General features: G+C 70.0%; 51 protein-coding genes, 2 tRNA genes and 1 pseudogene (1 of these 54 running past the window's edge). 32 read left to right on the top strand and 22 right to left on the bottom strand.

Translation table 11 applies throughout. The features are described from left to right. Positions 1-602 carry the 3' portion of an HVO_2922 family protein gene (locus C470_RS09750; RefSeq protein WP_008366939.1) on the top strand. 1,105 nt of this gene lie to the left of the window's left edge, so only the last 602 of its 1,707 coding nucleotides appear in the window; its start codon lies beyond the left edge, outside the window; its stop codon occupies positions 600-602. A 42-nt stretch (positions 603-644) separates the two neighbouring features. Here C470_RS09750 and C470_RS09745 read toward each other — a convergent pair whose 3' ends face one another. From C470_RS09745 to C470_RS09710, 8 genes are all read right to left on the bottom strand, one after another. After that, positions 645-920 (bottom strand): glutaredoxin family protein, encoded by a 276-nt coding sequence (locus C470_RS09745; RefSeq protein WP_004597707.1) that lies wholly within the window; start codon positions 918-920, stop codon positions 645-647. Beyond that, positions 917-1,264, bottom strand: a complete 348-nt coding sequence (locus C470_RS09740; protein WP_004597709.1) for a DUF7126 family protein — start codon at positions 1,262-1,264, stop codon at positions 917-919. Before C470_RS09740 ends, C470_RS09745 begins: the two co-directional genes overlap by 4 nt. Further along, on the bottom strand, positions 1,264-2,181 hold the full coding sequence (guaA, locus tag C470_RS09735) for a glutamine-hydrolyzing GMP synthase (RefSeq protein ID WP_007345521.1): 918 nt from the start codon (positions 2,179-2,181) through the stop codon (positions 1,264-1,266). Before guaA ends, C470_RS09740 begins: the two co-directional genes overlap by 1 nt. Continuing rightward, on the bottom strand, positions 2,182-3,837 hold the full coding sequence (locus tag C470_RS09730) for a CTP synthase (RefSeq protein ID WP_008366936.1): 1,656 nt from the start codon (positions 3,835-3,837) through the stop codon (positions 2,182-2,184). It abuts the gene before it with no gap. Between the two features lie 112 nt (positions 3,838-3,949). After that, the gene (locus C470_RS09725; protein ID WP_008366934.1) at positions 3,950-5,275 is read right to left on the bottom strand and encodes an outer membrane protein assembly factor BamB family protein; all 1,326 of its coding nucleotides are present in this window, start codon (positions 5,273-5,275) and stop codon (positions 3,950-3,952) included. Positions 5,276-5,695: 420 nt separating this feature from the next. Then, positions 5,696-5,779 (bottom strand) — tRNA-Leu (locus C470_RS09720). A gap of 30 nt (positions 5,780-5,809) precedes the next feature. Then, complete coding sequence (locus tag C470_RS09715) at positions 5,810-6,862, bottom strand: PAS domain-containing sensor histidine kinase (protein WP_008366932.1); 1,053 nt, start codon at positions 6,860-6,862, stop codon at positions 5,810-5,812. A 140-nt stretch (positions 6,863-7,002) separates the two neighbouring features. Continuing rightward, a complete protein-coding gene (locus C470_RS09710; RefSeq protein ID WP_008366930.1) occupies positions 7,003-7,884 on the bottom strand; it encodes a DMT family transporter in 882 nt (293 codons plus the stop codon). Between the two features lie 111 nt (positions 7,885-7,995). On the opposite strand from C470_RS09710, the gene C470_RS09705 reads away from it, so the two are divergent. After that, complete coding sequence (locus C470_RS09705) at positions 7,996-8,559, top strand: DUF309 domain-containing protein (RefSeq protein ID WP_008366928.1); 564 nt, start codon at positions 7,996-7,998, stop codon at positions 8,557-8,559. Between the two features lie 106 nt (positions 8,560-8,665). Beyond that, the gene (locus C470_RS09700; RefSeq protein WP_008366927.1) at positions 8,666-9,469 is read left to right on the top strand and encodes a succinylglutamate desuccinylase/aspartoacylase domain-containing protein; all 804 of its coding nucleotides are present in this window, start codon (positions 8,666-8,668) and stop codon (positions 9,467-9,469) included. Positions 9,470-9,500: 31 nt separating this feature from the next. Here the strand turns inward: C470_RS09700 and C470_RS09695 are convergent, their stop codons facing one another. Then, positions 9,501-9,881: a cupin domain-containing protein gene (locus C470_RS09695; protein ID WP_004597751.1), complete on the bottom strand. Its 381-nt coding sequence runs from the start codon at positions 9,879-9,881 to the stop codon at positions 9,501-9,503. Positions 9,882-9,964: 83 nt separating this feature from the next. On the opposite strand from C470_RS09695, the gene C470_RS09690 reads away from it, so the two are divergent. From C470_RS09690 to C470_RS09680, 3 genes are all read left to right on the top strand, one after another. Beyond that, positions 9,965-11,149: a CBS domain-containing protein gene (locus C470_RS09690; RefSeq protein ID WP_007995920.1), complete on the top strand. Its 1,185-nt coding sequence runs from the start codon at positions 9,965-9,967 to the stop codon at positions 11,147-11,149. 196 nt (positions 11,150-11,345) lie between these two features. Beyond that, positions 11,346-13,400 (top strand): DUF460 domain-containing protein, encoded by a 2,055-nt coding sequence (locus C470_RS09685; protein WP_008366924.1) that lies wholly within the window; start codon positions 11,346-11,348, stop codon positions 13,398-13,400. Positions 13,401-13,485: 85 nt separating this feature from the next. Beyond that, positions 13,486-14,472 carry a tyrosine--tRNA ligase gene (locus C470_RS09680; protein WP_007345530.1) on the top strand — a complete coding sequence of 329 codons (987 nt, stop codon included), beginning with the start codon at positions 13,486-13,488 and terminating at the stop codon, positions 14,470-14,472. A 20-nt stretch (positions 14,473-14,492) separates the two neighbouring features. Here the strand turns inward: C470_RS09680 and C470_RS09675 are convergent, their stop codons facing one another. Together C470_RS09675 and C470_RS09670 are read right to left on the bottom strand one after the other, a co-directional pair. Next, positions 14,493-15,275, bottom strand: a complete 783-nt coding sequence (locus C470_RS09675; protein WP_193365837.1) for a topoisomerase DNA-binding C4 zinc finger domain-containing protein — start codon at positions 15,273-15,275, stop codon at positions 14,493-14,495. Positions 15,276-15,857: 582 nt separating this feature from the next. Further along, positions 15,858-18,200, bottom strand: a complete 2,343-nt coding sequence (locus C470_RS09670; protein WP_008366919.1) for a DEAD/DEAH box helicase — start codon at positions 18,198-18,200, stop codon at positions 15,858-15,860. A 202-nt stretch (positions 18,201-18,402) separates the two neighbouring features. Between C470_RS09670 and C470_RS09665 the strand changes: the two genes are divergently transcribed. The 8 genes from C470_RS09665 (at position 18,403) to C470_RS09630 (ending at position 28,390) form a co-directional block, all read left to right on the top strand. Beyond that, on the top strand, positions 18,403-18,765 hold the full coding sequence (locus tag C470_RS09665; protein ID WP_049902427.1) for a TRAM domain-containing protein: 363 nt from the start codon (positions 18,403-18,405) through the stop codon (positions 18,763-18,765). Positions 18,766-18,857: 92 nt separating this feature from the next. Further along, on the top strand, positions 18,858-24,506 hold the full coding sequence (locus tag C470_RS09660; RefSeq protein ID WP_008366917.1) for an LAGLIDADG family homing endonuclease: 5,649 nt from the start codon (positions 18,858-18,860) through the stop codon (positions 24,504-24,506). After that, positions 24,507-24,806, top strand: a complete 300-nt coding sequence (locus C470_RS09655) for a DUF7854 family protein (RefSeq protein WP_007995907.1) — start codon at positions 24,507-24,509, stop codon at positions 24,804-24,806. A gap of 152 nt (positions 24,807-24,958) precedes the next feature. Further along, positions 24,959-25,297 carry a DUF7855 family protein gene (locus C470_RS09650; RefSeq protein ID WP_007345535.1) on the top strand — a complete coding sequence of 113 codons (339 nt, stop codon included), beginning with the start codon at positions 24,959-24,961 and terminating at the stop codon, positions 25,295-25,297. Further along, positions 25,294-26,109 carry a DUF7856 family protein gene (locus C470_RS09645; RefSeq protein WP_004597769.1) on the top strand — a complete coding sequence of 272 codons (816 nt, stop codon included), beginning with the start codon at positions 25,294-25,296 and terminating at the stop codon, positions 26,107-26,109. The genes C470_RS09650 and C470_RS09645 overlap by 4 nt, the downstream gene beginning before the upstream one ends. 67 nt (positions 26,110-26,176) lie before the next feature. Then, positions 26,177-26,962: a DUF7857 domain-containing protein gene (locus tag C470_RS09640; protein WP_008366914.1), complete on the top strand. Its 786-nt coding sequence runs from the start codon at positions 26,177-26,179 to the stop codon at positions 26,960-26,962. After that, positions 26,959-27,609, top strand: a complete 651-nt coding sequence (locus C470_RS09635; protein ID WP_007345538.1) for a nucleotide-binding protein — start codon at positions 26,959-26,961, stop codon at positions 27,607-27,609. The genes C470_RS09640 and C470_RS09635 overlap by 4 nt, the downstream gene beginning before the upstream one ends. Before the next feature lie 94 nt (positions 27,610-27,703). Then, a complete protein-coding gene (locus tag C470_RS09630) occupies positions 27,704-28,390 on the top strand; it encodes a hypothetical protein (RefSeq protein WP_008366911.1) in 687 nt (228 codons plus the stop codon). A gap of 56 nt (positions 28,391-28,446) precedes the next feature. Here C470_RS09630 and C470_RS09625 read toward each other — a convergent pair whose 3' ends face one another. Continuing rightward, entirely contained in the window at positions 28,447-28,746 is a 300-nt protein-coding gene (locus tag C470_RS09625; protein WP_007995895.1) for a HalOD1 output domain-containing protein, read from the bottom strand. A 122-nt stretch (positions 28,747-28,868) separates the two neighbouring features. Between C470_RS09625 and pheS the strand changes: the two genes are divergently transcribed. Both pheS and pheT read left to right on the top strand, forming a co-directional pair. Beyond that, positions 28,869-30,404, top strand: coding sequence for a phenylalanine--tRNA ligase subunit alpha (gene pheS, locus C470_RS09620; RefSeq protein WP_004597780.1), 1,536 nt, complete (start codon positions 28,869-28,871; stop codon positions 30,402-30,404). After that, positions 30,404-32,140, top strand: a complete 1,737-nt coding sequence (gene pheT, locus C470_RS09615) for a phenylalanine--tRNA ligase subunit beta (protein ID WP_008366907.1) — start codon at positions 30,404-30,406, stop codon at positions 32,138-32,140. Before pheS ends, pheT begins: the two co-directional genes overlap by 1 nt. Before the next feature lie 126 nt (positions 32,141-32,266). Here pheT and C470_RS09610 read toward each other — a convergent pair whose 3' ends face one another. Continuing rightward, positions 32,267-32,872: a DUF7344 domain-containing protein gene (locus C470_RS09610; RefSeq protein ID WP_239638581.1), complete on the bottom strand. Its 606-nt coding sequence runs from the start codon at positions 32,870-32,872 to the stop codon at positions 32,267-32,269. 675 nt (positions 32,873-33,547) lie between these two features. On the opposite strand from C470_RS09610, the gene C470_RS09605 reads away from it, so the two are divergent. From C470_RS09605 to C470_RS15940, 3 genes are all read left to right on the top strand, one after another. Beyond that, positions 33,548-36,577, top strand: coding sequence for a S8 family serine peptidase (locus C470_RS09605; RefSeq protein WP_239638580.1), 3,030 nt, complete (start codon positions 33,548-33,550; stop codon positions 36,575-36,577). 96 nt (positions 36,578-36,673) lie between these two features. Beyond that, positions 36,674-37,423 carry a cohesin domain-containing protein gene (locus C470_RS09600; protein WP_008366901.1) on the top strand — a complete coding sequence of 250 codons (750 nt, stop codon included), beginning with the start codon at positions 36,674-36,676 and terminating at the stop codon, positions 37,421-37,423. 295 nt (positions 37,424-37,718) lie between these two features. Beyond that, complete coding sequence (locus C470_RS15940; RefSeq protein ID WP_159358437.1) at positions 37,719-37,874, top strand: hypothetical protein; 156 nt, start codon at positions 37,719-37,721, stop codon at positions 37,872-37,874. 42 nt (positions 37,875-37,916) lie between these two features. On the opposite strand, the gene C470_RS09595 is transcribed toward C470_RS15940, so the two are convergent. Then, positions 37,917-38,555, bottom strand: a complete 639-nt coding sequence (locus C470_RS09595; RefSeq protein WP_008366899.1) for a bifunctional 4-hydroxy-2-oxoglutarate aldolase/2-dehydro-3-deoxy-phosphogluconate aldolase — start codon at positions 38,553-38,555, stop codon at positions 37,917-37,919. A gap of 223 nt (positions 38,556-38,778) precedes the next feature. Between C470_RS09595 and dgoD the strand changes: the two genes are divergently transcribed. From dgoD to kdgK1, 3 genes are all read left to right on the top strand, one after another. Then, positions 38,779-39,930 (top strand): galactonate dehydratase, encoded by a 1,152-nt coding sequence (gene dgoD, locus C470_RS09590; protein WP_004597787.1) that lies wholly within the window; start codon positions 38,779-38,781, stop codon positions 39,928-39,930. Positions 39,931-39,970: 40 nt separating this feature from the next. Beyond that, positions 39,971-40,825 carry an SDR family NAD(P)-dependent oxidoreductase gene (locus C470_RS09585; RefSeq protein WP_008366896.1) on the top strand — a complete coding sequence of 285 codons (855 nt, stop codon included), beginning with the start codon at positions 39,971-39,973 and terminating at the stop codon, positions 40,823-40,825. Between the two features lie 151 nt (positions 40,826-40,976). Then, a complete protein-coding gene (kdgK1, locus tag C470_RS09580; protein WP_049908683.1) occupies positions 40,977-41,933 on the top strand; it encodes a bifunctional 2-dehydro-3-deoxygluconokinase/2-dehydro-3-deoxygalactonokinase in 957 nt (318 codons plus the stop codon). Positions 41,934-42,017: 84 nt separating this feature from the next. Here the strand turns inward: kdgK1 and C470_RS09575 are convergent, their stop codons facing one another. After that, on the bottom strand, positions 42,018-43,022 hold the full coding sequence (locus C470_RS09575; RefSeq protein WP_008366892.1) for a Gfo/Idh/MocA family protein: 1,005 nt from the start codon (positions 43,020-43,022) through the stop codon (positions 42,018-42,020). 167 nt (positions 43,023-43,189) lie between these two features. On the opposite strand from C470_RS09575, the gene C470_RS09570 reads away from it, so the two are divergent. Continuing rightward, positions 43,190-43,387 carry a hypothetical protein gene (locus tag C470_RS09570; protein ID WP_004597797.1) on the top strand — a complete coding sequence of 66 codons (198 nt, stop codon included), beginning with the start codon at positions 43,190-43,192 and terminating at the stop codon, positions 43,385-43,387. A 47-nt stretch (positions 43,388-43,434) separates the two neighbouring features. Here the strand turns inward: C470_RS09570 and C470_RS09565 are convergent, their stop codons facing one another. Continuing rightward, positions 43,435-44,112 carry an MBL fold metallo-hydrolase gene (locus C470_RS09565; RefSeq protein WP_007995870.1) on the bottom strand — a complete coding sequence of 226 codons (678 nt, stop codon included), beginning with the start codon at positions 44,110-44,112 and terminating at the stop codon, positions 43,435-43,437. A gap of 193 nt (positions 44,113-44,305) precedes the next feature. On the opposite strand from C470_RS09565, the gene C470_RS09560 reads away from it, so the two are divergent. Beyond that, on the top strand, positions 44,306-44,683 hold the full coding sequence (locus tag C470_RS09560) for a YccF domain-containing protein (protein ID WP_004597800.1): 378 nt from the start codon (positions 44,306-44,308) through the stop codon (positions 44,681-44,683). A gap of 33 nt (positions 44,684-44,716) precedes the next feature. Here the strand turns inward: C470_RS09560 and C470_RS09555 are convergent, their stop codons facing one another. The 3 genes from C470_RS09555 to C470_RS09545 form a co-directional block, all read right to left on the bottom strand. After that, positions 44,717-45,163: an FKBP-type peptidyl-prolyl cis-trans isomerase gene (locus tag C470_RS09555; protein ID WP_008366889.1), complete on the bottom strand. Its 447-nt coding sequence runs from the start codon at positions 45,161-45,163 to the stop codon at positions 44,717-44,719. 104 nt (positions 45,164-45,267) lie between these two features. Beyond that, positions 45,268-45,879, bottom strand: coding sequence for a peptide-methionine (S)-S-oxide reductase MsrA (gene msrA / locus C470_RS09550; protein WP_008366887.1), 612 nt, complete (start codon positions 45,877-45,879; stop codon positions 45,268-45,270). A 142-nt stretch (positions 45,880-46,021) separates the two neighbouring features. After that, positions 46,022-46,645: a hypothetical protein gene (locus C470_RS09545; protein ID WP_008366885.1), complete on the bottom strand. Its 624-nt coding sequence runs from the start codon at positions 46,643-46,645 to the stop codon at positions 46,022-46,024. A 240-nt stretch (positions 46,646-46,885) separates the two neighbouring features. Between C470_RS09545 and C470_RS09540 the strand changes: the two genes are divergently transcribed. After that, positions 46,886-47,776 carry a DMT family transporter gene (locus C470_RS09540; RefSeq protein ID WP_049908681.1) on the top strand — a complete coding sequence of 297 codons (891 nt, stop codon included), beginning with the start codon at positions 46,886-46,888 and terminating at the stop codon, positions 47,774-47,776. Positions 47,777-47,891: 115 nt separating this feature from the next. Here the strand turns inward: C470_RS09540 and C470_RS09535 are convergent, their stop codons facing one another. From C470_RS09535 to C470_RS09525, 3 genes and pseudogenes are all read right to left on the bottom strand, one after another. Continuing rightward, positions 47,892-48,911, bottom strand: coding sequence for a hypothetical protein (locus tag C470_RS09535; RefSeq protein WP_008366881.1), 1,020 nt, complete (start codon positions 48,909-48,911; stop codon positions 47,892-47,894). A gap of 239 nt (positions 48,912-49,150) precedes the next feature. Beyond that, a tRNA-Arg gene (locus C470_RS09530) sits at positions 49,151-49,223 on the bottom strand. Positions 49,224-49,250: 27 nt separating this feature from the next. Then, positions 49,251-50,330, bottom strand: a pseudogene (locus tag C470_RS09525) (MMPL family transporter); the annotation flags it as partial. Between C470_RS09525 and C470_RS09520 the strand changes: the two are divergent. From C470_RS09520 to C470_RS09490, 7 genes are all read left to right on the top strand, one after another. Next, entirely contained in the window at positions 50,293-50,577 is a 285-nt protein-coding gene (locus tag C470_RS09520) for a DUF7436 family protein (protein WP_449271930.1), read from the top strand. The pseudogene C470_RS09525 and the gene C470_RS09520 overlap by 38 nt on opposite strands. 162 nt (positions 50,578-50,739) lie before the next feature. After that, a complete protein-coding gene (locus C470_RS09515; RefSeq protein WP_008366876.1) occupies positions 50,740-52,437 on the top strand; it encodes a PAS domain-containing protein in 1,698 nt (565 codons plus the stop codon). A 44-nt stretch (positions 52,438-52,481) separates the two neighbouring features. Further along, positions 52,482-53,030, top strand: a complete 549-nt coding sequence (gene rimI / locus C470_RS09510) for a ribosomal protein S18-alanine N-acetyltransferase (RefSeq protein WP_008366865.1) — start codon at positions 52,482-52,484, stop codon at positions 53,028-53,030. A 73-nt stretch (positions 53,031-53,103) separates the two neighbouring features. Then, positions 53,104-54,903, top strand: a complete 1,800-nt coding sequence (gene pepF, locus C470_RS09505; protein ID WP_008366864.1) for an oligoendopeptidase F — start codon at positions 53,104-53,106, stop codon at positions 54,901-54,903. Positions 54,904-54,971: 68 nt separating this feature from the next. Beyond that, positions 54,972-55,448 carry a hypothetical protein gene (locus tag C470_RS09500; protein WP_008366863.1) on the top strand — a complete coding sequence of 159 codons (477 nt, stop codon included), beginning with the start codon at positions 54,972-54,974 and terminating at the stop codon, positions 55,446-55,448. 93 nt (positions 55,449-55,541) lie between these two features. Beyond that, positions 55,542-56,354, top strand: a complete 813-nt coding sequence (locus C470_RS09495) for a hypothetical protein (protein ID WP_004599367.1) — start codon at positions 55,542-55,544, stop codon at positions 56,352-56,354. 121 nt (positions 56,355-56,475) lie between these two features. After that, positions 56,476-57,615, top strand: a complete 1,140-nt coding sequence (locus tag C470_RS09490) for an aminopeptidase (RefSeq protein WP_008366862.1) — start codon at positions 56,476-56,478, stop codon at positions 57,613-57,615. The last annotated feature ends 56 nt before the right edge of the window (positions 57,616-57,671 follow it).

Genomic DNA, 57,671 nt, shown 5'->3' with positions numbered 1-57,671 from the left:
ACGTCGCCGCCGCGGACTACCTCCGGATCGACCCCGCGGCGTTCGAGGTGTTCCGCGACGCGGCCGGCGAGTACCGCTGGCGGCTCGTCCACGAGAACGGGAACATCCTCGCCGACTCCGGCGAGGGGTACGCCTCCCGACAGAAGGCCCGGCAGGGGCTCGACAGCGTCAGGTCGAACGCGGGCGGCGCCGGCCTCGCGTTCCCCGACGACGAGGGCGCGGAGGGGCGAGCGGGCGACGGCGAGGGCAAGGCGACGTTCGAGGCCTACGAGGACAGGGGCGGCTCGTGGCGCTGGCGGCTCGTGCACGACAACGGGAACATCCTCGCCGACGGCGGCGAGGGGTACGCCTCGAAGTCGAACGCGACGGACGCGGTCGAGCGCGTCGGCGAGTACGCGCCCGACGCGAACGCCCTCGCCGCTGGGAGCGCGGCGTTCGAGATCTACGAGGACGCCGCCGAGGAGTGGCGCTGGCGGCTCCGCCACCGCAACGGCAACGTCCTCGCCGACTCCGGTGAAGGGTACGCCTCTCGGTCGAACGCCGTCGAGGCCGTGACCCGCGTGAAGGCGAACGCGCCCGGCGCGGAGACGGTCGAGAAGTAGACGCACGAGCGGGCGGTTCGAGCGGATTTTTCGCGTTCCGACTCAGGTCGCCGCCAAGAGCTTCAGCCGCAGGTCGCGCTCGTCGACCTCGTACTTGAACGCCGGGTTGCCGTCGACGAGCACGTACGGGACGCGCTCGCCGTACTCCTCGGCCAGTTCGGGGTCGGTGTCGACGTCGACCTCGTCGAGTTCGACCGTCACGCCGTCGAGGTCGGCCGCGACGGACTCGATCGTCTCGCGCGCGACGACGCACAGCGAGCAGTCCTCGCGGGTGTAGAGGGTGACCGGAACGGTCGCGGGGTCGTCGTTCCCGCTCACGGCTCGCCGTCGTCGGCCAGCAGCTCCTCGGCGACCGTCGCGGCGTCCAGCAGATCGGGATCGACCGCGAGGTCGGCGACGGTCGCGACGAACTCCGGCAGCGACCGGCTCGCGTACGTGACGACACGGACGTCCGGGTTCAGCTCCTTCGCGACCGGGATCCCGGTCGCCTCCTCGACGTCCGTGAGGACGAAGTAGGCCGCGTCGGCGACCCCCGCTTCTTCGAGCTTCGTCGCCGTGACGAGCCCGTCGACGCGGCGGATCTCGACGCCCAGCGCCGCCAGTTCCTCGCCGAGACCGTTCTCGTCGGGGCCGGCGACGACGGCGAGTGACTGGTCCGTCATCACTCGTACTCGATCGTCGCGGGCGGCTTGTGGGTCACGTCGTACACCACGCGCGCCACGTTCTCGTTCTCGCCGGTGATCCGGCTCTGGATCCGCTGGAGCGTGCTCCAGTCGAGCTCCTGTGCGCGGGCGGTCATCCCGTCGCGGCTCTCGACGGAGCGCACCGCGACCACCCAGCCGTGGACGCGGTTGTCGCCCTTGACGCCCGTCGCCTTGCCGAGGACCGCGGCGAACGCCTGCCACGGGTCGTACTCCTCCAGCTCCTCCTCGACGACGTGAGTCGCCTCGCGGGCGACGTCGGCCTTCTCCGGGGTCACCTCGCCGACGATCCGGACGGCGAGCCCGGGCCCGGGGAACGGCATCCGCTCGGAGATGATCTCCTCGAGGCCGAGCTCCCGGGCGACCTCGCGCACCTCGTCCTTGTAGAGGTCGCGGACGGGCTCGACGATCCCCTCGAAGTCGACGACCTCGGGGAGCCCGCCGACGTTGTGGTGGGACTTGATGTTCCCCTCGGACTCGATGCGGTCGGGATAGATCGTCCCCTGGACGAGGAAGTCGGCGTCGACGTCGCGCGCGACCGTCTCGAACTCGTCGATGAACCCCTCGCCGATGACGTGGCGCTTCTCCTCCGGGTCGGTGACGCCTTCGAGCCGGTCGAAGAACCGGTCCTGCGCCTCGATCACCCGCAGCGACTCCATGAAGTCGAACGTGTCGCGGATCTCCGCGGTCTCTCCCTTCCGCATCAGCCCCGTGTCGACGTAGACGGGGGTGAGCTGGTCGCCGACCGCCTCGTACGCGAGCGTCGCCGCGACCGAGGAGTCGACGCCGCCGGAGAGGGCGATCACGGCGTTCGCGTCGCCGATCGCCTCCCGGATCTCCGCTTTCGCCTCCGCGATGAATTCCTCCGTCTCGACCATCTATAGCCTCACGTCCGCGTTCCGCTCGGTTGTGTCCGTCGATCCGAGCGCCGCCTCGACGAGCGCGACGAACGGCGGGCTCGCGCGGTCGGGCCGCGACCGGAACTCGGGGTGCGCCTGCGTCCCGAAGAAGAACGGGTGGTCGGGGCGTTCGAGGATCTCCATCCGGTTGTCCGCGCGCCCGGAGAAGACGAGGCCGTCGGCCTCCAAGGCGTCGATGTACTCGGGGTTCACCTCGTAGCGGTGGCGGTGGCGCTCGGTACAGGAGTCGGCGCCGTACACCGCGGCCGCGAGCGTGTCGGGCTCGATGTCGGTCTCGTGGGCGCCGAGCCGCATCGTCCCGCCCATGTCCTCCGTCTCGTACTGATCGGGGAGGAGGTCGATGACCGGGTGGGGGGTTTCGGGGTCGATCTCCGCGGAGTGCGCGCCGTCGAGGCCGAGAATGTTCCGCGCGTGTTCGACGACCGCCATCTGGAAGCCCAGGCAGAGCCCGAGGAACGGCACGTCGTTCTCGCGGGCGTAGCGGATCGCCTCGATCTTCCCGTCGGTGCCGCGGGAGCCGAAGCCGCCGGGGACGACGACGGCGTCCGCCTCGGCGAGCCGCTGTTCGTGCTCCTCCTGCGTCTCGTCGGCGTCGACCCACAGCACGTTCACCTCGGTGCCGGTCTGGATGCCGGCGTGTTTCAGCGCCTCGTGGATCGACATGTAGGCGTCCTCGAGCGCGTACTTGCCGACGAGGGCCACGTCGATCTCCTCGTCGCGGTCGCGGGTGACCAGGTCGCGCCACTCCGTCGACCGCTCTTCCTTCGGGAGCGCCTCGTCGACGAGGCCGAGCCGCTCCATCACGTACTCGTCGAGCCCCTCGTCTTCGACCATCAGCGGGACGTGGTAGATGTCCTCGACGTCGGGGTTCGAGAAGACGGCGTCCGTGGGCACGTCACAGAACAGGGCTATCTTCTCTTTCGTCCCCGGGTCCAGCCGGTCTTCCGAGCGCCCGACCAAGATATCGGGCTGGAGCCCGATCGACCGCAGCTCCTTCACCGAGTGCTGGGTGGGCTTCGTCTTCTGCTCGCCGTTCTTCGAGTACGGGACGAGGGTGACGTGCGTGAAGAGGATGTCCTCGTCGTCCTCCTCGTGGGCGAACTGGCGGAGCGCCTCGAGGAACGGCATCGACTCGATGTCGCCGACCGTGCCGCCGATCTCGATGAGACAGACGTCCGACCCCTCGGCCGCCTCCCGGATCCGGCGCTTGATGTCGTCGGTGACGTGCGGGATGATCTGGACGGTCTTGCCGAGGTAGTCGCCGGCGCGCTCGCGCTCGATGACGTGCTGGTACGTCTTCCCCGTGGTGACGTTGTGGTCGAACGTCATATCGGTGCCGAGGAAGCGCTCGTAGTTGCCCAGGTCGAGGTCGACCTCGCCGCCGTCCTTTAACACGTACACCTCGCCGTGCTCGTACGGGTTCATCGTCCCGGCGTCGACGTTGAGGTAGGGGTCCACCTTGACGGCGGTGACGTCGAAGCCCGCGTTGGCGAGAAGGCGCCCGGTGCTGGCGGCCGTGATGCCCTTCCCCAGCCCGGACATCACACCGCCCGTGACGAACACGAACTTCCGACCCAGCGAGGGGTCGTACCCCGTGTCGGGATCTGCTGGCATATCGACCGTCCGTCAGGGGCCGGCAAAACCGTTTCGGACCCTCCGCTTCGGGTGGACGTTCGTGACGATCTGCCGAGGCGCCGCCCGACCGCCCGATAGCGGGGCGGCCGACTCACTCCGGCGCGGCGAGCCGGTAGCACATGCCGGGCTCGTCGGCGTCCTCCGGGGCGCGCTCGGTGTAGTAGATCCCGTCGTCGGTGACGAACGGCGCGCTGGTCACCTCGCCGTTGCCCTCGACCGCCCAGGTCACCGAGCCGTCCTCGCGATCGAGCGCGTAGAGGTGCTCGTCGTACGAGCCGACGAGGACGTGTTCGTTCGTCACCGTCACGTTCCCCGTGATCCACCCGTCCGTCGGGGTCGCCCACAGCTCCTCGCCGGTCGCCAAGTCGATCGCGTAGACGTTCCTGTCGTGGCTCCCGACGTACACCGTCCCGTCGTGGACCGCCGGCGAGCACATGACGCCGCCCGTGCGGATCGGGTCGGAGTCGCTCGACGGCGACACGGACTCGTCCGTCTCGAACGCCCAGAGCCCGGAGCCGTCGGTGACGTCGACGGCGGTGACGGTGCCGGCCCACGACGGGACCACCGCGATCCCGCGGCTGATCGCGATCGGCGCCTTGACGTCGCCGCCGGTGTCGAAGGTCCACGCGCGCTCGCGGTCGGCGAAGGACCAGGCGTAGACGCGGCCGTCGTTGGCGCCGAACAGGAAGCGGTCGCGCTCGAGGTCGACCGCGACGGTCGAGTGCGGGTGGTCGGTCGGCCGGCCGTCGCGCCACACCTCCTCGCCGCTCTCGGCGTCCAGCGCGACGGCGGCGCCGCTCGGCGGCGAGAACTCGACGGCGACGTACAGCGTGCCGTCGTGGTACGTCGGGCTGGCGGCGGCCGCGTCGCCGATATCGGTCTGCCACTCGATCTCGCCGCTCGCGACCGAGACCGCGGAGACGACGCCGTCGTAGGTGCCGACGTACGCCAAGCCATCGGCGATCGCGGGGGTACCGTGGCTCCCCCACTTGGCGTCGGAGAGGTCCGTCGCCCAGTTCGTCGTCCCGTCGACCGCGATCGACTGGATCCGGCCCGTGTCGTCGGCGACGAGGATGTCGCCCGACGGCGTCGGCATCGGGCTGCCCTTCGAGGCGGAGTGCTCGCCGCGGTTCGCCGGGACCGACCACCGCACCTCGACGGTCTCGGGTATCGTCGCGTCGATGTGGCCGTGGTTCCGGAGCCCCTGTCGGAACTGCGAGGCGAGTCCGTCGGACGACTGCGGTCGGCCGTCGAGATCCAGCGGCAGGTCGGCTCCGTCAAACCCGGATCCGGCGTCCGCGGCGGGCGAGTCACCGTCGGCCGTCGAGTCGCCGTCGAGCGAGCTACAACCGGCGAGTCCCGCGACGCCGACGCCGCCGGCGACGCGGAGCAGGTCGCGACGCGTCCGTTCTCTCATGGGGACCGGTTCGCGGGTGGGGATAAAAATCCAGTCGCTCGGACCGAGCCGGAGCGGAGTCGGCGGACGCGACGCGGCCGCGGCTGGTCGAAGGAGCGGCCTGAGTGAAGTTTTGCGAGGGAAGAGCGCTCCGAGAGCGTCTTCCGCATGTACGCGCTGTGGACGCGCTCATGCGAGGGGAGGGATTTGAACCCACGGACCGCCGCGAGACGGTCCGGCTCGCTTCGCTCGCCGGCTGCGACTCGCGTGCTCTCGTTCGCTCGCGTCGCTCGCTCACGAGACCTCTACAGGAGCGGAGCTTGAACCCGCCGCCGTTTCCGGGGTTGGCGATACTGACGGCTCAAAGCGGTCTGAGTGAAGTTTTGCGAGGGAAGAGCGCTCCGAGAGCGTCTTCCGCATCACGGGGGGTGACCCCGGCGATGCGAGGGGAGGGATTTGAACCCACGGACCTCTACAGGAGCGGAGCTTGAATCCGCCGCCGTTTCCGGGCTTGGCTACCCTCGCACGCGGACTGGCGTTGGCTCGGGCTCCCCTTTACCTCGTCGGTTCCGCGCCGACCAGCGTCACCCGGAACCCGCCTTCGGCCGACTCGCCGATCTCCAGCGTCCAGCCGTGCGCGGCCGCGACGCGCTCCACGATGGCGAGTCCGATGCCCGTGCCGCCGTCCGGCGAGACGCCGAAGTCGGTCAGTTCCGCGCGGTCGCGCTCGTCGTCCGGAAGCCCCGGCCCGTCGTCGGCCACGTACACGCCCCGCTCGTCGACGCCGACCCGGACCGCGGGGGCGTCGCCGCCGTGGTCGAAGGCGTTGCCGATGAGGTTGCCGATGGCGCGCCGGAGCAGCGTCGCGTCGCCGGCCACCGGTCCGGGGTCCTCGACGACGAGGTCGGAATCGGCCGGCAGGTCGCCGAAGTCGCCCGACTCCAGGCAGTCGGCCGCGAGGTCCGCGAGGTCGACCGCCTCGTCCGCGGTCTCGATCTCGTCGGGGTCGCGGGCCATCACCAGCGCCTCGTCGATCATCGCCTCGATCCGACCGAACGCGCTCTCGGCGGCCGCCAGCCGCTCCGTCTCGCCGGTCTCGCGCGCGAGGTCGACGTAGCCGCGGGCGACGGACAGGGGGTTCCGGAGGTCGTGCGAGAGGAAGCCGGCGAGCCGTTCGAGCCGCTCGTTGAGCCGCTCCAGTTCGCGCTCGCGCTCGACTCGGTCCGTGACGTCGCGGATCACCCCGACCGCGCCGACGACCGACCCGTCCCGTTCGATGGGGGTCAGCCGCGTCTCGGTGGTCATCTCGCGCCCGTCCGCGAGCGTCATCGTGAGCTGGACGCGCTCGTCGTCCGCCTCGCCCGCGAGGACTCGCTCGACGGCCGCCCGGTAGCGCTCGCCGGTCTCCTCGGACCAGTACCCCTCCTCGACGAGCCGTTCCGGGTGCTCGTCGTGGAGGACCGCCTCGTCGAACCCGGTCGCCTCGCGGAGCCGGTCGTTGACGAACACGCGGTTCCGGTCGGCGTCGAGGACGTACGCGCCGTCGCCGAGCGCGTTCACGATCGACTCGGCGTGGTCGATCGGGCTCGACTCCGGCGAGGGGTTCATACGACCGGTACGGGCCGAACGGGCAAGTGCCTCTCGGGTAGCGGCGGGCGTGACGGTCGGGGCGGGCGGCCGCTCGTCCCGCGTCCCGCTTCGTCTCGCGCACCGTCTCCTCCCACGCGGTATCCGTCCCGCGCGCCGCCTCAGCCTGCGATCATCGCGACGCCGACCACCGCGAGGACGGCCGCGACGAGCCGCAGCCGGAAGTGGCGCTCGCCGAGCAGCACGCCCCCGAGGACGACCGCGACGATCGCCTGCGTATTGATCACCGGGGAGGCGACGCTCGCGGGCAGCGCCGCGAACGCGACCGTCGTCAGGTGTTCGCCCAGCGCGACGAGCGCGCCGGCGGCGAGGAACTTCGGGAGGTCGTCCCGGCTCGCCTCGATCGGATTCCGGACCGCCGCGGGGAGCAGCACGACCGCGACGCCGGCGAGCAGCAGCGGTACCCAGAGCGTGCCGGGGATCGCGAGCTCCTGGAGCGCGACCCGCTTGCCCACGTCGGCGACCGCGTAGCAGGCCGCGCTCGCGAGCGCCAGCTGCGCGGGTCGCGATCGGGCGGCCCGCGCGAACGGCGCGAAGAAGCTGCCCGGCTCGTAGTTCGCGACGTACACCGCGAGGGTGGTGACGATCACGCCGGCGACCTGGATCGGCGCCAACACCTGCCCGAGCAGCCCGACCTCCAGCGGGAGGACGAACATCGGGACGACCTTGTTGATCGGCGCGACGTACGACACCGCCCCGTTCTCGATGGCGCGCAGGAAGAGGACGAACGCCGCGGCCGTCGCGAGGCTCGTGACGGCGACGACGGCGAACCGCCGCGGGACGACCAGCCCGGCCAGCCCGGCCGCGGCGTCGCCGAAGCCGACCGTGAGGCCGGTCCCCGCGAGGAACCACCCGAGCGCCGCGGCGTTTATCGCCACCGTCAACGCGGCGGGGGGATACTCCGAGAAGGCGCGCTTCAGGACGAAGAGGTACGTCCCCCAGACGACGGCGGCGGCGAGCGCGAAGGGGAGTCCGGCGTCCATTCGTTCGCCCCGAGCGCGACCGGCGGAAAGAAGGGTTCGATCCGTCCGCGGGCCGGTTCATCCACCTCCCCCGCGAAACGGTTAGGTCGCTCCCGCGTGAACGGCCCGAATATGGACGACCACACCCGCGACCCGGGCGTTGCCCCACCGCTCGGGGATCCGACCGGGTGGCACGCGGGCGACCGACCCGACTCGTCCGCAGCGGGCGACGAGGGCGGGTCGTCGGGCGGCCCGCCGGACCCGCGTGCGGTCGGCGGCTACTGGGAGCACGCGACGCTCCGGCGCGCGACCGAGCACGGGGTGCGGCTGTTCAACGACGGCGCCTACCACGAGAGCCACGACTGCTTCGAGGACGAGTGGTACAACTACGGGCGCGGCACCGTCGAGAGCGCCTTCCTCCACGGGATGGTCCAGGTGGCCGCCGGCGCGTACAAGCGCGTCGACTTCGAGAACGACGCGGGGATGCGGTCGCTGTTCGAGACGGCCCTCCAGTACCTCGACGGCGTCCCGGGCGACTTCTACGGGGTCGACGTCGACGATGTCCGGGAGACGCTCCGGGCCGCGCTCGACGAGCCGAGCGCGGTCGACGGCTGGCGGATCGCCCTCGACGACGCCCGTCCGCCCGCGTACCCCGCGGACTACGAGTACGCGGAGCGCGTCGACGAGGGGCACTGAGATCCGTCGGCAGGGAGACCTCGAGCGGAACGACGCGCGCGGCGGGGTCGACTCCCCGGCGACGCGGATCCGAACGCCACTTACCCGCCGCCCGCCTGGGAGTCGTATGGAAGTTCACGATCTGGGCGACGGGGAGCCCGAGGTCGCCGTCGTCGGCGCGATCCACGGCGACGAGCCCTGCGGCGCCCGCGCCGTCGAGCGCCTGCTCGACGCCGACCTCGACCCCGAGCGGCCGGTGCGGCTGATCGTCGCCAACGAGCCGGCGCTGGACGCCGGCGAGCGGTACCTCGACGCCGACCTCAACCGGGTGTTCCCGGGCAACCGCGACGCGGAGGCCCACGAGGTGCGGCTCGCGGCCGAGCTCGTCGACGCGCTGGAGGGGTGTACGACCCTCGCGATCCACTCGACGCAGTCGTACGCCGAGCCGTTCGCCGTCATCGACTCGATGGACGAGGTGACACGGGCGGTCGCGCCGCACCTCCCGGTCGAGGCCGTGATCCAGACCGACGCGTTCACCGAGGGCCGGCTCATCGAACACCCGCACACGCTCGAAGTGGAGGCGGGGCTCCAGGGCTCCGACGCCGCCGCCGACAACGCCTACTGGCTCGCCCGCGCGTTCCTCGCCGCGACCGGCGCCATCTCCGCGCCCGGCGCCGACGACGTGCTCGACGCCGGCGGCCGCGAGGACGTCTCGGTGTTCCGGCTCCGCGAGCGGATCCCGAAGCCGGAGGCGGAGGCGTACGAGGTGTTCGCGCGCAACTTCGAGCGCGTCGAGCCCGGGGAGCGGTTCGCGGCCGCCGACGGCGAGCCGCTGCTCGCCGACGAGTCGTTCTACCCCGTGCTGCTGTCGCCGAACGGCTACCGCGACCAGTTCGGCTACGTCGCCGACCGCGTCGGCACGCTGGAGTAGTCGGCGGGCCGGGCCCGGGACAGTCGAATTGCTACTCGACGAGTTCGATCGTATCGTCGCCGTTGGGCACCGCACAGATGAACGCGCCGGGCTCGTCGCCCTCGTTGCGGTACCAGTGTTCGACGCCCGCGGGGATGAGGAGCGCGTCGCCGGGCGAGACGGTTCGCTCCTCGTCGCCGATACCGACGACGTACTCGCCGGCGAGGACGTACTGCTCGTGTTCGACCGCGTTGGTGTGCCGCGGGACAGCGGCGCCCGGCGCGAGCTCGAACCGGCGCATCGCGAAGTTCGGGGCGCCGTCGGACTCGTCGAGGAGGACGCCCTTCGAGAGTCCCTCGGCGGCGTCGACGGGCTCGTAGTCGACGTCGTCGCCGCGCTTCACGACCGACTCCGGATCGCCTGTGTCGCTCATGTGCGCCCCGACGCGGGCCGCGCACTTAATCGATCACCGACCCGACCCCGTTACTTAACCCGGCACCGGCCGAACTCGATGGCATGCGTGGAATCAAGGTCGGGAGCGCGTTCGGCATTCCGATCAGGCTCAACTGGACCTTCCTGATCGTCTTACCGCTGTTCGCGTACCTCATCGGCGGACAGGTGGGAGAGATCGCCGGGGTGATGAACGAGGTCGCCGGGCTCGGGATCGACGCGGGCGCGGTCGCGGCCGGCAACACCCCGTGGCTGCTCGGGCTGGCGGCCGCGGTGGGGCTGTTCGTCGGGGTACTGCTCCACGAGTTCGGCCACTCGCTGGTCGCGATGCGCTACGGCTACGAGATCGAGTCGATCACGCTGTGGCTGCTCGGCGGGCTCGCCAGCTTCGCCGAGTTCCCCGAGGACTGGAAACACGAGTTCTGGATCGCGATCGCCGGCCCGCTCGTTAGCGTCGCGGTCGGCGTCGCCTGCTACGGGGTCGTCCTCGTCGGGGCGGGCGGCTCCGACGCCCTCCTCTTCGTGTTCGGCTACCTCGCGCTGTTGAACGTCGTCCTCGCGGTCTTCAACATGCTCCCCGCGTTCCCGATGGACGGCGGTCGCGTCCTGCGGGCGCTGCTCGCGCGGAACCAGCCGCACGCGCAGGCGACCCAGCGGGCCGCCGCCGTGGGGAAGGTGTTCGCGTTCCTGATGGGGATCATCGGCCTGTTCACCTTCCAGTTGCTGCTCATCGTGCTGGCCTTCTTCATCTACATCGCCGCCTCCGGCGAGGCGCAGCAGACGACCCTGAAGGCCGCCTTCGAGGGCGTCACCGTCACGGACATCATGACGCCCCGCGATGACCTCCACACGGTGTCGGAGGACACCTCCGTCGCCGACCTGATGGGGCGGATGTTCGAGGAGCGCCACACCGGCTACCCCGTCCTCGACGGCGACGAACTCGTCGGGATGGTCACCCTGGAGGACGCCCGCTCGGTCCGCGAGGTGGAGCGCGACGCCTACCGCGTCGACGACGTGATGGCGACCGATCTGGTCGCGGCCGACCCGAACGCCGACGCCCTGACCGCGCTCCAGACCATGCAGGAACACGGCGTGGGGCGCCTCCCGGTGGTCGACGCCGACGGCGCGCTCGTCGGCCTCATCTCGCGCTCGGACCTGATGACCGCGTTCAATATCATCCAGACCGGCGGCACGCCGGGGATCATCAGCGGCCGGCAACAGCAGGCGGGCGAGGACCCGCGAATCCTCTGACCGCTCGTCAACTTGGCGCCGATCCGCTGACCGCTGGCCGACTCGACGTCGATCCGCCGACCGCCCGCCGATTCGACGTCGATCCGCCGACCGCCCGCCGATTCGACATCGATCCGCCGACCGCTCACCGACTCGCCGCCGAGCGGCCGTCTCCCTCGGCGTGGGGTATATACGCGGCAACGACCTACCTCGGTACGTGACAACCCGGACCATCCGCGCCCGCGACCGGCCGGTGTTCGGCGTCGACGTCCACAGCGGCGACGTCCGCGGCGACAGCCCCTCCTACGCCCTCGTCATCCTCGACCCCGTCGACGAGGACGACCCGGACGTCCCGGACGCAGACGGCCCCATGGCCCGGGTCACCCGTGACGTGGTCTCCTTCCGGAAGCTCTGCCGGCTGATCGACGACCGCGAACCCCTCTACGTCGCCACCGACAACGCCTACGAGCTGGCGGCGGACAAAGGCGAGCTCGTCAACTTCCTCCGGTCGCTCCCGGACGGCACCCGGCTCGTTCAGGTGACCGGCGCGGAGCGCCCGGAGCCGCTCTCGCGGGTCGCCTCCCGGCACGGGATCCCCTACGGGAAGGAGCCGATGAAGGAGGCGGAGGCGGCCGCGCGGCTCGCCGCGGCCAACGTCGGCCACGAGGTGACCGCCTTCACCGACGAGACGACGGTGAAGGTGTCCCGCGGGCGCTCGACCGGGAAGGGCGGGTGGAGCCAGGACCGCTACACCCGACGGATCCACGGCAACGTCAGGAAGCGGACGCGACAGGTCCAGTCGAAGCTGAAGGAGGCGAACCTCGACTTCGAGCGCGACGTGACCGAGAAGTACGGCGGCTACGCGAACGCGACGTTCACGGTCGAGGCCCGCCCCGAGGACATCCCGGTGTCGAACTCGCGGGCCGGCGACGTGCGCGTCGAGGTCGAGCGGGAGCGCCGCGACGGGATCGAGTACGAGCCGCTGGTGAAGCGGCGCGACCGCGTCATCGTCGGGATCGACCCCGGCACCACCACCGCGGCCGCGGTCGTCGGCCTCGACGGCACCGTCCACGCCCTCTACTCCTCGCGGACCGGCGACACCGCCGAGGTGACCGAGTGGATCGTCGAGCAGGGCCGCCCGATCATCGTCGCCGCCGACGTGGAGCCGATGCCGGAGACCGTCGAGAAGTTCCGGCGCTCGTTCGACGCCGCCGGCTGGCGCCCCACGACGGACCTCCCGGTCGACGAGAAGCTCCACCGCACCCGGGAGGCGAGCTACGACAACGACCACGAGCGCGACGCGCTGGCGGCCGCGCTGTACGCCTACGACGACCACGAGGACCAGTTCGAGCGGATCGCGGCGAAGACGCCGCCGCGGCTCGACCGCGAGGCGGTGATCGCCGGCGTCGTCGCGGGCGGCGCGTCCGTCGAGGCCGTCGTCGACGACCTGAGCGAGGACGACGGGAGCGGCGGCGGGAGCGGCGACGGCGACGCGGACGAGGCGGACCCCACGGAGCCGGAACGAACCGAGGAGGAGGAGACGATCCGCCGGCTCCGCGAGCGCGTCGACCGGCTGGAGTCGCACGCCGAGTCGCTGGAGGAGGACTTAGAGGAGCGCGACGACCGGATCGCTGAGCTGGAGGGCGAGCTGGAGGAGGCGAAACGCGAGGAGCGCATCGAGGCGCGCTCGCGGCGAGCGGTCTCGCGGCTCGAACGCGAGACGGACCGGCTGGAGCGCGAGCGCGACGAGGCACAGGAGCGCGTCGCGGACCTCGAACGGAAGGTGGAGACGTTAAAGGAGCTGTGGCGGCTCGACCACTCGAACTTCGGCGACGTCGCGGAGGGGCGGGGACTCGTGAGCGTGAAGGTCGTCGAGCAGTTCACGCTCGACGCGCTCGACGCCGCGGACGAGGCGTACGGGCTCGTCGCCGGCGACGTGGTGTTCCTCCGGGACGCGTCGGGCGCCGGGCGCCGGACCGCGGAGCGGCTCGCGGACGCGGAGCCGCGGGCCGTGATCCGCGGCGAGGGAAACCTCTCGGACGTCGCCGACGCGGTGCTGTTCGAGCGCGGGGTTCCGGTGGTGCCCGCGGACGCGGTGCCGGTCCGCGAGGTGGACGAACTGGCGGTCGCGAGCGAGGAGGACCTCGCCGCCGCCGTCGAGGAGTGGGAGGAGGAGGCCGAACAGCGCCGACGCGACCAGAAGGCCGAGCGGATCGACCGGATCATCTCCGAACACCGGGCGGGGCGGACGCTGCCCGAGACGGAGGAGTGAGGTCGGCGAACGCGGCCGCTGCGGAGCGCGTGAGCGCTCACCACGCATCCAGAAGTCATATGTCCGGTAACGTACAGTCGGACGTATGGACGCTCACGAGCTGATCACCCGGAACGCGGCCGAGGTGGTCACCGAGGAGGAGATCGAGGCGCTGGCCGACGACCCCGAGGGCAAGCGGGCGTACGTCGGCTACGAGCCCTCGGGAGTCCTCCACATCGGTCACATGCTCACCGCGAACAAGCTGATCGACCTCCAGGAGGCCGGCTTCGAGGTGACCGTACTGTTGGCCGACGTGCACGCCTACCTCAACGACAAGGGCTCGTTCGAGGAGATCCGCCACACCGCGGAGCGCATGCGCGACCAGTTCATCGCCTACGGGCTCGACGAGTCGAACACGCAGTTCGTCCTCGGCTCGGACTTCCAGCTCGACGACGACTACACCCTCGATCTCCACGCCCTGGAGCTTGAGACCACCCTCGCCCGCGCCGAGCGCGCGATGGCGGAGATCAGCTCGGGCGACTCCGTGAAGGTGTCGCAGGCCGTCTACCCGCTGATGCAGGCGCTCGACATCCCGTACCTCGGCGTCGACATCGCGGTCGGCGGGATGGAACAGCGCAAGGTCCACATGCTCGCGCGCGACGTGCTCCCGAGCATCGACCGCGAGCCGCCGACGAGCCTCCACACGCCGCTCATCGCCGACCTCGGCACCGGCCGCGGGAAGATGTCCTCCAGCGAGGGCGTCACCATCTCGATGGAGGACTCCCGCGAGGACATCGAGTCGAAGGTGAACGACGCCTACTGCCCGCCGACGGCCGACCCCGATCCGACCGACGACGGCGCCGAGCGCGACAACCCCGTCCTCCAAGTGTTCGAGTACCACGTGTTCCCGCGGTTCGACGCGGTCACCGTCGAGCGCCCGGAGGAGTACGGGGGGAACCTGAAGTACGACGCCTACGACGACCTGGAGGCCGACCTGGAGTCCGGCGAGCTCCACCCCGCGGACGCGAAGGGCGCGCTCGCGGAGTACCTCGACCGCCTCATCGCGCCGGGCCGCCAGCAGCTCGCCGAGTAGGTCTGTCGCTTTTCGGGCCGCTACGCGTCGTTCGGCCGCTGTGCTTCCGCGTCTCCGCTCGCCGTGTACCCGTCGAGCGAGCAGGAGCCGTCCAGACAGCCGAGCCCCGCCGCCGTCTCGAAGACGGGGAGTCCGCAGTCGCACTCGTCGACGACGACGCCGGCCGGGAACGAGAAGGTGGTCTCGCAGTCGGGGTAGCGCTCGCAGCCGAGGTAGACCCGGCCGGGCGCGGAGCGGACCCGGAGGTCGCCCTCGCAGTCCGGACAGTCCCACGCCCTGTCGAACCGGTCGCTGACGGCGTCCTCCATCGGGTCGCAGGCGGGGTCGAGACAGAGGTGGAACGGCTCGCCGCGCTCGACGCGGATCTTCGGCAGCCCGCAGTCGTCGCAGGTCGCGTCCGTGACGCTCGCGCCGGCCGGGAGCCCCCACCGTTCCTCGCAGTCGAGGCAGACCACGTCGCCCCGCGAGCGCACGAGCGGCCCGCCGTCGTCCGGGCAGGTCCCGACCGGAACGCCCGCCTCGGTGACGGGAAGGGCGCGGCACGCGGTCGCCTCCTCGGCGACCACCCGGAGCCGCCGGGAACCGTCGCGGGCGGTGACGGTGAACCCGTCGCCGTCGCCCTCGACGACGACGCTCTCCGGCCGAGTGAGCCACGCGACGGGCTGGTAGCCGTCGGCGTCGTGGACGAGCGTCGTGTCGTCCGGCTTGATCAGGACGACGACCCGTCCGCGGTGGGTGCGGGTGCGGTCGCCGCGGTCGGTCACTACGCAGTCGCCGGCCAGCACGCGGAGTCGTTGCGGCATGGGGCGGGTGGCCGCGGTATGGGTGAAAAGCGGTCGTTGCGGGGGTTTATCTGGGATACGTGGCGGGTGGCGGTGAATACTGATGGAGGGACGAGATGGCGAATCGCCTGGGCGCTCCGATCGCTCATTTATAAACCGTTGACTGCGGATCGGCGGCGAACACCACCAAAGCCCCAGCCGCTCGCTTATAAATCGTTGATAACAGATTGACCGCGAACACCTCAAAAGCCCCAACCGCTCATATATAAACCGTTGACTGCGGATCGGCGGCGAACACCACCAAAGCCCCAGCCGGGAGGCGGGCGCACGCTCGCTGCGCTCCTCGTCACTCGCTCCGCTCGTTCCTGCGGTGCTTGCGTCGCCTGCGCCCGCCTCCCGGCTGCCCCTTTGAGTCCCGCCCCGAACCGCACAGCAACCGCACCTCACGCCTCCCCAGCCTCGTCGGTGGTCCTCCGCTTCGCTCCGGACCACCGACTCCCNGCCACCGCCTCGTTTATTTATAAGCTATCGACGCCACCGGCGTTGTTACTTAAATAGCTCGCTGACGACAGTTCGCAAAATCGGGTTCAGACGCCGGCTCGCCTACTCCACGCGAACCGTCCGCGTCGCGGTGACCGGCAACAGCGGGAGATCCGGGAAGACGACCTCGACGACGAACTCCAGCTCGTCGGCGTCTGGGGGGCCGAACACGCCGACGGGGACCGTCGCCTCGCCGTCGAGGTACGTCGTCGTCGCGGTCATCTCCACGTCGTTGACGGTGACGCGGAGCCCCGCGCGGGCGCTCCCGGAGACGGCGGTCACGGCGACCTCGCACATCTCGTTTTCGCCGACCGCGATGGCCTCGGGGAAGTCGCCCCAGTCGACGTCGATCCGGGGGCAGTCGCGCGCGGCCTCGACGATGCGCTCCGCGACGGAGCCGCTCATGCCGGCGTTTTCGAGCTCTTTCGCGCCGGCGTCGACGACGTCGGCGGGAGAGGTGAGGCCGGCGTCCGCGAGGCGCTCGGCGCGGCCGGAGCCGACCCCCTCGATCGCCGTGAGGGCGACCGCCTCGCGGGAGACGCCGTGCTCGACGCGCGCCTCGACGCGGCGGGCGAGGTTGGCGGCCCGGGGGCCGGCGAAGCAGTCGAGGAACTCCGCGAGCGCGGCGAGCAGGCGGAGCGCGTTCTGCCGGATCACCCACGCGTCCGAGCGGAGGTCCGAGGGGATCGAGTCGGCCATCCCCGCGAGCAGGATGGCGAACACCTTGCGGTGGCCGTCCTCCAAGTCGGTGTCGCGCCCGTCGAGAATTCGGTCGATCGCGTCCGACTCGGCCGAGCGCGCCGACACCGAGTCGAACTCGCCGGCGGACGCGACGGTCTCAAGTACGGAGTCGACCGTCAGCGTCTCGCGGTCCGCGAGGCGCCGGAAGCGGCGCGCGGTGTCGAGCCGGAGGTAGTACTTCGAGGCGAGTCGCCCCAGGCCCGTCGGTTCGATCGCGAGGTCGTCGTCCGCCGCGACGAACCCGTCGTCGACGAGCGATTCGAGGGTGTCGCGCACGCGGTCGCGGAGGGTCGGGAAGTCGTACGCTTCGGGCTCCGACTGCGCGCGAACGTAGTAGAAGGTGGTCTCCAGCCACGCCATCACGTCCTCCAGCCCGCGGATCGTTCCCATCGCGATCTCGGCGTTGAGGTGCGACTCGAGGTCGGCGGCGAGCCGCGACTCGATCTCCTTGCCGTCGCGCAGCAGCTTCCGGTACTTGTCGGCGTCCGCGCGGTCGCAGACCACCCAGCCGTACCCCACGTCGTCGTACTCCGGCCGGCCGGCGCGGCCGAGCATCTGGAGCACGTCCAACGGCGAGATGTCCGTCTCTCCCTCCAGCGGGTCGTGGTACTTCGTGTCGCGGATGACGACGCAGCGCGCCGGGAGGTTCACCCCCCAAGCGAGCGTGGAGGTCGAGAAGAGGAACTTGATCTTCCCCTGCTTGAACCACTCCTCGACGCGGTCGCGGTCGTCCTTCCCGAGGCCAGCGTGGTGGAAGCCGACGCCGTCCGTGACCGACTGGCGGAGCGTGTCGTTGGTGAGCTCTTTCGCCTCGTTGTGGAAGTCGTAGTCGTCCCGGGAGTCGATCGGGATGTCGCGCTCGGTGATCTCGTCGCGCGCCTTCTTGGCCGCCTGGACCGTGTCCTGCCGCGAGGAGACGAACACCAAGGCCTGCCCGTCCTCGCGCACGTGCGGCTCGGCCAGGTCGAGCGCGCGGTAGAGCCGGCGGTACTTGTCGGCGAACGCGTTCGACCCGTGCGAGTACGTCTTCACGCCGGTCTCTAAGTCGACCGGGCGGTACTCGTCGTCGAAGGCGTACGTCGTCTCGGCGGGGGCGTCCAGCCACTCGGCGACGTCGTCGATGTTCGGCATCGTGGCCGACAGCGCGACGACGCGCGGGTCCTGAAGCCGGCGGAGCCGCGAGACGGTGACCTCCAGCACGGCGCCGCGCTTCTCGGAGTCGAGCAGGTGGACCTCGTCGATGACGACGCAGTCCACGTCGGTGATGAAAGAGTAGCGCGCGGAGTCGTGCTTCCGCGTGGCGCTGTCCGCCTTCTCCGGGGTCGTCACCAGCACGTCCGCGCGCTCCGCGCGGCGGGGGTTGAGGTCGCGCTCGCCGGAGACGACGTAGACGGAGTAGCCCAGCTCCTCGAAGCGCTCCCACTCGCTCTCCTTCTCGTTGGTGAGCGCGCGCAGCGGCGCGATAAAGAGGGCGGTCCCGCCCGCCGCGAGCGTCTTACAGATGGCGAGCTCGGCGAGCGCCGTCTTCCCGGAGGCCGTCGGCGCCGAGGCGACCACGTTGTGGTCGGTCTCAAGAATGCCCGGCAGCGCCTCCCGTTGCATCCGGTTGAACTCGTCGAACCCGAAGGCGTCGGCGAACTCCGGCACCGCGTCCGCGACCTTCACGGCACACCACACCCGGACGCGAGTCGTCGGGAACCGCGGCTGTGTCGCATCGGATCGAGAGGGGGGCTTCGAGGGCAAAGGCGTTTCTCATGCGGGCGCGAGGCGAGTCGGACCGTCGGGCGGCGGGAGCGCGAGGCCACGGGGCGCCGACGCGGGGTCGCGGACCCACATCGTTTAGGTGACCGCGGTCGACCGCACGGGTATGATCCCATCGTCGCCGGTCGTCGTCGGCATCGCCGTCGCGGTCGCGCTGCTCGCGCTGTTCGTGCTCGCCCGACGGCTCCGCGGGCCGTCCGCCGACGCGCGCGAGTCGAAGCGCGCCCACGACGCGGCCCAGGAGCGCGACCCGCCGGTCGAGATCGGCGAGACCTACGAGTTCGGCGTCACGGAGCTCACCGACCACCACTCCGGCGAGGAGGTCGCGGTCGGGAAGGTCGAGGGGTTCGTCCTCTTCACCGAGGACATCCCGAGCGGGCTCGAACCGGGCGACGTGATCCGCGCGAAGGTGCTCTCCTTCAACGAGGGGCGCACCTCCGCCGACGCGACGTTCGTCGAACGGGCCTGAGTGCGGCCGGACCGCCGGCGCGAACCGGCGGCCGCGACCACGTCCGCTCCGAACCGGAGGTTCATACGTGATGCCGACGAAGTGGTGTCGCAATGGCTCAGGCCGGCACCCAGGACCTCACGGAGCGGTTCATTCAGTTCTATCGCAACTACTATCGGGAGGAGATCGGGCAGCTCGCGCAGCGGTACCCCAACGAGCAGCGCTCGCTGTACGTCTCCTACGACGACCTCTTTCAGTTCGACCGCGACCTCGCCGAGGACTTCCTGAACAAGCCGGAGCAGATGCGCGAGTACGCCGAGGAGGCGCTGCGGCTCTACGACCTCCCCGCCGACGTCAGCCTCGGCCGCGCGCACGTCCGCATCGAGGACCTCCCCGAGAGCGTCGACATCCGCGGCATCCGCGTCCACGACGACCACATCGGGAAGCTCGTCTCCATTCAGGGGATCGTCCGCAAGGCCACGGACGTCCGCCCCAAGGTCACCGAGGCCGCCTTCGAGTGCCAGCGCTGCGGCACGATGACGTACATTCCCCAGAGCGACGGCGGCTTCCAGGAGCCCCACGAGTGCCAGGGCTGCGAGCGGCAGGGCCCCTTCCGCGTCAACTTCGACCAGTCCGAGTTCGTCGACTCCCAGAAGCTCCGCATCCAGGAGTCCCCTGAGGGACTCCGCGGCGGCGAGACCCCCCAGTCGATCGACGTCGACATCGTCGACGACATCACCGGGAAGGTGAGCCCGGGCGACCACGTCACCTGCGTCGGGGTCCTCCACATCGAGCAGGTCGAGCAGGGCAACGAGAAGTCCGCCATCTTCGATTTGTACATGGACGGCGTCTCCATCGCTATCGAGGACGAGGAGTTCGAGGACATGGACATCACCGAGGCGGACAAACGCGACATCATCGAGCTCTCCGAGCGCGACGACATCTACGAGGCGATGGTCGGCTCCATTGCCCCGGCCATCTACGGCTACGAGGAGGAGAAGCTCGCGATGATCCTCCAGCTGTTCTCCGGCGTCACCAAGCACCTCCCCGACGGGTCGCGGATCCGCGGCGACCTTCACATGCTCCTGATCGGTGACCCCGGAACGGGTAAGTGTCAAAAATATGACACTGAGGTGACACTTGCTGACGGAACGGAACGAGCAATCGGGGATATAGTAGAGTCAAACCTCGAAGACCCGATAGAGGTCGACGACGGGGTATACGAACCGGTAGATATCGGTGTTCAAACAGTAACCGAATCAGGGGCCGTCGAGACTGGGACCGCGACAAAAATCTGGAAACGAGAAGCGCCGGATAGGATGCACAGAATTTCGATGGCATCGGGGCGCGAAGTAGAAGTAACACCGTCGCACCCGTTGTTCAAACAGTTGAACAGAGGATTGTCTCCCCGACGGGCAGATCAATTGGCGGAAGGAGACCTCATTGCGGTCCCCGGAAACATCGACGCGGATTGGGATGATTCGCTTGATGTTTCGTTCCAGCAGGTCGAAGCCTACAACGCGAATTCGTTCACGCCGCCCACCCGAGTCGATCCCACTCTGGCTCGACTCCTCGGTTATATCATCGCAGAGGGCCACACCTATGTCTCGGGATCGAGTGCCGCTACCGAGGTTACGAACGTCGACGAAGAGATACTGACGGACGTGGAGAACTGCTTCCGCGAGTTGGGCGTTCGGTGGTCCCGTCTAGAGAAATGGGATCATGAGACTGCCGAAATCGTCCGCTGTTCCTCGTTGGAGTTCGTCCGGTTCCTCAGAGAACTCGAACCGGCAATTCTCAAAAACTCTGAGAATCAACTCGTCCCCGATTGTCTCAAACGGGCGAGTCCGGAGAACAAGAAGGAATTCCTACAGGCGTACGTTGACAGCGAGGGGACAGTCTCACCCAAAGAACGCGAAATCACGGTTTCCTCGATGAGTAGAGAACTGCTGACCGGAGTACAGACGTTACTCCTCGCGTTCGGGATCCAGAGCCATCTTCGGAAACGACACAACGACAGCCACCGACTGCGCATCAGTGGACGGGATTTCGTCAAATACGTCGACGAAATTGGATTCGTTACCGATCGCAAAGCGACGGCCTCGAAAGCGTTCGACGACGTTCCAGAGAACACAAACACGGATGTGATTCCGGGACTAAGTGACGATCTCCGGCAGATCCGCGAGGCGCTCGCGTTGTCACAGTTCGATATCGGAATGCCGCGTCCGACGTATCAACACTACGAACGCGGCGACAGAAATCCGAGTAGAGCGAGTCTGAGAGCGGTTGTCGACACGTTCGAAACCCGCTTAGACTGGCTTCGGGAGAAGCGCGGAGAGCTGCTGGACGGTGACTGGCAGGCAGTCGAGACGCTACGAGAGGAACTGAACATCTCTCAGAAGGTACTCTCGGAGGGTATGGACGTCTCTCAAACCGCGATCAGCTACTATGAGCGGAACGACGTCGCTCCCGACGGTGGACAGACCGCGGATGCAAAGGACGTGATTTTGGATCGTCTCGACGAGGCATTATCTGTCAGCCAAGACATCTCCGAACTCGATCGTCTGTGTGCGAACGACGTTCACTGGGACCGGATCGAGTCGATCGAATCGGTCGAGCCGGATTACGAGTGGGTCTACGATCTGGAGGTCGCAGACACGCATACGTATCTTGGAAACGGCGTCGTCTCGCACAACTCACAGATGATTTCGTATGTAGAAAACATCGCGCCACGCTCGGTGTACACGTCCGGGAAGGGGTCGTCCGCGGCGGGGCTCACGGCCGCGGCCGTCCGCGACGACTTCGGCGACGGCCAGCAGTGGTCGCTCGAAGCCGGCGCCCTCGTGCTGGCGGACAAGGGGATCGCCGCGGTCGACGAACTCGACAAGATGGACTGCGTAACGGGCGACACGCTGGTCTCACTCGCCGACGGGCGCGTCGAGCGCATCGACGAACTCGCGCGGGACGCCGCCGAGGACGGCGACATTGAACAGCTCTCGAACGGTCGCCGCGTCCGCGACGTCGACCTCGACGTCTGGTCGATGGACGAGGACGGCAGGCTCGTCGAGCGCCCCGTCTCCGCGGTCCACGAGTACGACGCGCCGTCGGAGCTGACCCGGGTGACGATGGAGACCGGCGAGTCGCTGACCGCGACCGCCGACCACCCGTTCTTCGTCCTCGACGACGGCGAGCGCGTCGAGCGCGAAGCGGCCGCGCTCGACGACGGTGACTGGGTGTACGTCCCCCGAGAGATTCCGACGAAGGCGGCGGACGGCGGAACGGTGGCGGCGAGCGGCGGAGAGGGACCGTTAACTGAACCCGTCGACGGCGAGGATATCAACGGCGAGAGCGTCTACGGCGTCGACGCCGCGATGGCGAGCGTCCTCGGATACCTCTCCGGCGACGGGAACGTCTACTACGACCGCGACGAAGGCGTCTACGGCGTCCGGTTCACCAACGCGGACGATGAACTGCTGGACGACTTCGAGCGAGCAGCGCGCGAAGCGTTCGACGCGGAGCCGGTTCGACCGCCGAGCGAGAAGCACGACGACGGCGTCGAGACGGTCCGCGTCACCGGAAAGGAACACGCCGACGCCGTCCTCGACGCGGGAATGAACCTCGGTCGGTACGACGGGAAGTGCTTCCCGACCCCCGTTTCGACCGGAAGCCGCGCGGCGAAGGCCGCGTTCGTCCGCGCGCTCGCTGACAGCGAGGGGCACGTCGACGAGTCGGCCGGAAACGTTCGGATAGCGTCCGCGAGCCGGGATCTGCTGGAAGGTGCCCGAAACCTGCTCTTACAGTTCGGCGTGTCGAGCCAGCTCCAGCACCGCGAGCGGAATGGGGGCCGCGACGTGTACTACCTCACGGTGACCGACGCGGACTCGCTCGCGGCGTTCCGGCGGTACGTCGGGTTCACGGCCACGAAGAAGGCCGAAGCGCTCGACCGCGTCGTCGATTCGGCCGGCGGCGGTCGCACGATCCTCGACGTGGTCCCGGAGGTCGGCGACGTGCTCGCGCGGTGTCGCGACTCCCTCCGGCTCCACCAGCGAGAGTGCGGCCTCGACGCGGGCACGTATCACGGCTTCGAGAGCGGGGCCGCGAACGTCTCGCTTCACCGGGCGCGGCGGATCCTCGCCGCGTTCGAGGAACGGCGAGAGGCGGTCGACGACGACCTGTCGGTCCTCGACGCGACGCCGACGTGGGAGACGCTCTCGGAGCTGCGGGAGCGGTACCACGTCTCGCAGTCCGAACTCGCGGACGGGACGGCGCTGTCCCAACAGCAGATCTCCCGCGAGTGGGGCGAGAGCGAGGCGGTTCGTCGGACGGTGACCGAGCGGCTCCGAGAGATCCTCACCGAAGTCGCGGAAACCGACCTCGACGACCTTCGCGAGTTCGTCCGAGGCGACGTGAAGTGGCGTCGGGTCGAGTCGGTCGACACCGTTCCGCCGGAGTCGACCGAACACCGCGGCGAGGTGCTCCGACAGCGGCTCGCAGACGTCATCGGCGGGCCGGTCGAGACGGCGAAAGAGCGCGCTCGCGACCTGCTCGACCGCGGTCCGGTCGGCGAAACGCGAGCGGAGCTGTCGGCGGCGCTCGACGCGTACGGGATCAGTCAGGCGGACGTGGCGGCGGGGCTCGACGTGAGTCAGGCGACCGTGTCACGCTGGCTGTCCGGCGCCGTCGAGATGGACCGGCTCGACGACCTACGCGAGGTCGTCACAGAAGAGGTCGACGCCGTCAAGGCGGAACTGCGAACGATACTGGCGCGCATCGAGGACGGAGAGCGACCGCGAGTGTACGACCTGACCGTCGAGGGGACCCACAACTTCGTCGCGAACGGGCTCGTCGTCCACAACTCCTCTGACCGCTCCGCGATGCACGAGGGCTTGGAACAGCAGAAGATCTCGGTGTCGAAGGCCGGGATCAACGCCACCCTCAAAGCGCGGTGCTCGCTGCTCGGTGCGGCGAACCCCAAGTACGGCCGGTTCGACCAGTACGAGCCGATCGGCGAGCAGATCGACTTAGAGCCCGCGCTCATCTCGCGGTTCGACCTGATCTTCACGGTGACGGACAGCCCGGACCCGGAACACGACTCCCGCCTGGCGAAACACATCATCAAGACGAACTACGCCGGCGAGCTCAACACCCAGCGCGAGGAGCTGGCGAGCTCGGAGTTCACCTCGGAGCAGGTCGCGGCGGTGACCGAGGAGGTCGCGCCGGAGATCGACTCGGAGCTGCTGCGGAAGTACATCGCCCACGCGAAGCGGTCCTGCTTCCCCACGATGACCGACGAGGCGAAGGATCTCATCGAGGAGTTCTACGTCGACCTCCGTTCGAAGGGCGCGGACGAGGACGCGCCGGTGCCGGTCACCGCCCGGAAGCTGGAGGCGATGGTGCGGCTCTCGGAGGCGAGCGCGCGGGTCCGCCTCTCGGACACCGTCGAGCGCGAGGACGCCGACCGCGCGACCGACATCATCGAGTCGTGTCTCAAAGACATCGGCGTCGACCCGGAGACGGGACAGTTCGACGCCGACGTGGTCGAGACGGGCACCTCGAAGAGCCAGCGCGACCGCATCAAGAACATCAAGGGACTCATCGCCGACATCGAGGAGGAGTACGAGGAGGGCGCGCCGGTCGACGAGGTGCTCGACCGCGCGGGCGAGATCGGGATGGACCGCGGGAAGGCCGAAGGCGAGATCGAGAAGCTCCGGACGAAAGGCGAGGTGTACGAGCCCAAGCAGGGCCACCTCCGGACGACGTAGATGGACCGCATCTCCGCGATACGAAACGTCGAGGACGCGCTCCGCGAGTTCGAGGACGGCGACGCCGACCTCGCGGCCACGGAGCGGCGCGTCGCGGCCGTGCTCCGGACGTACGCCACCGAGTTCGACGGCGACGGCGACGTGTTCCGCGCCGTCGGCGACGACCCAGTCGACGGCACGGTCGTCGTCGCGCCCTCGGAACCGGCCGCGCGCGAGCGCGTCCTCTCGGCGAGCGGCGTCGACGGCGAGGGCGATCCGGACGGTGCCGCCGGTCCCGAATTCGAAGTGGAGCGGTTCTAACGGTCGACCTCGGTCGCTTCCAGCGTCCGGGGTCGAGCGGTTCCGATCGCCGACCGCTGGCTCGCGAGAGGCGATTCGGTCCGCCGTCGCTGAATGCGGCTGAAACGTTCCGGTCCGGAACGGATAAATTGGAAAACCGACCACCGGCGGGCGTGCTGCTGGTCGTGACGTATTCGGCGGCCGCGCGAACCGGCCTCCGAAACCTGTGTCGTCGCCACGAGTCGGTCGTCGCCCGGCGGTTCGGCCGCGCCGCGCTGTTCGACGAGACCGTGTACGCCGCCTTCCTCGCGCTCCGGCTGCGGGAGTCGCACGGCGGGGACGTCCAGATAGAGCGCACCGAGCCGTTCAACGAGTTCGTCGCCGTCGACGATCCGGTGCGGGAGGCCGCCGCGGCGTACGCGGACCGGTCCGCGGAGTCGACGCCGTACGCCGCCTTTGCGGCGGGAACGGAACACCCGGACCCCGACGCCATGCGCGACCGAGAGCTGTGACCGGGGCGGAGTCGAAGCCGTCGGGATCGGACCGCGAGGAACACGAGGACGAGCGGGAAGACGGGACCGTCGCTGTCGAGGAGCGTCCGGAGCCGAGCGCGGTGCTCGGACGCCTTCCCACCGACGCGGGACTCCGACGGCAGCTCGCGGCGGCCGCGCGCTCCCGGGGACGGACCGCGTCGGTCGCGGCGGAGATCGCCGAGATCGAGGCGGAGCTCGCGGCGATCGAGATCGAGCCGGTCGACCTGACGGCGGCGCGGCGGCGGGTCGCCGAGACGACCGGAGAAACCGAGCGACTGAAAGAGCGGGTCGCGGCGCTGCGCGGGGACGCCCGGGCGCGCCGCGCGGTCGACGCCGAGGCTGACGAGACGCTCGGCGACCTGGAGGAAGCGGCCGCGGAGCTGTCGGCCGCGCAGACGGAGGCGATCGCCGCCGAGCAAGCGCTCGAACGCGCGCGAGCCGAGGCGGCTCGGAACCGCGACGAGCGGCGGCGACGGCTCCGGCTCCGCGACCGGCTCCGAAATCGTCGGCGGACCGCCCGCCGCGAGCTCGCCGAGGCGATATATCCGGCGTTCCGGCGCGCGCTGGCGGTCGTCCCAGGCGGCGACCCGAGCGCGGCCGGCGCGGAGCCGAGCGGGTACGACGGGGACCCGATCGCGGCGTCGCTCGCGGCGGTCAGGCTCGCGGCGCTCGACGGCGTCGTCGAACTGCGCGGCGACGCGGCCCGAGCGGTCGCCGCGTCCGAGCGGAGCGCGCGGTCGCTGCTCCGCGCGAGAGACGTTCGCCTCCGAGGCGCGTCCGGCGGGCGCTGAGTCCGACGGTACGGGCGCGCGCCGGGCCCGTCCCGAGCCTTAAATACGATTCCGCGGCACCCGGCGCATGGAACTCGACTGGTCCGTCGACCGCGAGGGTGACGCGTCGCTCGTCGGCGTTCGGGTGCGAAACGACGGAGCGGTCCCGCGGCGCGTCCGGATCGAGAGCCGGCTGGACGGCCCCGTCCTCCCGCCGCGGCGCGGCGGCGTCCCCGAATCCGGCTGGGACGCCGAGGGCGTGACCAGGGTGATCGACCCGGGCGACCGGGCGGCGTTCGGGTTCGCGGCGCTCGCCGACCCAGTCGAGCCGCCGGTCGAAATCGCGAGCGTCGAGCCCCTGAGAGGGAACGCGGACGACGGTCGCGGATCGGCCGAGGACGGCTCCGACCTCGCGCGGGCGGCGGTTCGCGACCTCGAATCGCATCGCCCCCCGCGGCGCGCGGTCGCCGGAGCGGAGCCGGGTAACGACGAGGCGGAGAGCGACGGCGAAGCGGCTGACTGGGACGGCGAAGAGCGCCCAGGAAACGAGGAATCGACCGGTTCTGACGGGGGCGCGACTCGGTCAGCGGCTCCCCATGCGTCGCCGAGCGCGGCGGGGCCCGACGAGATCGACGCGTGGTTCGCGGCCGTCGAGGCGCGGATCGAGCGGGCGGAGCGGCTGGCCGACGCCGACCTCGCGACGGCGACGGCGGTCGTCGAGGAGGCCGGCGGCCTCGACGCGGTCGGGGGACTCGACGAGCGCGTCGCGGCCGACGCCGAGCGTCTGAAGGCGGTCCGCGACCGCGCCGCGGCGCTGGCCGAGCGCGCCGAGGAGAGCGAGGTCCCGACCGAGGCGCTGGAGGCGCTGGCGTGATCCTCGCGGTGGCGGGCGGGAAGGGCGGCGTCGGGAAGACGACGCTCGCGTACAACGTCGCCGCCGAGCTCGACGGCGTCGTCGTCGACGCCGACCTCGGGATGGCGGACCTGCCGGACGGCCGCGGCCCCGACCTCCACGACGTGCTCGCCGGCGCGGCGGACCCGAGAGAGACGGTTCGGTCGGGGCCGGTCGACATCGTCCCGTGCGGCCGGACGCTGGCCGGCGCGCGGGCGGCCGACCTGACGCGGTTGGCCGAGGCGGTCGCCGCGGTCGAGCGCGAGTTCGGGACCGTCGTCCTCGACTGTCCGGCGGGGCGCCGCGCCGACGCCGGCGTGCCGCTGGCGGTCGCGGACGCCTGCCTTCTCGTCGTCTCGCCGCGGGCGTTCGCGCTGGCCGACGCGATCCGCACCCGGGAGCTCGCCCGCGAACTCGACGCCGGGCTGGTCGGCTGCGCGGTCAACCGCGTGACCGAGCCGCCGCCGGTCGAGGCGATCGGCGACGCCCTCGGCGCGCCGGTCGAGGTCGTTCCGGCCGACCCGCGCGTCGGCCGCTCCGTCGCGGCGGAGCGGCCGGTCGTCGACGCCGCGCCCGACAGCGATGCCGCGGCGGCGGTCAGGGCGCTCGCGCGGCGGGTTCCGGAGTGAGGAGCGAGACGAGTGAGATGCGCGAGATCGAGGAACCGGGAACGCCGTCGCGACACCGCGCCTTTTTACTCCGGTCGTCCCTTCGGCGAGAGCGATGATCGGAGTCGCGTTCGTCGTCGGCGTCGGCGTCATCTCCGCGCTCGCGGTCTCGGTGGGACCGCTGTACGCGGCCGACCGCTTCCGGGAGTTACGGGAGCCGACGGACGCGGAGCGCGCGCAGATCGCTGCGCTGGCGGACCCCGGCGGACTCGACCTCGACCGGATCGCGATCGAGTCCGTCGTCAGCGATGACGGCGGCGGGGGATCCGCGGCCGACGGTCCCGCCGAGGTCGCCGTCCGGGGGCCGCCCGGCCGACGGGTGCTGTTCCTCACGGCGGACGTGTTGACCGACCTCGACGAGGACGTCGCGATCGGACTGCTCGCGGCGGAGGCCGGGCGAGTCGCGACGTACTACGCGGAGTTCCGCGCCGTCGCGGTCGGCGCCGTGCTGGCGACGCTGGCGGCGGTCGTCACGACGCTCGTCCCGTTCGAGTCCGGCTTCGCCGCTGTCATCGCCGTGGGGGTCGCCGCCTTCTGGGCCGGCCGTCGGGTCCAGTACGCGGCGGACGCCCGCGCGGCGGACGCCGTCGGCGCCGACCGCGTCGCGGACGCGTTCGAGCGCGTCGCGGAGCGCCGCGGGGTCGAACCGGAAACGGGGGACTGGTCGACGTGGTTCGAGGTCCAGCCGCCGCTCAGCGATCGGATCGCGCGGCTCCGCGAACGGGCGGCAGACGAAGGGTAGCGAAGCGGGTAGACGAGGCGTAGCGGGCAGAAGGAGGGATTCGAGCCGGCGGGGGCTCAGTCCCGCGAGCGCCGAGCGACGGCGGACTCCGGACCGACGCGGACGTCGTAGCCCGCGACGGTGAGGGAGACGTCGACGTCGGACCGGTCGGCGACGAGCGCGTTCAGCGCGTCGGGGTCGACGTGTTCGTACAGCACCACGCCCGCCTCGTGGAGCTCGGTGGCCTCGACGCCGGCGAGGTCGGCGATCGCCTCGACGACGGCGAGGCTGGGACTGGGACCGCCGCCGCCGTGACGGACGCGGGCCGTCTCGGCCGTCGAGCGGGAGCCGGTCGCTTCGGTCGGGACGCTGCTCATACTGGATCTCTCGTCGAAACCACGTATAAATGAGTCGTTCAATTTATCAGAAGTGATTAGATCGGGGCGTCCCGGTCCCGGAACCGTTACCAACCAGCCGCACGCGTGTAGAGACAACTCGAATGCGACTCCCGGAACGACAGCTCGCGGTCCTCGAGGCCGCGAGCGCGACGGACGAACGAACGGTGGCGGAGATAGCCGCGGAGACCGACCTGAAGCCGGAGACGGTCGCCGGCGCGGCGTTCGACCTGGCCGACGAGGGCCTCGTCGAGGTCGGGTCGGCGACCGACGAGACGCTCGAACTCACCGACGAGGGGCGGACCTACGTCGACGACGGGCTCCCCGAGACGCGGCTCTACCGAGCCGGACTCGACGCGGGCGCCGACGCCGAGCCGGCCTCGATGGGCGAGGTCATCGGCGGGGCCGATCTCGACGGCCCCGAGGTCGACATCGCCTTGGCGAACTTCGCGCGGAAGGGGTTCGGGAGCGTCGACGGCGGCGAACTCTCGGTCGACCCCGACGCCGACCCGGACGCCGACCACGAGGCGACGGCGCTCGCGGCGCTCGCTGACGCCGGCGGTGAGGGCGAGGGCCTCGACGCGGAGGCCCTCGGCGTCGACGAGGCGGCGATCGACCAGCTGGACTCGCGCGGGCTGGTGGCGGTCGGCGAGTCGGTCACGCGGACGGTCCGGCTCACCGACGACGGCGTCGACGCGCTGATGACCGGCGTGGAGGCGACCGAGACGGTCGGGGCGCTCACGCCTGAACTCCTCGCCAGCGGCGAGTGGCGCGACGCGGAGTTCGCCGAGTACAACGTCGAGGCCGACGCGGAGACGGCCCGCGGCGGCCGGAAGCACGTCCTCCGTCGGACCGCCGACCGCGTGAAGGACGTGCTGGTCGGCATGGGGTTCCAAGAGATGGAGGGCCCGCACGCCGACGCCGACTTCTGGATCAACGACTGCCTGTTCATGCCGCAGGACCACCCGGCGCGGACCCACTGGGACCGGTTCGCGCTCGACGTGGACCGGATGGACGGGATCCCGGACGAGCTGATGGCCCGCGTCGAGGCCGCCCACCGCGACGGGTGGGGGATCGACGGCGACGGCTACCACTCGCCGTGGTCGGCCGACTTCGCCCGCGAGGTCGCCTTACGCGGGCACACCACCTCGCTGTCGATGCGCTACCTCTCCGGGATCGCGGGCGCCGAGCTGGAGCCGCCCCAGCGTTACTTCTCCGTCGAGAAGGTGTACCGAAACGACACGCTGGACCCGACGCACCTGCTGGAGTTCTTCCAGATCGAGGGGTGGGTGATGGCCGAGGACCTCTCGGTGCGCGACCTGATGGGCACCTTCGAGGAGTTCTACCGCCAGTTCGGGATCACGGACATCCGATTTAAGCCGCACTACAACCCGTACACGGAGCCCTCCTTCGAGCTGTTCGGCGAGCACCCGGAGACGGGCGAGGAGATCGAGATCGGCAACTCCGGCGTCTTCCGCGAGGAGGTCACCGGCCCGCTCGGCGTCGACTGCGACGTGATGGCGTGGGGGCTCGCCCTCGAGCGACTGGCGATGCTCACGACCGGCGCGGAGGACATCCGCGACCTCCACGGGACCCTGGCCGACATCGACTTCCTGCGGAACGCGGAGGTGAGCTACTGATGCCCGTCGTCGACGTCGACCCCGACGAGCTGCGCGAGCTCACCGGCCACGAGGAGAAGGACGACGCGGAGCTGAAAGAGGACCTGTTCGGGCTCGGCCTGGAGTTCGAGGGCGAGACCGACGACGGCATGTTCCAGTTCGAGTTCGCGCCCGACCGGCTCGACCGCCTCTCCGTCGAGGGGGTCGCGCGCTCGCTGCGCTACCACTACGGCGACGCTCGCGGTGTCTACGTGCCGAACACGAACGACCCCGAGTGGAGCATCGAGGTCGACGAGTCGGTGCCCGACGAGCGCCCGTACGTCACGGGCGCCGTGGTCCGCGGCGTCGACCTCGACGAGGCGGCCCTGGAGTCGCTGATCCAGCTGCAAGAGAAGCTCCACGCGACGATGGGCCGCGGCCGCGCGAAGGGCGCGATCGGGATCCACGACCTCGCGATGGTGAAGGGCGCGCCGCTCCAGGAGGGCGCGGAGCCGTCGATCACCTACCGCGGCGTCGACCCCGACGGCGACACGTTCGTCCCGCTCGACGCGAACGACGAGCTGACCCCGAACGAGGTCCTCGACGAGCACGACACGGGGACGACCTACGCCGACCTCGTCGAGGGGCTCGACCGCTATCCGGCGATCTACGACGATCTGGGCCTCTTCTCGTTCCCGCCGGTGATCAACGGGAAGCGCACCGAGGTGACGACCGGCTCCCGCGAGCTGTTCGTCGAGCTCACCGGCACCGACCAGTGGACGATCGACCGGATGTGCAACATCATCTGTTACGCGCTGTCGGCCCGCGGGGCGACGATCGAGGCGGTCGAGGTGAACTACGCCGACGGCGCGACGCACCCGAGCGAGTACGGGGCCGAACTCGTCCGTCCCAACCTCGACGTCGACGAGAAGGCCGTCTCGCACGACCGGATCGAGACGCTGCTCGGCGTCGACTTCGAGCCCGAGGAGGTCGTCGACTGCTTCGAGCGCGCCGGGCTCGACGCCTCCTACACCCTCGACGAGGACGTGACCTACGAGGTGTCGATTCCGCCGTACCGCGTCGACGTGCTCCACCCGCTCGACCTCGTCGACGACGTGGGGCGCGCGTACGGCTTCGACAACTTGGAGCCGCGCTACCCCGACGTGGGCACCGTCGGCGGCCGCCACGAGCGCTCGCGGCTGGAGGACGCGGTCCGGACGAGCCTCGTCGGCCTCGGCTTCGAGGACCTGCTGAACTTCCACATGACGAGCGGAACGGAGAACTACGACCGGATGAACGTCGAGGCGGGAAGCGACGCCTTCGGCGGCGGCGACCCCGTCGAGATCACGGAGCCGTACAGCGAGGAGTACACCCAGCTCCGCACCTGGGCGCTCCCGTCGCTCGTCATGCTGTTGGAGCGGAACACCCACAACGCCTACCCGCAGGACGTCGCCGAGGTCGGCTTCGTCGCCGAGCGCGACGGCGCCGAGGACGCGAACGTCGCCGAGTCCCGCCACGTCGCCGGCGCGGTCGCCCGTCGCGACGCCTCCTACGAGGCCGCGAAGGGCCGCCTCCAGGCGCTCTGTGACGACTTCGGCGCCGAGCTGGCAACCCCGCGGACCGAACACCCGTCGTTCATCGAGGGGCGCGCCGCCGACGTCGAGATCGACGGCGAGCGCGTCGGCGTGATCGGCGAACTCCACCCCGCGGTGCTCGTCGAACACGACCTGGAGGTGCCGGTGGCCGCCTTCGAGTTCGATCTCGACGCGCTGCGGTGAACGGCGAGCGTCGGGCGGGACGCAGTGACAGAGTCGTCCGGGTCGCCCGCGTTCTATCGCGACTACCGCCGAGGCTTTAGCAGCGGCTCGCCGTCGACGGTCGGATCGGGTCGACCGAGACGACGACTACCGGTTGCTACGATTCCAAGTGATTACTCCGGTCACGATGGAGGTTGCGAGGACCACGAACGCGGTCGGGGAACCGGCGACAGTCGCCGTCGCGGCGACGCTGACGGCCACCGCTAGGGCACCGGTGACGGCGGCCGTGTCTGAAGACACCCACTTCCTGTCGTCACCCGCCGAGCCGTCGACGTCAGCGTCGTCTCCGCCGAGTCCGAGACGGGCCGCGCGGTCGGTGAGTTCCAGGCGGCTGGTCCGCTTGTCGAACTCGACGAGACCGGCGTCGGCCATCTTGGGTGCGTGGTGCTGATAGATAGTCGACTGTACCGACTTTCGTTCGTCGTAGCTGACTGCGTCGGGGTCGTCGACGTCTATCTCCCACGCGGCGATGGTGGATGCGAGATCGGGTATCGTCGCCGAGTTGTCGGATTCGGCTCCGAGGAGCTGAAGCATCTGCCGTCGACGGTAGTTGCTGAGGACGTCGTAGATGAGATTGAGGTCGTCCGGGTTTCTCGTGCCCTCATCGAGCCGTTCGCAGAGTACGGTCACACCGCCGCGGGGCGTGGTCGTCTCTTCGTCGCCATCGTCCGTTCGTACTTGTGTAGTGTTCACACCGCTCCCTCCGTATCTCCAAACATATGTATAACAACTAAAACTTTTCAATTGACAGTTTCTATATATTTCTACTATGTATCGACTCATTCTCCATTCCTATAAGTTGAAAATAACAGTCATGGATGACTTCGTACACTGATGTACGCATTCTTTCACTTGCGCGGTCTGCGGCGGTTGACTACGACCTCTTGACGAGAAAATTTACACCAAGCGCTCGGAACGAAGTGAGCTGCGACGCGTTCCATAGGCATCCCTTGTGGTATCTTTTCACCGCCATATCCCACAGATTATGGGGCCTCACAGGAACGAAATCCCCAAATACGGTCATTAAGGTAACCATATTCTGTCTACTAACTATGCCCGGATAGGCCGTGGCCCCGAGGTGCGTGGTACCGCCGCGCGCACCGAATGTCACGTAACGTAATATTCGCCACGGTATTCGCGGTGATACTCCTGCTCGCGCCTGTCGGAGGCGCGGTCGGAGTAGCACCGGGGAGCGGGGGAACAGACGCGGCAACTGATACGGCATCGTTCGGTGACGGCATCCAGAACCCCGGAGCTCCAGTAGAGTTCGGGACACAGGGTGACGTCGACCCGGCCCTCCAGGAGGCCGACGGGACCGTCGAAGTGATTTTCCGCTTCGACGAAATCGACCGCGCGTCCCTCCAGGGCGTGACGGGACAAGCGGCCATCCGGTCGATGAAACAGCACTCGGCGGCCACCCAGCAGAACTTCCTCCGGTACGCGGGTAGTACGGAGGGGATCGAGACCGTCGAGCAGTTCTGGATCGCGAACGCGGTGCTCGCCGAGGTCGACACGGACGAGGTGAACATCGAGCGCGTCACCGAGATCAAAGGCGTCGACCGCGCACACGCGAACTTCGAGCTGTCGGTTCCGGAGAACCTCCAGCAGGAGCGCGCGAGCGCCGACGACGTCCGGTCCGCGAGCTACAACACCACCTACGGCCTCGATCAGATCAACGCGACCGAGGTCTGGGACGAGTACAACACGATGGGTGAAGGCGTCGGTGTCGCCGTGCTCGACACGGGCGTCGACCCCGACCATCCCGATATCGACATCGATCCCGACAACTTCGTCGAAGCGACCGAGGACGGCGTCGAGAACGTCGACCCGTACGACAGCAGCGACCACGGGACCCACGTCTCCGGCACCGTCGTCGGCGGCAACGCCAGCGGCGAGTACATCGGCGTCGCGCCCGAGGCGACGCTCTACCACGGCCTCGTCATCCCCGGCGGCGGCGGCAGCTTCGCGCAGGTCGCCAACGGGATGGAGTGGGCCGCCAACGAGTCCGGCGTCGACGTCGTCTCGATGAGCCTCGGTGCGACGGGCTACTACACCGAGATGATCGAGCCGACCCAGAACATCGAAGCGGCCGGCAAGGTCCTGGTTTCGTCCGCCGGCAACAGCGGTGCCGGCAGCTCCGGTAGCCCCGGGAACGTGTACGAGACGATCGCCGCGGGCGCCAGCAACGAGGACGGCGGCATCGCCTCGTTCTCCAGCGGCGAGGAAGTCGACACCGAGGCTGACTGGGGCGACGCCGCCCCGAGCGACTGGCCGGACACCTACGTCGTGCCCGACTACGCCGCACCCGGCGTCGCGGTGAACAGCGCCCAGCCCGGCGGCGGCTACCAGGAACTCTCCGGCACGTCGATGGCCGCTCCGCACATCAGCGGCGCGTACGCACTGATGCTCTCCGCGGCCGGCGACATCGACAAGTCCACCGCTACGGAGGCGCTCACGGAGACGGCCTGGGCGCCGGCGGAGGACCCCGACCCGACCCGGTACGGTGACGGGATCATCGACATCAAGGCGGCGACCGACATGGTCGCACTCGAGCAGGAGGTCACGGGCACCGTCACCAACGCCGACGGCGCGGCCATCGAGGGCGCGACGGTCTCCAGTGACCAGGGCTTCCAGACCACGACGAACGCGGACGGCGAGTACACGCTGCTCGCCGAGACCGGCAACGTCACCGTGACGGCCGACGCGTTCGGGGCGGAGAGTTCGAGCCAGACGGTCGAGGTCGGTGACAACGAGACCGTCACCGCGGACTTCAGCCTCGATCCGGCCCTTGACGTCGCGCTCGAATCCGGGCAGGCGAGCGCCATCGAGGGCGGTGACAACGTCAGCGCGACCGTCAACGTCGCAAACCTCGAAACGTACACCGCGGAACTCGGCGACGGTTACAGTGCTGAGAACGCCACGCTGTACGTCGCCGGCGGCGAATATGAGTTCGGCGAGCCCGTCGACCTCGGCGGCTACAGCGGCACCGCGACCGTGACCGTCGAGACGACGGCCGACACCAGCGGCGACCTCTCTATCGACCACACCTTCGAGGGGCTCGGCGACTCCGTCGAGGTGACCACCGGTCCGACCGAGGTCTTCGAAGAGTTCACGCAGGTCGGCGTCGTCGACGATAACAGCGAGTGGGGCGAGGACGTCGCCGCCATCGTCGACGAGGAGACGCCCGACAGCTACTCGGTGGACGTCATCGACTCCGACACCGCCATCGAGTCCACGGACACGTACGACGCGTACGTCGTCCAGTACCTCGACGAGGACAGCGCCGAGGCGTTCGCCGACGCCACGGCGAGCTACGACGTCGGGACCGTCTACCTCGACCAGTGGGGGAGCGACTCCAACGGCATCGAGGCCCGCTCGGACGCGCTCGGCGACCCCGCCGAGACCGACGACGGGTTCAGCGGCGAGAACCCGACGTTCGTGAACGTCGCCGACCACCCGATCTTCGAGGGCGTCGGTGACGAGCCGATCTCGCTCCACGAGGCCACGTTCGCCGACAAGTCGTGGTTCTCGGACACCAACGCGCAGGTCCTGGCCGACGTTTCCAACGGCGAGGTTCAGGGCAGCGGCGTCGCGGTCAGCGAGGCCCGCTGGGACATCTTGGCGGCCTCCATGGGATACAGCACCTTCACCGAAGGCGAGTACACCGAGGACGCGCACACCATCCTCGGGAACATGGTCGGCGTCGCGGCCAACCCGCCCGAGCCCGCCGGCACGGTCGAAGTGACCGAGACGACGGTCTCGCCCGGCAGCAACGCCGAGGTCACGCTCCAGACGGACGTCAGCAACGTCACCGGCTACGAGGCGACGATCGAGTTCGACCCGGAGAAGCTCCAGGTCGAGGACGTCTCCGGCGAGGACATGGCTGACCCCGTGGTGGAGATTGACAACGAGAACGGCGTGCTGTTCCTCACGCAGGCGCAGGCGCAGGGCGCCGACGCGCCCGAGATGGCCTCCATCGAGTTCGAGGTCGTCGATATGGATACCGGCGAAGAGGCAGACGTCTCGCTGATCGGCGAGGAGTCCGCCGTCTACGATCCCACTGGTAGCGCCTACCTCACCAACTGGGACAACGGCCACGTCACGGTCCTCGACGGCCAGCTCGGCGACGTGAACGCCGACGGCGAGATCACCGCCGGTGACGCGGTCATCGTCCAGCGCCACATCGCCGGCCTGCCGACCGAGGTTCCGGACGACCAGATCGAGATGCTCGGTGACGTCAACCAGGACGGCCAGATCACGTCCGCCGACGTGACCTACATCCTGCAGATCGTCGCCGGCATCGAGGAACCGCCGGAGATGAACGCCGCGGACGCCCAGTCCTCGGTCACCGCTCCGAGCGTCGAGTCGACCGCCACGCCGAGCGCACCCGCGCTCTGACCGGCCGAACCACCCGTCAACCACCCAGCCGCCACAATTTTTCGTACCGCAGAACGCGCGTAATGATTAACACGGATCCTTACACACAGATAACGTATGTTCGATGACACCAGACACGCCGCCGCGCTCGCACTCGTGCTCGCGCTGGCGTTGGCCCCCGTCGCCGCACCCGTAGCGGCCGCCGCCACCGCCGGCGGGACCCCCGTGGTGACCGACGGGGCCGGTACGACCGCGAGCGACAACGCCCTCCTCTCCCAGCAGTACGCACAGCAGTCCGACGCCCCGCAGCTCCGGCTCGGATCGGCGACGGTCAACCCGAACGACACCGCCGTGGTTCGGGTGTCGACCGACGCCAGCGACATCGCCGGCTATCAGACCAACGTGACCTTCGACCCGTCCGTCGTCCGAGTCGAGGGCGTCGTGGGGAGCGAGGACTTCGCCGACCCCGTTGTGAACGTGAACAACGACGAGGGGTGGGTCGTCTTCACGCAGTCCGGGACCGAGGGCGTCGACGAACCGGTACTGGCTCGGCTCCGAGTCACCGCCGTCGGCGACGACGGCGACTCGACGGATCTGTCCTTCGTGGGCGAGGACACGGCCGTCAACGATGCCGACCGCGCCAGCGTCGACGTGGCGCTCGTCGGCGGGGAAGTCGACGTCGCGGCCGGCGACGTCGTCGCCAACAACGACGGCCAACAGGGCGCGAGCGACGGCAGCGGAACCACCGGCAACGGCGGCACCGGTGGCGGACTCCTCGGCGACGTGAATCTCGTCGTGATCGCCGGCGGCGCCGCGGCGCTCGGGGGCGCCGTCGCCGGCGGCGTCTTCCTCGGCAAGCGCCTCTGAGCCCGACCGGTCGGGAACGCCGACCACGGCGCGCCGTTCTTTTTTCGCGTCGATCCGGCACGGGCCGACAGAAGCCGGACCGCGTCCCCAGCCCGTGACGGCCCTCGAACGCGACCGCGAACCGCGGGTCGCGGGCCGGCGATCAGAGTTCGGTATCGACGAACTGCGAGGGGGAAACACCGAGGTGAACCGAACACGCGGCCGACAAACGTCCGTTCGGTCGCTTCTGTCACGAATTATCACAGATGTGGTCGCGAACAGAAGACATATATCCGTCATAGCGTACTCGCCGGGCATGAACTGTGAGAAGTGCGGCGTCGACGCTCCGCTCGCGCACCGCGACGTCGACGGCTTCCCGTACTACCTGTGTGAGGCCTGTATCAGCGGGTGGGACGCGGTTCGGGGTCCCTCTGCCGACGCCGCCGAGGAGGCCCGGTCTCCCGCGCGGTAGGGGCGTCGCGCGGCGGCGGCACAAGTCGGACCGCCGAACGAGTCACTCCCGAGCCGCGGCGACGGCCTCGACGACGGCGCGCGCGTTTTCCCGGACCGCGTCGAAGTCACCGTCGGCGACCGCCTCGTCGTCGACGATCGAGCTGCCGACGCCGACCGCGACCGCGCCCGCCCGGACGTACTCGCCCGCGTTGTCCGCGCCGACGCCGCCGGTCGGCACGAGCGGTATCTGCGGGAGCGGCCCGCCGATCGCCGCGACGTGGTCCGGGCCGCCGGTCTTCGCGGGGAACACCTTCACCGCGTCGGCGCCGGCCTCGTAGGCCTCGATCGCCTCGGTCGGTGCGTACGCGCCGACCGCGACCGGAGTGCCGTAGCGGTTCGCCGTCCGGATCACGCCGCGGTTCACCGTCGGCGTCACGAGGAACTCCGCGCCGGCGAGCTGCGCCGCGCGCGCGGTCTCCGCGTCGAGGACGGTGCCGGCGCCGACGACGGCGTCGTCGACGCGGTCGGCTATCGCCTCGATGGAGGCCATCGCGTTCGGCGTGTCCGCCGTCACCTCCAGGGCCGTCACGCCGGCGTCGACGACCGCGTCCGCGACCGCCACGGCGTCGTCTCGCCCCACGCCGCGGAGGATCGCGATCACGCCGCCCTCGGTGATCCGGTCGAGTCGATCGGTTCGCATGGCTGGTACCTCCCCGCCGGGGGTCTTAAATCGGGCCGTGTCGGAGACGGCCGCGGCGCGCCCGCACACACCTCCTATTTAACAGACGGACGGGCAAGTACGACCGTGGCGACGGACCGGTCCGGGTCGGACGCGGGAGATCGACGGAGCGTGCGACCCGCCGTGACCGACGGCGTGCGAGTCCCGCGGCCCCCGGACCGGTTCGGAGTTACCCCGACTCACCATGTACATCACCGACTACGAGCTGTTCGAAGTACCGCCCCGCTGGCTGTTCCTGAAGCTGACGACGAGCGACGGCACCGTGGGGTGGGGAGAGCCGATCGTGGAGGGGCGGTCGCACACGGTCGTCGCGGCCGTCGAGGAGCTGCTCGACGACTACCTGCTGGGCGAGGACCCGACGCGGATCGAGGACCACTGGCAGGCGATGTACCGCGGCGGGTTCTACCGCGGCGGTCCGGTGCTGATGAGCGCCATCGCCGGCGTCGACCAGGCGCTGTGGGACCTCAAGGGGAAGCAGTTCGGCGCGCCCGTCCACGAGCTGCTCGGCGGCCGCGCGCGCGACCGGATCCGCGTCTACCAGTGGATCGGCGGGGACCGACCGGCGGACGTGGGCGAGGCCGCGAGGGAGAAGGTCGACGCCGGCTTCTCGGCGCTGAAGATGAACGCCACGGCGGAGCTCGAGTCGATCGACTCCCCGGCCGCGGTGGCCGCGGCGGCCGACCGGATCGCGGCCGTGCGGGAGGCGGTCGGCGACGAGGTCGACATCGGCGTCGACTTCCACGGTCGGGTGGCCAAGCCGATGGTCCGTCGGCTCGCGGCGGCGCTGGAGCCGTACGACCCGATGTTCATCGAGGAGCCGGTGCTGCCCGAGAACAACGACGCGCTGCCGGCGATCCGGGCGTCGACGACGATCCCGATCGCGACCGGCGAGCGGATGTACTCGCGGTGGGACTTCAAGGAGGTGCTGGAGGCGGACGCCGTCGACCTGATCCAGCCGGACGTCTCCCACGCCGGCGGGATCACCGAGCTGAAGAAGATCGCGTCGATGGCCGAGGCGTACGACGTGTCGGTCGCGCCGCACTGTCCGCTCGGGCCGATCGCGCTCGCCTCCTGTATTCAGGTCGACGCCTGTACGCCGAACGCGCTGATTCAGGAGCAGTCGCTCGACATCCACTACAACGAGACGAGCGACGTGTTGGACTACCTCGCTGACCCGTCCGTGTTCGAGTACCGCGACGGGTTCGTCGACATCCCCGACGGCGACGGGCTGGGAATCGAGATCGACGAGGAACACGTCCGCGAGCAGGCCGAGGAGGACGTCGACTGGCACAACCCCGTCTGGCGCCACGACGACGGCTCCGTCGCGGAGTGGTGATCCCGATGGCGAGACATATCGACCGATCGGAGGGCGACCGATGACCCGCCGACGCGAGTCGCCGACCGAGGGCGCGGTCCCCGGGCGGTTCGCCGGCGAGACCGTCATCGTCACGGGGTCGACCCGCGGGATCGGCGCCGGGATCGCGGAGCGGCTCGCCGCGGAGGGGGCGAACGTCGTGGTCAGCGGGCGCTCCGAGGAGGCGGGCGCGGCCGTCGCCGACCGAATTTCGGAGCGGAGCGGAGCGGGCGCGGCCGACGGTCCGCCGACCGGCGACGCGACGTTCGTCCGCGCCGACATGCGCGACCCGGACGACGTGGCCGCGCTCGCTGAGGCGGCGGCCGAGCGGTACGGCTCCGTCGACGTGCTCGTGAACAACGCCGGCGTCCAGACGGAGACGGCCGCCGACGAGGCGACGCTCGACGACTGGGCGTTCGTCGTCGAGACGGACTTCCGGGCGTACTGGCTCGCCGCGCGGGCCGCCCTCGAGCACATGGACCGCGGGGCGATCGTGAACGTCTCGTCGAACCACGCGTACGCGACGATGCCGGCGCACTTCCCGTACAACGCGGTGAAGGCGGGGATCAACGGCATGACGCGGTCGCTCGCGGTCGACTTCGGCCCCCGCGTCCGGGTGAACACGGTCGTCCCCGGCTGGGTGGAGATCGAGCGCACCCGCGAGGAGCTGCCGGAGGGGCGGTTCGAGGAGGTCGAATCGATCCATCCGACCGGGCGGATCGGCACGCCCGCGGACGTCGCCGGCGCCGTCTCCTTCCTCGCGAGCGAGGACGCCTCGTTCGTCACGGGGGCCGCGCTGCTCGTCGACGGCGGCCGCGGCGCGGTGATGCAGGACGACACGCTCCCGGACTACCGGGCGCGCGAAGACCGAGAGTAGGCGGGGACGGCGCGGTGAGGAGAGACGCGGCGCGAGCGGAGCGCGGGCGCCCCCGCCCGCGCCGGCCGACGGCGATCACCCCTTCTTATAATCGGCCGAGCGTAGCACCCACCATGAACCCGTTCGAGACCTGCGGCGCGGGGTGGCGCCGATGACCGACCTCGTCACGTTCGGCGAGACGATGCTCCGGCTGTCGCCGCCGCGCGGCGAGCGGCTGGAGACGACGCGCGACCTGACCGTTCAGGCCGGCGGCGCCGAGAGCAACGTCGCGGTCGGGGCCGCGCGGCTCGGCGCCGACGCCCGCTGGCTCTCGAAGCTCCCCGACTCGCCGCTCGGCCGGCGGATCGTGACCGAACTGCGAAGCCACGGCGTCCGCCCGGGCGTCGCGTGGGCCGACGCGGACGCGAGCCGCGTGGGGACCTACTACCTCGAACACGGCGGCGAGCCGCGGGGGACGAACGTGATCTACGACCGCGCCGACGCGGCGATCACGACCGTCGAGCCCGACGAACTCCCGACGGACGCGGTCGCGGAGGCGGAGTGGTTCCACACGACCGGGATCACGCCCGCCCTCTCGGAGACCACGGCGGAGACGACGACCGCGCTGTTGCGGACCGCCGGCGAGGCGGGGACCACGCGCTCGTTCGACCTGAACTACCGGGCGAAGCTCTGGGACCCGGAGATGGCGCGGGCGGCCTACGAGGAGCTGTTCGAACACGTCGACACCCTGTTCGTCCCGCGGCGGGACGCCCGCGAGGTGCTCGACCGGGAGGGCGGCGCCGTCGAGATCGCGCACGGGCTCGCCACGGAGTTCGGCTTCGACACGGTGGTCGTCACCCGCGGGCTCGAGGGGGCGGTCGCGCTCCACGACGGCTCGGTGTACGAGCAGGACGTGTACGAGGCGGAGACGTTCGACGCGATCGGCACCGGCGACGCGTTCGTCGCCGGCTTCGTCGCGGAGCGCCTGCGCGGCGGCGACCTCCCCGCGGCGCTCCGGTGGGGCTCGGCGACCGCGGCGCTGAAACGCACTACCGACGGCGACCTCGCGGTGACGACCCGGGCGGAGGTCCGCGACGTCATCGAGGGCGAGGGCGGGATCGATCGGTAAGGCCGGTCGCAAGCCCGGTGAGCCGCGCGGCGGCGCCCGGGGCGTATTGACGGGAGTCCGGAGGACGTTCTCCGGTGGCAGCGTTCAGAGGTCGACGGGGCCGCCGTCGGCGGCGCTCTCGGCGAGCGCGTCGATGGCCGCCATGTTCGCGATCGCCTCCTGCCCGTCGGTCAGGGGGGCGGTCCCGTCGGCGACGCGCTCGGCGAAGTGCTCGACCTGAAGCCGGTACTGGTCGACCGCGGGGAACGTCTCGACGCCGTGCCGGCCGTCGATCTCGTACTCCAGCTCGACGGGTTCGTCGGTCGGGGCGTCGAACGCGCGCTCGACCGCGACCCACCCGTTCGTCGCGTCGACGCGGTACCGCTGGACGAGCTGGGTGTCGAAGCCGGACGCGACCCGCGCCGAACGGCCGTCGTCGTACGCCAGCACGCCCGAGAGCTCCGTGTCGACCCCGGCGTCGCGGGTGTCGCCGGCGTGGGCGTACGCGCGGTCGGGCTCTCCGAGAATCGTCCGAGCGAGCGAGACGGGGTAGCAGCCGACGTCCATCAGCGACCCGCCCGCGAGGTCGGGGTCGAGCCGCACGTCGTTCGGGCGGTCGTACAGCGGGAACCGGAAGGTGGCCGTCACCGTCCGCACGTCGTCGAGCTCGGTCGCGGCGAGCGCGACGGCGCGCTCGGTGCGCGGGTGGTACCGGTACATGAACGCCTCCATCAGCGTGACGCCCCGCTCGTCGCAGTGGGCGACCACGTCGCGCGCCTCGGCGGCGTCGGCGGCCAGCGGCTTCTCGCAGAGGACGTCCAGGCCGGCGTCCGCGGCGCGCTTCGTCCACTCGGCGTGGCGGCCGTTGGGGAGCGGGACGTACACCGCGTCGAGCGCGTCGTCGTCGAGGAGCGCCTCGTAAGAGCCGTAGCTGCGCGGGATCGCGTTCTCGGCCGCGAACCGCTCCGCGCGGGCGGCGTCGCGGGACGCCACCGCGCCGACCGCGTGGTCGCTGGCGGCGATCGCCGGGATCACCGCTTTGCGGGCGATCCCCGCGGTGCCGAGGACGCCGAATTCGAGGCCGGTCGAGCCGGTCGGTGAGTCGGGCATAGCCGGGGCGACGCGCCCCCCGGACAAGTCGGTTCGGGTCGGCAAGATTCAAACGGCGGCGGGGACGGCGACCGCCGTCGCCCCCTGCGACGCGGCGTCGGTCGTCGCCGGACGGCTGTCGGGGAACCAGTACCTACTACTGGGACGCCTCGGTACGTGGACGGCACATGTCCCTGTCGAGCGACGTCCTCCTGTTCAGCATCGTGCTCATGCTTTGGGCGGTTCGCGTCGAGGTCCGCGGATACGGCGACTCGGGCGGGATCGTCCTCGCCGCGCTCGCGCTCGGCGTCGCGGGGCTCCTCGGGAGTTTCCTCTCCGCGGCGATCGGAGCCGGCCCGAACGCGGACGCCGAGAGCGCGGAGTGACCCCGTTCGGCCCGGTTCGAAACCGAGACCGCTGCCCCTACTGGCCGCTACCGGTCGGCCACCAACTCCCGGATGCGGGCCGTCCCCGCGGCGGCGCGGCCGCCGTGGAAGCAGAACGTCTCCGCCACGGCCAAGTCAGCGAGCGTCTCGACGCTTTCCCACGCGGTCTCGAGGTCCTGGGTCACCTCCGGTCGGGGGCCGACGAGCGCGCCGTCGACGACGTTGAGCGCGTCCGCGCTGACGAGCAGCTCCGCGTCAGGGAAGTGCGCCGACACGTGCCCCGGACTGTGGCCGGGCGTCGCGATGACCTCCATCGGCCCCGCGGCGGTCGCGAACGTCTCGCCGCCCGTCAGGCGGACGTCGACCGTCGTCGGGTCGATCGACAGCGGTCGCTCCGCGGTGGACTTGACGAGTTCCCTGTCGCCTTCCAGGTACGGCGCTTCCGTCTCGTGCGCGAAGACGACGGCGTCGGTCCGGTCGACGACGGCCGCCAGACAGCCGGCGTGGTCCGGATCCTGATGGGTGATGAGGATTCCCCAGGCGTCGTCGAGGCGCAGCCCCTCGTCGTCGAGCGCGGCTTCGAGGACGTCCACCGTGTCGGGGAGCCCGACGTCGATCAGGAGCGGCCCCCGCGGCGTCTCGACGGCGGTCGCGTTGAACGTCGCCTCGCGGTCGTCCATCGAGACGCGTAACGGGAGCCCGTGTACGCCTGGCGTCAGTTCCATGCGAGATCCAGGTCGGCGAGCGTCTTGAAAGGGCGGGCGAGCGGGGCGCCTCCTCGGAGCGACCACGAATTTGCTGCGGGAGACCTACTCGGGGCTCCCGCACCTGCGACGTTCGGTACCGGGCGCGTTCGAACGCTCCGGGAGGACCGCGACGGACGACACGGGTTTCCCCGCTGAGCGTCTACCCCGAGTAATGGCACAACGGTCCCTGCTCGTTCGCGCGCTGTGGTTCGTCTTCGTCGGCTGGTGGGCGACGCCGATCGTCGTCAACGTCGCGTGGCTGCTCAACGTCACGGTCGTCCTCCTCCCGATCGGTATCAAGCTGATCAACCTCGTGCCGACGGTGCTCACGCTCGCGGAGCCGCGGTCGCTCTCGGACCCCGACTCGGCCCGAGGCCAGCGGTCGCTCGTCGTCCGTGCGGTCTACTTCGTCCTCGTCGGGTGGTGGCTGAGCCTGCTGTGGGCGAACGTCGCGTCGGCGCTCGCGATCACGGTCGTGGGGCTGCCGGTCGCGATCTGGATGCTCAACCGGCTCCCGTACGTCACGTCGCTGTACCGGTTTCACGGGTAGGCCCGACCGGCGGGCGCGGCGGACGAGTGGGGCTCAGTTGACCTCGACGACCTCGACGTCGAACGTCAGGGTCTCGCCGGCGAGGGGCGGGTTGAAGTCCGCGCGGACCACGTCCTCGTCCACGTGGATGATCTCGCCCTGGCTGCCGTCCTGAGCCTCGAGGTACGCGCCCTCCTCGGGCAGCTGTCCGCCGAGCATCTCCCGGAGCTCGTCGGTTTCGAACTCCTCGACGTTCTCGTCGCTGGGCTGTCCGTAGGCCTTCTCCGGCGGGATCGTCAGCGTGTCCGTCTCGCCGGCCTCCAGCCCGATCAGTCCCTCCTCCATCCCCTCGATGACCTGGCCGCCGCCGACCTCGACCGTCAACGGCGTGTACTCGCGGTCGGGCTGGGCCTCGGCGAGGCCGGCGTCCTCGGCGACCGACTCCTTGGAGGTGTCGAACACGGTCCCGTCGTCCAGTTTGCCGGTGTACTCGAGCGTCACAGAATCGCCAGTAGTTATCGACATACGGACACAAGAAGTGCCACACGGAAAGGCAGTGGCATCTGTGGATATCGGGTATCCCGCGCACCCGGTAGCCAGCGGGGTCACTCGGATGCCGGAGGTTCCTCGAGGACAGCGACATCGTGTCCGGCGGCGTAGCCGTTCAGCTTGGCAGCGATCGGCGACTCGCGCACCGCTTCGTCGTCGTATCCCACCTCGTCGAACGCGTCCATGAGCGACGAGACAGACCGGAGCTTGTACTTTTGATGGTAGTCTTCGGCGGGGTAGAACCGCGAGAGCTGTTCGATGCGCGTGCCGATGCCGTCGGCCGTGAAGCCCCGTGACGAGAGGAACTCGGTGAGAGTCGCTTGCTGGGCCGCCGTCGCCGTGAGGACGGCGTTCTGGTACTGCGTGTTCCGGGTCTGGCGGTTGGGGGCGTGCGACTCGAAGACGAGTTCCAGCAGCTCCCGATACGTGACGGTGTCGGGGTCGAACTCGACCTGAAACACCTCGGTGTGATCCCCCAGCGAGTGGTACGTCGGGTCGCGCGAGGTGCCGCCGGCGTAGCCCACGCGGGTGCGGACCACGCCGTCGACGGCGCCGAACTGCGCGTCCGGTCCCCAGAAACAGCCGAGGCCGAACGTGGCCGTCTCGGTCTCGTCGCTGGCTGTCGCGCGCCGGTCGTACTCTCGGATTCGCGTTTCTGTGAGGTTCATGGGAGTTAGCTGCCTGTAGAGTCGTCGCAGGGGGGTTCGTGGGTCGGCCCGCATTCACCGACGGTCGGGCTCGCAGACGTATATGTCGTGTGTTGGCGTGTCTCGCTTTCGGGCGGAACGAGGGTGCGCCGTCCGGCCGCCGTCAATCGAGCCCGAGCGCGGCCGTGAGCGCTGCCGTCGCGTCCTCGTGAATGCTCGTGCCGTGGCCGACGAGGACGTGGTCGGGATCCCACTCCGCGAGCTCCTGTGGCGACTCCTCGACCGCGGGGTGAACCCCGAGCGCGTCGCCGCCGTCTCGGAACGCCGGGAGGGTCCCGAGCGTCTCGGGGACGAGCAGCGTCTCGCGCTCGGCGTTCCACAGGACGGCCTCCTCCCACTCGTCGTCTGATCGGAGCTCGTGAACCTCGTACGCCGACCCGGCGAGGGCCGAGCCGGTCGCGTCCGCGTCCGCGTCGAGCTTCTCGCGGGTGAGCGCCATCCCCTCCGGCACGGACACGGCGACGTCGTGCCGACGCGCCACCGCCGCGGCGTCGCGCGTGTGTCGGTCTTGGAGGACGACGACGCCGGCGACGTCGCCCGCCTCGCGGAGGTGCGCGTCGAGCCCGTCGACGTCGACCGGGTCGACGAGCCAGACGCCGGCGTCCGTCGTCAGTGCGTGGCTCGCGCGGCGCGCGTCCTCGTCGGGATACGCGATCCAACTGAACCCGCCCTCCCACTCGGTCGTCTCGACAGGCGTCGCGTCGTCGTCGGCATCGGTGTCGGCCATACCAGCCATTGCCGGGCCGGAAGCTTACGTCTGTGCCTCGGTGGAGTTCGGGCTCCCGAGTTGGCAGTCGGCGATCGCGTCGAGAGTACGGACGGAGCCGGAGAGGCCCGCTCGGGGTCGGGTTGAGAGTGACTCCTGACCGGCAGAACGGATATCCGGCCGTCGCCACACGCGGCCGGCCGCCAGGAGAGTCGGGGCGGTTCGACGGGTCTTTCGCCGTCGGCGGCGACCTCCGCGTGAATGAGTCGCTCCCGGACGGCCGGCCGCTTTCTGTTGCTGTGCGCAGTGTGGGGGACGGCGTTCATGGCGACGGACGTCGGGCTCGCGGACCTTCCCGCGGTCCCGTTCGCCGCCGTACGCTTCGACGTCGCCGCCGTGCTGTTGTTCGCCGGCGTGCTCGTCGCCGGCGTGGAGATCCGCCCTCGGACGCGGGACGACTACGTCTACGTGCTCGTCGGCGGCGCCCTCATCATCGGCGCCCATCACGCGTTCCTGTTCGCCGGCCAGCGGTACGTCACGGGCGGCGTCGCCGCGGTGCTGTTGGGCCTCGTCCCCGTGGTGACCCCGGCGCTCACGCGGCTCGTCTCGACCGACGAGGAGTTCACCGCCGCCACCGCGCTCGGCGTCGCCCTCGGGTTCGTCGGCGTTGTGATTATCGCCGACCCCGACCCGGCGAACCTCGCGGACAGCGTCCTCGGCGTCGCGCTCGTGCTCGCCTCCGCGCTCGCGTTCGCCGTCGCCGCGGTCGTCACCCACAGCCGATCGCCGTCGATGCCGTTCCTCTCGACGCAGGCCTGGATGATGGCCGTCGGCGCGGCCGTCCTTCACGTCGCCGTGCTCGCGCTTCCCGGCCAGTCGTTCGCGAGCGCCGCGTGGACGCCGTCCGCGCTCGCCGCCGTCGCGTACCTCGCCGCAGTCGCCGGCGTCGGCGGCTTCCTGCTGTATTTCACGCTCCTTGAGGATCTCGGACCGATCGAGATGAGCTTCATCGAGTACGTGATCCCCGTGTTCGCGGCGCTCGCGGGCTGGCTCGTGCTCGGGCAGGAGGTGACGCCCGCGACTGTCGCCGGGTTCGGGTTCATCCTCACGGGGTTCGTCGCCGCGAAGTGGCGCGCGCTGCGCGGGACTTAGGGGCGTATGGAAGACTCCCGCGTCAGCCGGCGTCGTCCCGCAGCCGTTTGCTCCGCGACGCGACGACGTCGGGCCCCGGACTCCAGTAGTACACCGACTCCGTGTCCGGGCGGGCTCAGTTCCCTCCTACGGAGAACTCAATTTCCGGGTGTTCGTACGTGTAGCACTTCATGCCGTTATCCTCACAGTAGTCCGCTAGTCCCATGGGAAGTACGTCAACTTCCTCAAAGTCAGTAAAGAACGCGACTGTCACCTCACTACTCCCATCCGGACTCTCGACTACGACCGCCGTATCCGGATCGCTGTGGCTGGTCTTGATTACTTGGTCACCTGGAACGTACGGATTCTCCGCGAACGCGAGATTCTCGTGTTTGTACGTCCAGAGCTTGACGTCCTGGTCGTCACAGTACGACGCGAGGATCGCGGGGTGGTAATCGCGCCACGCACCCGGCCCCTCGTCGAGCGAACTCGGGAACGCGACCCGCACCGCTTCCCCGTCCATTTCGTGTCCGAACGCCCCGGTGTTCTGCTCCGGCGGCAGTACCTCGACAACGATTCCCACTGACGGCTCCGAGTCGCCGGCCTTCACCACCCGATCCCCCGGTGAGAACGGATTCTCCGGCTTCTGATTCATGTGGGCGGTGTTGGGCCCGAGGTCGATCAACTCGTTCATCGGGCGGGCCGCGAGGTGGTCGAGTTTCTCCGGGGACTCGCCGGAGAACGCTGCCTCCGTTTCGACCTTCGATTTCAGCGTCTCGAGTCGCTCCCACCCGAGCAACATGAGGCTGTCCTCGTTGTCTCGATGCCAGACCATTACCACGATGTCGTCATCGGGGTCCCGCTCGACGAGAGACTCGGGGAGGAACGCGGAGACGTCCCGCGATGACTTCACGTCGACCGTGTAGCCGAACACCTCGAAGTCGTGCCCGGAGAAGCTCTCGGAGTTACATCGTCGGATTGCCTCCTCGTTTTCCCAGTCCCACATCTCGACGGGGAGGTACTCGCGACAGAACTGCTCGAACGCGAGCTCGCCGAGGTTGCCGATCCGCTTCGCGTCGAGGTCGTCGGCCCCCTGAATGACCGCTTGGTGATGGGCCCGCTCGCGATCGATTTCGTCCGGCGTGAACCGATACATACCCGAATATCAAACACCGGACAGATATATTTTTAGTATGAAATATCAAATCAATGAACCGGGAAAGGAAGCCGTATCGAGATTTGCTCGCTGATGACTACAGTCGGTCTCCTGCGGGTTTCTTGAGTGTTGATGGGTCGGATAGAAGTATATTCGACCGGCGCGACGGGATCCGCGCGAGCGACCGAAGGGAGCGAGCGTGGAGCCAGTCGCGCCCGTGACTGAGCGAAGCGAAGGAACGGGCGCGACGGGATTTGAACCCGCGGCATCTTGGTCCGGAACCAAGTGCTCTGTCCGCTGAGCTACGCGCCCTCACGCTCGGGTATCCGCGGCGAGCGTTTAACGCTTCTGACTCGGGTCCTCGGCGGGCGGCCGCGGGTCGGTCTGCCACTCGAACGCGTCGCCCCCGGAGTCGGCGTCCCCGGCCGACGCGTCCGTGCCGCCGTCGGTGCGGGCTCGGTCGGGCGCGTCGCCCTCGTCGGTCGAGATCACGTCGGCGGCGTCGAGGAAGCGGCCGACGAACAGCAGTCCGGGGCGGCGCTCGACGACGGCGACCCAGACGACCAAGGCCGGGGGCAACACGATCAGCGACGCGAGATACGCGAGCGTGATGCTGGCGGCGGTGAGCAGCCCGAACTGGCCGAGGATCGGGGTGATGGCCAAGACGAGCACGCCCGTGCCCAGCGCGGTCGTCGCCCACGTGCCGGTGAGCGCGCCGCCGGTCCCGCGGAGCGTGGTGACCACCGCGGCGTCGACGTCGCCCCCGCGGGGGTACTCGTCGTGGAAGCGGTGGGCGACGTGGACGGTGTAGTCCACCCCGAGCCCGATGGTGATCGCGAGGATCGTCGCGGTGATCGCGTTGAACGGGATGCCCGCGAGCCGCATCGTGGCGGTGAGCGTCGCGACGGCGACCGTCACCGGGACGAGCGTGACGAGCCCCAGCGTCGGGCTGCCGAGCAGCAGCCAGAACAGGATGACGAGGAACACCGCCGACAGGCCGAGCGCGGCCGCCAGCGAGACGATCGCGGAGTCGAAGATCGTGTCGGCGACCGCCTGGAACACGACGATCTGGCCGGTCGCGGTCGCGTCTCCGCGGTAGCGGTCGGCCACGCGCCGGGCGTCGGCGGTGATCTCGGCGTCGCTGGCGTCGGACTCGACGGCGTACACGATCCGCGTCGAGCGATCGTCGTCCGCGAGGTACTCGCCGGTGAAGTCGTCGTACGGCGAGTCGCGCAGCTCGGCGTAGATGCGGTCGAGGTTCCGGTTCGGGCGCCCGTCGTCGAGCGAGGATTCTTCGACCAGCTCCTCGAAATCGGGGTCTTCGGCGGCGTACGCGTCGATCGCGCTCTGGACGCTGTCGGCGCTGGCGCGGCCGTCGACCGTGACGAACGAGTCGGGCGTGTTCGACGACGCCCGCGCCGCGGTCGACGAGGACCGCGCGACGCTGACGGTCGCGCAGGGGCCGTTCGAGCTGCGGATCACGGAGGACGCGTACGGCAACTTCTACCTCATCGACGGCGAGGAGGTGTGCCTGGAGGTCGCCGACCCGCTCGCGCCCGACCGGCTGTTCGGCATGCTCGACCTGCGCGACCGCGGGTTCGCCGCCCGCGTCCGCGACGGCTTCGAGGCCGCGTGGGCCGAGGGCATCGTCGTCGACGAGGTGTAGCCACCGCGGGAACAGCCTCTCGCGGGCCGCGAGCGGGCCGCGGGCTGCGACGGCCACGCCGGGGGCGGGTCTGGCGGGCGGCCGTGCGCTCGATTATCGATATTGATTTCGAGGGCGCGCAGTTTTATCACCTCGCGATCGTACGCCCGAGCAGAATCAAGAGTGACCCTCCGGCCATCCGACACGCCGGCGCCGGGCCGCGGCGCCGACGAGGGTGACGTCCCCGAGACCGACGCCCCCGAGACCGACAATCACCCCGCGGCCGGCGCGGCGACCGGCGACGCGGAGCGACCGGCTCGCTCGGAGGAATCCGAGGCCGGAGCCGCGTCGTGCGCGCCAGCGGACTCCGACCGGGCGTCGGGCGACGTCGACGCGACGCCCGCGGAGGGGTGGGCGCGCCCGGTCGAGCCCGACCGCTTCCTGCTCGCCGTCGCCGTGGACGGCGAGGTGTTGTTCGCCGGGCCGTCGGTGCCCGACGTCGTCGGCGTCGAGCGCGACGGGCTCGTCGGGAGCGACCTCCTCGACCGCGTCCACCCGAGCGACCGCGATCCGGTCGCCGACGCGCTGTCCGCGGTCGCGACGAGCCGGACGGTCACCCACCGCATCCGCCGCGCGAGCGGGGGGTACGCGTGGGTCGAGTCCGTCGTCGACGAGGAGCTCGCCCCGCAGTTCGGCGGCCGGATCGTCACGGTCCGGCGGGTCGACGCGGACCGCACCTTCCCGGAGCGCTACCGCGCCTTCCTCGAGTACGGCAGCGACCTCGTCACCGTCGTCGACGGCGACGGCCTCGTCGTCTACGAGAGCCCCTCCGTCGAGGAGATGCTCGGCTACGAGCAGGGGTCGACCGTCGGGCGCTCCCCGCTCGGCTACGTCCACCCGGACGACCGCGACCGGGTGACCGAGCGGTTCTACCGCGCGCTCAGCGAGCCCGACGCGGCGCCCACGCTGGAGTACCGCTACCGCACCGCCGACGGCGACTGGGTCTGGCTGGAGTCGCGGACCCGCTCGCTGCCGGCCGACAGCCCCGTCGGCGAACTGCTCATCAACTCGCGCGACGTCAGCGAGCGGAAGGCGCGCGAGCGGCGCCTCACCGACCGCAACGAGCGGCTCGACCGCTTCGCGAGCATCGTCTCGCACGACCTGCGGAACCCGCTGTCGGTGATCCGCGGCTCCATCGAGATGGCGCGGCTGCGCGGCGAGACGGAGCCGCTCGAACGCGGCGAGCGCGCCGTCGACCGGATCGACCAGCTCGTCTCGGAGCTGCTCACCCTCGCGCGGCAGGGAACCGGGATGGACGAGCCCACGGAGTTCGACCTCGCGAGCGTCGCCCGCGACGCCTGGGAGACCGCCGCCGAGGGCGACGACGCGGAACTGGTCGTCGCCGGCGACGCGCGGGTGTACGGCGACCGCGGCCGGATGCGACAGGCCCTCGAGAACCTCTTCCGCAACGCGACGGAACACGCGACGCCGGACGCGGCCGAGGCGAGCGGGAACGAGTCCGACGGCGACCCGGCGGGCGACGGCGACGGCGCGTCCGACGACGACCTCACCGTCCTCGTCACCGCCACCGACGAGGGGTTCCTCGTCGCCGACGACGGGAGGGGGATCGACCCCGATCACCGGGAGTCGGTGTTCGAGTCGGGGTTCACCACCCGCGCGGACGGGACGGGGTACGGGCTCGACATCGTCCGCGAGGTCGTCGAGTCGCACGGGTGGCGCGTGGAGCTGCGAGCGCCCGCGGACGACCCCATCGGCCTCCCTGACGGGCGGCGGCTCCGGCCGCCGGACGGCGCCTGCTTCGAGGTGTGTGCCCCCGACCCCGCCGACGCCGACCCGGACGAGCCCTGGATCGACGCGTGAGGGAAACCCGGCGCGTTTATTCCCCGCGGCCCGCAACTCCGGGCGTGAGCGTCGCCGACGTCACGATCCGGCGGGCGGAGCGCGCCGACCTCCTCGCGGTGGTCCGGATCGAGCGCGCCTGCTTCTCGGACCCGTGGCCGCACGACGCCTTCGAGCGGCTGCTCGACGAGCCGGCGTTCCTCGTCGCCGAGCGGGCGGGCGCGGTCGTCGGGTTCGTCGTCGCCGACCGGACGCCGAACCACGGCCGCGACATCGGCCACATCAAGGACCTGGCCGTCCACCCCGACGCCCGCGGCGAGGGGATCGGCCGGACCCTCCTCCGGTCCGCGCTGGCCCGGCTCCGCGCGACCGGCGTGGCGGTGGCCCGCCTGGAGGTGCGCGAGGGGAACGACCCCGCGCGGTCGCTGTACGCCGACGAGGGGTTCGATCCGATCCGGCGGGTCGGCGGCTACTACCGCGACGGCGAGGACGCGCTCGTGCTCGTCGTCGACCTCGCGGCGTGGGCCGAGGGGGAGGCGGGGGACGGTCGCGGCGGGCCTGGCGCGGACGGCGGCGCGTCGGAGACGGACGGCGACGACGAAGCGGAGCGGTAACGTTCCGCACGCCTATCGGCCCGGCGCGCGGGGTTTGCCAAGGCTTAGTGTGCGCGAGGCCGACCCGATCGGTATGAGTTCGGTTCCCGAGCGGTCCGAGATCGACGCCGAGTACAAGTGGGACCTCGACGGTATCTACGCCGACGACGAGGCGTGGGAGTCGGCCTACGAGGAGGTGTCCGGCCGGATCGACGAGCTGGCCGCCTACGAGGGGCGCGCGACCGAGGACGCCGCCACGCTCCTCGAACTGCTCGAACTGCGCGAGGAGATCTTCCGCGAGCTCCAGCAGGTGATGACCTACGCCCGCCTGCGCAGCGCCGAGGACACGCGGAACCAGGAGTACCAGGCGATGTCCGCGCGGGCGTCGTCGCTCGGCTCCGAGGCGTCGAGCGCGGTCTCGTACCTCGAACCGGAGATCCAGTCGCTGACGGAGTCCGACGTGGAGGCCTTCCTCGACGACGAGCCCGCGCTCGCCGAGTACGAGCACTACCTCGACGACGTCCTGCGGAAGAAGCCGCACACGCGGTCGAGCGAGGTCGAGGAGGTGCTCGCGGACCTCTCGGAGGTCACCGACGCGCCGAGCGAGATCTACTCGATGCTGACGAACGCGGACATGACCTACGGCGTCGTCGAGGACCCCGACGGCGAGGACGTGGAGATCACGCAGTCGAACTTCACGAAGCTCCAGACGAACCCGGACCGCGAGTTCCGCGAGCGCGTCCACGAGACGTTCTACGACGAGTGGGAGGACGTGCGCAACACGGTCGGCACCTCCTTGGAGAAGGCCGTCCGCGAGCACGTCACGAGCGCCGAGATTCGGGATTACGACTCGGCGCGCGCCGCCGCGCTCGACGACTCGAACGTCCCCGTCGAGGTGTACGACACCCTCGTCGAGGCCGTCGACGACAACCTCGACGTGCTCCACCGCCACGCGGAGCTGAAGGAGGCGGCGCTCGGCGTCGACCAGCTCCAGAGCCACGACCTCTACATGTCGCTGACGGGCGACCAGGGGCCGGACGTGGAGTACGAGCAGGCCCGCGAGTGGGTGATCGAGGCGGTCGCGCCGCTCGGCGACGCCTATCAGGAGCGGCTGGCCGAGGGGCTCGACTCGCGGTGGGTCGACGTGTACGAGAACCGCGGGAAGCGCTCGGGCGCGTTCTCCTCCGGGACCTACGACACCCAGCCGTACATCATGATGAACTACCAGGACGACATCTCTTCGATGTACACGCTCGCCCACGAGCTCGGCCACTCGATGCACTCGGAGCTGGCCGGCGACGCCCAGCCGTGGCACGACGCGAGCTACGAGATCTTCGTCGCGGAGATCGCCTCCACCGTCAACGAGACCCTGCTCACCCACCACCTGCTCGACACCGTCGAGGACGACGAGCTCCGCACCCACGTCCTCGACGAGTACCTCGAACGCTTCCGCTCGACGCTGTTCCGACAGACGATGTTCGCGACGTTCGAACAGCAGATCCACGAGCGCGTGGAGGCCGGCGACGCCCTCACGCCCGACGCGTTCGACGAGATGTACGGCGACCTGAAGGGCGACTACTACGCGCCCGCCGAGCTGACGGGCGGTATCGAGCGCGAGTGGCAGCGCATCCCGCACTTCTACTACGACTTCTACGTCTACCAGTACGCGACCGGCATCTCCGCCGCGGCCGCCATCGTCGAGCGGATCCTCGACGAGGGCGACTCCGCCGCCGCCGACTACCGCGAGATGCTGAAGGCCGGCGGCGCCGAGTACCCCCTCGACGTCGTCGAGCTCGCCGGGATCGACATGGCCTCGCCCGACCCGATCGAGTCCGCGGTCGGCGTCTACGACGACTACCTCGACGAGATCGCGGCGCTGCTCGACTTGGAGTAACGGCGACGCGAGCCCGCAAACGGGCCACAAAAAGCCTATATTTCGCTCGAAGCTACCTGCCCGGCGCGATGGACCGCAGGCTCCTCGCCGTCCCGGGCGCCCTCCTCCTGCTCGTCCTGATCGCGGACGTGAGCGTCGTCGGCTGGCGGGCGACGTTTCACGCGGGCGCGGGACTCGAACAACACCAGGTCGTGAACGCAACCGACCTCCCCGCGCGGTGCGCCGACGCAGCGGTCGCGCTCGCGGACGGCAACAACGTCTCGATCCGCGGGTATCGGATCGCACCCGGGTCCGTCGACCTCCTGTTCGAACGCGCCTCGACCTCCGGAGAGTGGGCCCTGGGCGACGCGAACTGCGCGAACCGGCTCAGCGGGGTCGACAACCTGCGCGTCGACGGGGAGTCGTACAGGGTCCTCGGCAAGTACTCGCGCGAACGCCTAGACCGGACCCCGCTGGCCGGGCTGGCGAAGCTCGGGTGCGGGCTCGTCGGCGTCGCGCTGCTCGCGGTCGGCCTCCTCGCGATCGTCCATCGGGAGTCCGAGTGACGACCGCCGCGGGAAGGCGCGACTACCCGTTCGCCGGGAGCCGACGCCGCTCACCGTCCGGTTTTAATACCTACCTGTCGCGATCGCGATGGTATGGAGTGGCACGGCCGGTTAGACGACAGAGCGGACATGCTGCGCCGACAGGCGGTCCGGATTCCGCTCCCCGACACGGAAGCGGAGCGGGACCTCCACGAGAACATGGCGCGAATCGCGGACGCCGGCGAGCGGAAGGGCCGGCTACTCGACGATCCGGACGTCCCGCTGACGGAGGTGTACGAGGACGAACTCGACGAGATGCGACGGAGCTTCGAGTACCGCCTCCAGCAGGTCGCCGGCGAGGAGTACTACGACGTCGCGATCGCCTATCTCGACGGGGAACGCGACGACTGGATCGGAGCGCTCGCGGCGTACTACCTGGAGTGTTGCTACCGACTACAGGAACGGTACACGGTCGACGAACAGGTCTTCTTTCTGCTGATCCTGCGATACCCGGACTGTTTCACGGTGAACCTCAGTTTCCTCAGCGGTGAGATCAGCGGAGACGCGGTTCGGTACGAGTCCTCCGCGCTCGCGGACGCGGACCTCACGGAGCGCGGTCAGGAGCAGTACTACGCGGACAGCCAGTACTCCCAACACGAGGCCGCGGAGTACCTCCGCGAGCGCGTCGGCTGTATCCGCGAGGCGTTCCCGGACCCGGACGCGACCTCGGCCGAACGGCGGCAGTACGGTGGATTCATCCATCTCACCGGACGGCAGGGGCCGACGTTCGCGGAGCTCCTCGACTCCTGGGCTCCGGACCCGGACCGGTTCGACGAGCCGGCTACCACGCCCGGTATCGTTCCGGAGGGACCGGAAGCCGAGCGAGCGAAGCGGACTCTCCTCACCGACGCCGAGGTGTTGATCTGACGGTCGGGGACAGGTCTCGCCGGTCGGCGGCGACCCGACGGACTCATCGCGGCCCAGCTTGCGGGGACCGGGTCCGACCGTCCCGGCACCGATTTACCGCTCCCCTGCCACACACCGCGTAATGGACGAACGCGTACGCGAGCACGCCGAGGTGCTCGTCGACTGGAGCGCGCGGGTGGAGGCCGGCGACGACGTCGTCGTCAGCGTCGCGGAGGACGCCCACGAGCTGGGCGTCGCGGTCGCCGAGGCGCTCGGCGAGCGCGGAGCGAACGTCACGACGCTGTACGGGTCGAGCGAGGTCTCTCGCGCCTATTTAAAAGGCGTCGAGGCCGGAACCGAGGGCGACGTCGACGCGGAGGATTTCGACGCGGACCCCGCGGTCGACCGCGCGATCTTCGAGGCCGCCGACGCGTACCTCCGGATCGGCGGCGGGCGCAACACCACTGCGTCTGCGGACGTCGACCGTCCGACCCGGCAGGCGTACGCGACGGCCCGCAAGGGCGTCCGCGAGGCGCGGATGGACACGGACTGGGTGTCGACGGTCCACCCGACCCGCTCGCTCGCCCAGCAGGCGGGGATGGCCTACGAGGAGTACCGGGAGTTCGTCTACGACGCCGTCCTCCGCGACTGGGAGGCGCTGGCCGAGGAGATGGCGAACATGAAGGACGTCCTCGACGCCGGCGAGGAGGTCCGGATCGTCACCGAGCGCGACGGCGCGCCCGACACCGACGTGACGATGTCGATCGCGGGCCGCACCGCGGTCAACTCCGCGGCCTCCGTCGCGTACGACTCGCATAACCTGCCGAGCGGCGAGGTGTTCACCGCCCCCTACGACACCGCCGGCGAGGTGTTCTTCGACGTGCCGATGACGATCGACGCGACGCGCGTCCGGAACGTCCACCTCACCTTCGAGGACGGAGAGGTCGTCGACTTCGCGGCCGAGGCGGGCGAGGACGCACTCGCGGACATCTTCGACACCGACGACGGCGCGCGGCGGCTGGGCGAACTGGGCATCGGGATGAACCGGGGCATCGACCGCTTCACCGACTCGATCCTCTTCGACGAGAAGATGGGCGACACCGTCCACCTCGCGGTCGGTCGCGCCTACGACGCTTGCCTCCCGGAGGGCGAGTCGGGCAACGACAGCGCGGTCCACGTCGACATGATCTCCGACGTGAGCGAGCGCTCGCGGATGGAGGTCGACGGCGAGGTCGTCCAGCGGAACGGGACGTTCCGGTGGGAAGACGGGTTCGAGGGGTAGGTCGGGAGGACGATAGCTCGGCGAGAGAAAGAGGAACCGTCGGCGCTGTTGAAATA

It is taken from the genome of Halorubrum distributum JCM 13561, assembly GCF_000337395.1.
Classification (GTDB): domain Archaea; phylum Halobacteriota; class Halobacteria; order Halobacteriales; family Haloferacaceae; genus Halorubrum; species Halorubrum distributum.
Note: the sequence above shows the minus strand (reverse complement) of the source record. Positions and strands in the feature narration are given on the sequence as shown.

Bases quoted from the DNA above. Each gene is read 5' to 3' on its own strand.
- C470_RS15940 (WP_159358437.1), top strand. From the start codon at position 37,719: ATGAACTGTGAGAAGTGCGGCGTCGACGCTCCGCTCGCGCACCGCGAC.
- C470_RS09730 (WP_008366936.1), bottom strand. From the start codon at position 3,837: ATGCCAGCAGATCCCGACACGGGGTACGACCCCTCGCTGGGTCGGAAG.
- C470_RS09680 (WP_007345530.1), top strand. From the start codon at position 13,486: ATGGACGCTCACGAGCTGATCACCCGGAACGCGGCCGAGGTGGTCACC.
- C470_RS09490 (WP_008366862.1), top strand. From the start codon at position 56,476: ATGGACGAACGCGTACGCGAGCACGCCGAGGTGCTCGTCGACTGGAGC.
- pheS (WP_004597780.1), top strand. From the start codon at position 28,869: ATGCGACTCCCGGAACGACAGCTCGCGGTCCTCGAGGCCGCGAGCGCG.
- C470_RS09600 (WP_008366901.1), top strand. From the start codon at position 36,674: ATGTTCGATGACACCAGACACGCCGCCGCGCTCGCACTCGTGCTCGCG.
- C470_RS09740 (WP_004597709.1), bottom strand. From the start codon at position 1,264: ATGACGGACCAGTCACTCGCCGTCGTCGCCGGCCCCGACGAGAACGGT.
- C470_RS09660 (WP_008366917.1), top strand. From the start codon at position 18,858: ATGGCTCAGGCCGGCACCCAGGACCTCACGGAGCGGTTCATTCAGTTC.
- C470_RS09500 (WP_008366863.1), top strand. From the start codon at position 54,972: ATGGACCGCAGGCTCCTCGCCGTCCCGGGCGCCCTCCTCCTGCTCGTC.
- C470_RS09690 (WP_007995920.1), top strand. From the start codon at position 9,965: ATGCGTGGAATCAAGGTCGGGAGCGCGTTCGGCATTCCGATCAGGCTC.
- C470_RS09540 (WP_049908681.1), top strand. From the start codon at position 46,886: ATGAGTCGCTCCCGGACGGCCGGCCGCTTTCTGTTGCTGTGCGCAGTG.
- pepF (WP_008366864.1), top strand. From the start codon at position 53,104: ATGAGTTCGGTTCCCGAGCGGTCCGAGATCGACGCCGAGTACAAGTGG.
- C470_RS09560 (WP_004597800.1), top strand. From the start codon at position 44,306: ATGGCACAACGGTCCCTGCTCGTTCGCGCGCTGTGGTTCGTCTTCGTC.
- C470_RS09695 (WP_004597751.1), bottom strand. From the start codon at position 9,881: ATGAGCGACACAGGCGATCCGGAGTCGGTCGTGAAGCGCGGCGACGAC.
- C470_RS09725 (WP_008366934.1), bottom strand. From the start codon at position 5,275: ATGAGAGAACGGACGCGTCGCGACCTGCTCCGCGTCGCCGGCGGCGTC.
- C470_RS09565 (WP_007995870.1), bottom strand. From the start codon at position 44,112: ATGGAACTGACGCCAGGCGTACACGGGCTCCCGTTACGCGTCTCGATG.
- C470_RS09710 (WP_008366930.1), bottom strand. From the start codon at position 7,884: ATGGACGCCGGACTCCCCTTCGCGCTCGCCGCCGCCGTCGTCTGGGGG.
- C470_RS09545 (WP_008366885.1), bottom strand. From the start codon at position 46,645: ATGGCCGACACCGATGCCGACGACGACGCGACGCCTGTCGAGACGACC.
- C470_RS09570 (WP_004597797.1), top strand. From the start codon at position 43,190: ATGTCCCTGTCGAGCGACGTCCTCCTGTTCAGCATCGTGCTCATGCTT.
- C470_RS09575 (WP_008366892.1), bottom strand. From the start codon at position 43,022: ATGCCCGACTCACCGACCGGCTCGACCGGCCTCGAATTCGGCGTCCTC.
- C470_RS09715 (WP_008366932.1), bottom strand. From the start codon at position 6,862: ATGAACCCCTCGCCGGAGTCGAGCCCGATCGACCACGCCGAGTCGATC.
- C470_RS09625 (WP_007995895.1), bottom strand. From the start codon at position 28,746: ATGAGCAGCGTCCCGACCGAAGCGACCGGCTCCCGCTCGACGGCCGAG.
- guaA (WP_007345521.1), bottom strand. From the start codon at position 2,181: ATGGTCGAGACGGAGGAATTCATCGCGGAGGCGAAAGCGGAGATCCGG.
- C470_RS09665 (WP_049902427.1), top strand. From the start codon at position 18,403: ATGATCCCATCGTCGCCGGTCGTCGTCGGCATCGCCGTCGCGGTCGCG.
- dgoD (WP_004597787.1), top strand. From the start codon at position 38,779: ATGTACATCACCGACTACGAGCTGTTCGAAGTACCGCCCCGCTGGCTG.
- C470_RS09700 (WP_008366927.1), top strand. From the start codon at position 8,666: ATGGAAGTTCACGATCTGGGCGACGGGGAGCCCGAGGTCGCCGTCGTC.
- msrA (WP_008366887.1), bottom strand. From the start codon at position 45,879: ATGAACCTCACAGAAACGCGAATCCGAGAGTACGACCGGCGCGCGACA.
- C470_RS09655 (WP_007995907.1), top strand. From the start codon at position 24,507: ATGGACCGCATCTCCGCGATACGAAACGTCGAGGACGCGCTCCGCGAG.
- C470_RS09585 (WP_008366896.1), top strand. From the start codon at position 39,971: ATGACCCGCCGACGCGAGTCGCCGACCGAGGGCGCGGTCCCCGGGCGG.
- C470_RS09630 (WP_008366911.1), top strand. From the start codon at position 27,704: ATGATCGGAGTCGCGTTCGTCGTCGGCGTCGGCGTCATCTCCGCGCTC.
- C470_RS09640 (WP_008366914.1), top strand. From the start codon at position 26,177: ATGGAACTCGACTGGTCCGTCGACCGCGAGGGTGACGCGTCGCTCGTC.
- C470_RS09535 (WP_008366881.1), bottom strand. From the start codon at position 48,911: ATGTATCGGTTCACGCCGGACGAAATCGATCGCGAGCGGGCCCATCAC.
- pheT (WP_008366907.1), top strand. From the start codon at position 30,404: ATGCCCGTCGTCGACGTCGACCCCGACGAGCTGCGCGAGCTCACCGGC.
- kdgK1 (WP_049908683.1), top strand. From the start codon at position 40,977: ATGACCGACCTCGTCACGTTCGGCGAGACGATGCTCCGGCTGTCGCCG.
- C470_RS09595 (WP_008366899.1), bottom strand. From the start codon at position 38,555: ATGCGAACCGATCGACTCGACCGGATCACCGAGGGCGGCGTGATCGCG.
- C470_RS09495 (WP_004599367.1), top strand. From the start codon at position 55,542: ATGGAGTGGCACGGCCGGTTAGACGACAGAGCGGACATGCTGCGCCGA.
- C470_RS09675 (WP_193365837.1), bottom strand. From the start codon at position 15,275: ATGCCGCAACGACTCCGCGTGCTGGCCGGCGACTGCGTAGTGACCGAC.
- C470_RS09705 (WP_008366928.1), top strand. From the start codon at position 7,996: ATGGACGACCACACCCGCGACCCGGGCGTTGCCCCACCGCTCGGGGAT.